This window comes from Nocardia sp. JCM 34519.1 (assembly GCF_020361265.1).
In the GTDB taxonomy this organism is placed as follows: Bacteria; Actinomycetota; Actinomycetes; order Mycobacteriales; family Mycobacteriaceae; genus Nocardia; species Nocardia arthritidis_A.
In genome coordinates this window covers 170,090-221,673 of record NZ_JAIRBR010000015.1, presented here as the reverse complement: position 1 = coordinate 221,673, position 51,584 = coordinate 170,090, and the positions used below count along the sequence as shown (strand labels likewise).

General features: G+C 67.5%; 50 protein-coding genes and 1 riboswitch (1 of these 51 cut by a window edge). Of the genes, 21 read left to right on the top strand and 29 right to left on the bottom strand.

Going from position 1 to position 51,584, the window contains the following annotated elements; translation table 11 throughout:
* Window positions 1-87: 87 nt before the first annotated feature.
* Both LGY53_RS30705 and LGY53_RS30700 read right to left on the bottom strand, forming a co-directional pair.
* Window positions 88-360 carry a WhiB family transcriptional regulator gene (locus LGY53_RS30705; protein WP_225730165.1) on the bottom strand — a complete coding sequence of 91 codons (273 nt, stop codon included), beginning with the start codon at window positions 358-360 and terminating at the stop codon, window positions 88-90.
* Between the two features lie 23 nt (window positions 361-383).
* Window positions 384-932, bottom strand: coding sequence for an HNH endonuclease (locus tag LGY53_RS30700; RefSeq protein ID WP_225730164.1), 549 nt, complete (start codon window positions 930-932; stop codon window positions 384-386).
* On the opposite strand from LGY53_RS30700, the gene LGY53_RS30695 reads away from it, so the two are divergent.
* Window positions 931-1,233, top strand: a complete 303-nt coding sequence (locus LGY53_RS30695; protein ID WP_225730163.1) for a hypothetical protein — start codon at window positions 931-933, stop codon at window positions 1,231-1,233. The two genes, LGY53_RS30700 and LGY53_RS30695, sit on opposite strands and share 2 nt — an antisense overlap.
* A gap of 17 nt (window positions 1,234-1,250) precedes the next feature.
* Here the strand turns inward: LGY53_RS30695 and LGY53_RS30690 are convergent, their stop codons facing one another.
* Together LGY53_RS30690 and LGY53_RS30685 are read right to left on the bottom strand one after the other, a co-directional pair.
* Complete coding sequence (locus LGY53_RS30690; RefSeq protein WP_225730162.1) at window positions 1,251-1,781, bottom strand: DM13 domain-containing protein; 531 nt, start codon at window positions 1,779-1,781, stop codon at window positions 1,251-1,253.
* Between the two features lie 108 nt (window positions 1,782-1,889).
* Window positions 1,890-4,076: a malate synthase G gene (locus LGY53_RS30685; RefSeq protein ID WP_225730161.1), complete on the bottom strand. Its 2,187-nt coding sequence runs from the start codon at window positions 4,074-4,076 to the stop codon at window positions 1,890-1,892.
* A gap of 271 nt (window positions 4,077-4,347) precedes the next feature.
* Here LGY53_RS30685 and LGY53_RS30680 point away from each other — a divergent pair, with 271 nt between their 5' ends.
* From LGY53_RS30680 to LGY53_RS30655, 6 genes are all read left to right on the top strand, one after another.
* On the top strand, window positions 4,348-5,088 hold the full coding sequence (locus LGY53_RS30680; RefSeq protein ID WP_225730160.1) for an SDR family NAD(P)-dependent oxidoreductase: 741 nt from the start codon (window positions 4,348-4,350) through the stop codon (window positions 5,086-5,088).
* Window positions 5,085-6,134: a zinc-binding dehydrogenase gene (locus LGY53_RS30675; protein ID WP_225730159.1), complete on the top strand. Its 1,050-nt coding sequence runs from the start codon at window positions 5,085-5,087 to the stop codon at window positions 6,132-6,134. Before LGY53_RS30680 ends, LGY53_RS30675 begins: the two co-directional genes overlap by 4 nt.
* Window positions 6,131-6,751, top strand: coding sequence for a TetR/AcrR family transcriptional regulator (locus LGY53_RS30670; RefSeq protein ID WP_225730158.1), 621 nt, complete (start codon window positions 6,131-6,133; stop codon window positions 6,749-6,751). Before LGY53_RS30675 ends, LGY53_RS30670 begins: the two co-directional genes overlap by 4 nt.
* Before the next feature lie 2 nt (window positions 6,752-6,753).
* Entirely contained in the window at window positions 6,754-8,043 is a 1,290-nt protein-coding gene (locus LGY53_RS30665; RefSeq protein ID WP_225730157.1) for an acyl-CoA dehydrogenase family protein, read from the top strand.
* A 62-nt stretch (window positions 8,044-8,105) separates the two neighbouring features.
* Window positions 8,106-9,233 (top strand): acyl-CoA dehydrogenase family protein, encoded by a 1,128-nt coding sequence (locus tag LGY53_RS30660; protein WP_225730156.1) that lies wholly within the window; start codon window positions 8,106-8,108, stop codon window positions 9,231-9,233.
* A 233-nt stretch (window positions 9,234-9,466) separates the two neighbouring features.
* Window positions 9,467-10,054: a Uma2 family endonuclease gene (locus LGY53_RS30655; protein WP_225730155.1), complete on the top strand. Its 588-nt coding sequence runs from the start codon at window positions 9,467-9,469 to the stop codon at window positions 10,052-10,054.
* Between the two features lie 83 nt (window positions 10,055-10,137).
* Here the strand turns inward: LGY53_RS30655 and LGY53_RS30650 are convergent, their stop codons facing one another.
* The 3 genes from LGY53_RS30650 to LGY53_RS30640 form a co-directional block, all read right to left on the bottom strand.
* Window positions 10,138-10,767 (bottom strand): DUF305 domain-containing protein, encoded by a 630-nt coding sequence (locus LGY53_RS30650; RefSeq protein WP_225730177.1) that lies wholly within the window; start codon window positions 10,765-10,767, stop codon window positions 10,138-10,140.
* A gap of 2 nt (window positions 10,768-10,769) precedes the next feature.
* Entirely contained in the window at window positions 10,770-12,344 is a 1,575-nt protein-coding gene (locus LGY53_RS30645) for an LVIVD repeat-containing protein (protein ID WP_225730154.1), read from the bottom strand.
* A gap of 124 nt (window positions 12,345-12,468) precedes the next feature.
* Window positions 12,469-14,349, bottom strand: coding sequence for a CocE/NonD family hydrolase (locus LGY53_RS30640; protein WP_225730153.1), 1,881 nt, complete (start codon window positions 14,347-14,349; stop codon window positions 12,469-12,471).
* A gap of 86 nt (window positions 14,350-14,435) precedes the next feature.
* Here LGY53_RS30640 and LGY53_RS30635 point away from each other — a divergent pair, with 86 nt between their 5' ends.
* Window positions 14,436-15,239, top strand: coding sequence for a ubiquinone/menaquinone biosynthesis methyltransferase (locus tag LGY53_RS30635; RefSeq protein WP_308103018.1), 804 nt, complete (start codon window positions 14,436-14,438; stop codon window positions 15,237-15,239).
* Between the two features lie 15 nt (window positions 15,240-15,254).
* On the opposite strand, the gene LGY53_RS30630 is transcribed toward LGY53_RS30635, so the two are convergent.
* Genes LGY53_RS30630 through LGY53_RS30615 form a run of 4 tightly spaced genes read right to left on the bottom strand, consistent with a single transcriptional unit; the run spans window position 15,255 to window position 18,131 of the window.
* On the bottom strand, window positions 15,255-15,665 hold the full coding sequence (locus LGY53_RS30630) for a DUF4440 domain-containing protein (protein WP_225730151.1): 411 nt from the start codon (window positions 15,663-15,665) through the stop codon (window positions 15,255-15,257).
* 52 nt (window positions 15,666-15,717) lie between these two features.
* Window positions 15,718-16,062, bottom strand: a complete 345-nt coding sequence (locus tag LGY53_RS30625) for a YbaB/EbfC family nucleoid-associated protein (RefSeq protein ID WP_225730150.1) — start codon at window positions 16,060-16,062, stop codon at window positions 15,718-15,720.
* Between the two features lie 5 nt (window positions 16,063-16,067).
* Entirely contained in the window at window positions 16,068-17,810 is a 1,743-nt protein-coding gene (locus tag LGY53_RS30620; RefSeq protein WP_225730149.1) for an alpha/beta hydrolase, read from the bottom strand.
* A 6-nt stretch (window positions 17,811-17,816) separates the two neighbouring features.
* Window positions 17,817-18,131, bottom strand: a complete 315-nt coding sequence (locus tag LGY53_RS30615; RefSeq protein WP_225730148.1) for a hypothetical protein — start codon at window positions 18,129-18,131, stop codon at window positions 17,817-17,819.
* Between the two features lie 301 nt (window positions 18,132-18,432).
* On the opposite strand from LGY53_RS30615, the gene LGY53_RS30610 reads away from it, so the two are divergent.
* The 4 genes from LGY53_RS30610 to LGY53_RS30595 all read left to right on the top strand — a co-directional run bounded on the left by LGY53_RS30610 (window position 18,433) and on the right by LGY53_RS30595 (window position 22,114).
* Complete coding sequence (locus LGY53_RS30610; protein ID WP_225730147.1) at window positions 18,433-19,368, top strand: triacylglycerol lipase; 936 nt, start codon at window positions 18,433-18,435, stop codon at window positions 19,366-19,368.
* A gap of 152 nt (window positions 19,369-19,520) precedes the next feature.
* The gene (locus LGY53_RS30605; protein ID WP_225730146.1) at window positions 19,521-19,916 is read left to right on the top strand and encodes a hypothetical protein; all 396 of its coding nucleotides are present in this window, start codon (window positions 19,521-19,523) and stop codon (window positions 19,914-19,916) included.
* 38 nt (window positions 19,917-19,954) lie between these two features.
* Window positions 19,955-20,848, top strand: coding sequence for an SGNH/GDSL hydrolase family protein (locus tag LGY53_RS30600; RefSeq protein ID WP_225730145.1), 894 nt, complete (start codon window positions 19,955-19,957; stop codon window positions 20,846-20,848).
* A gap of 21 nt (window positions 20,849-20,869) precedes the next feature.
* Window positions 20,870-22,114, top strand: coding sequence for an acyltransferase (locus LGY53_RS30595; protein ID WP_225730144.1), 1,245 nt, complete (start codon window positions 20,870-20,872; stop codon window positions 22,112-22,114).
* 43 nt (window positions 22,115-22,157) lie between these two features.
* Here LGY53_RS30595 and LGY53_RS30590 read toward each other — a convergent pair whose 3' ends face one another.
* The 8 genes from LGY53_RS30590 to LGY53_RS30555 all read right to left on the bottom strand — a co-directional run bounded on the left by LGY53_RS30590 (window position 22,158) and on the right by LGY53_RS30555 (window position 31,119).
* Complete coding sequence (locus tag LGY53_RS30590; RefSeq protein WP_225730143.1) at window positions 22,158-23,012, bottom strand: 3-methyladenine DNA glycosylase; 855 nt, start codon at window positions 23,010-23,012, stop codon at window positions 22,158-22,160.
* A complete protein-coding gene (locus LGY53_RS30585) occupies window positions 23,009-24,073 on the bottom strand; it encodes a hemolysin family protein (protein WP_225730176.1) in 1,065 nt (354 codons plus the stop codon). Before LGY53_RS30585 ends, LGY53_RS30590 begins: the two co-directional genes overlap by 4 nt.
* Window positions 24,066-25,484, bottom strand: a complete 1,419-nt coding sequence (locus tag LGY53_RS30580; RefSeq protein ID WP_167479364.1) for a hemolysin family protein — start codon at window positions 25,482-25,484, stop codon at window positions 24,066-24,068. The genes LGY53_RS30585 and LGY53_RS30580 overlap by 8 nt, the downstream gene beginning before the upstream one ends.
* A 268-nt stretch (window positions 25,485-25,752) precedes the next feature.
* Window positions 25,753-27,189, bottom strand: coding sequence for a GuaB1 family IMP dehydrogenase-related protein (locus tag LGY53_RS30575; protein WP_225730142.1), 1,437 nt, complete (start codon window positions 27,187-27,189; stop codon window positions 25,753-25,755).
* Window positions 27,190-27,333: 144 nt separating this feature from the next.
* Window positions 27,334-28,779: a carotenoid oxygenase family protein gene (locus tag LGY53_RS30570; RefSeq protein WP_225730141.1), complete on the bottom strand. Its 1,446-nt coding sequence runs from the start codon at window positions 28,777-28,779 to the stop codon at window positions 27,334-27,336.
* 115 nt (window positions 28,780-28,894) lie between these two features.
* Window positions 28,895-29,743, bottom strand: coding sequence for a CbtA family protein (locus LGY53_RS30565; protein WP_225730140.1), 849 nt, complete (start codon window positions 29,741-29,743; stop codon window positions 28,895-28,897).
* A 22-nt stretch (window positions 29,744-29,765) separates the two neighbouring features.
* Window positions 29,766-29,981 carry a CbtB domain-containing protein gene (locus tag LGY53_RS30560; protein WP_308103017.1) on the bottom strand — a complete coding sequence of 72 codons (216 nt, stop codon included), beginning with the start codon at window positions 29,979-29,981 and terminating at the stop codon, window positions 29,766-29,768.
* Between the two features lie 37 nt (window positions 29,982-30,018).
* Window positions 30,019-30,157, bottom strand: a riboswitch (cobalamin riboswitch).
* 11 nt (window positions 30,158-30,168) lie between these two features.
* The gene (locus LGY53_RS30555; protein WP_225730139.1) at window positions 30,169-31,119 is read right to left on the bottom strand and encodes an FAD-dependent oxidoreductase; all 951 of its coding nucleotides are present in this window, start codon (window positions 31,117-31,119) and stop codon (window positions 30,169-30,171) included.
* Between the two features lie 132 nt (window positions 31,120-31,251).
* Between LGY53_RS30555 and LGY53_RS30550 the strand changes: the two genes are divergently transcribed.
* Window positions 31,252-32,613: a serine hydrolase gene (locus tag LGY53_RS30550; RefSeq protein WP_225730138.1), complete on the top strand. Its 1,362-nt coding sequence runs from the start codon at window positions 31,252-31,254 to the stop codon at window positions 32,611-32,613.
* A gap of 21 nt (window positions 32,614-32,634) precedes the next feature.
* Here LGY53_RS30550 and LGY53_RS30545 read toward each other — a convergent pair whose 3' ends face one another.
* The 9 genes from LGY53_RS30545 to LGY53_RS30505 all read right to left on the bottom strand — a co-directional run bounded on the left by LGY53_RS30545 (window position 32,635) and on the right by LGY53_RS30505 (window position 44,027).
* The gene (locus tag LGY53_RS30545; protein WP_225730137.1) at window positions 32,635-36,045 is read right to left on the bottom strand and encodes a BTAD domain-containing putative transcriptional regulator; all 3,411 of its coding nucleotides are present in this window, start codon (window positions 36,043-36,045) and stop codon (window positions 32,635-32,637) included.
* Between the two features lie 273 nt (window positions 36,046-36,318).
* On the bottom strand, window positions 36,319-36,786 hold the full coding sequence (locus LGY53_RS30540) for a GNAT family N-acetyltransferase (protein ID WP_225730136.1): 468 nt from the start codon (window positions 36,784-36,786) through the stop codon (window positions 36,319-36,321).
* Between the two features lie 149 nt (window positions 36,787-36,935).
* The gene (locus tag LGY53_RS30535) at window positions 36,936-37,781 is read right to left on the bottom strand and encodes a DMT family transporter (RefSeq protein ID WP_225730135.1); all 846 of its coding nucleotides are present in this window, start codon (window positions 37,779-37,781) and stop codon (window positions 36,936-36,938) included.
* A 2-nt stretch (window positions 37,782-37,783) separates the two neighbouring features.
* Window positions 37,784-39,400, bottom strand: coding sequence for a DEAD/DEAH box helicase (locus LGY53_RS30530; RefSeq protein ID WP_225730134.1), 1,617 nt, complete (start codon window positions 39,398-39,400; stop codon window positions 37,784-37,786).
* A 223-nt stretch (window positions 39,401-39,623) separates the two neighbouring features.
* A complete protein-coding gene (locus tag LGY53_RS30525; RefSeq protein ID WP_167474760.1) occupies window positions 39,624-40,562 on the bottom strand; it encodes a M56 family metallopeptidase in 939 nt (312 codons plus the stop codon).
* Window positions 40,563-40,603: 41 nt separating this feature from the next.
* Window positions 40,604-40,996, bottom strand: a complete 393-nt coding sequence (locus LGY53_RS30520) for a BlaI/MecI/CopY family transcriptional regulator (protein ID WP_167474761.1) — start codon at window positions 40,994-40,996, stop codon at window positions 40,604-40,606.
* A gap of 36 nt (window positions 40,997-41,032) precedes the next feature.
* A complete protein-coding gene (locus LGY53_RS30515) occupies window positions 41,033-41,881 on the bottom strand; it encodes an ABC transporter ATP-binding protein (RefSeq protein ID WP_225730133.1) in 849 nt (282 codons plus the stop codon).
* The gene (locus LGY53_RS30510) at window positions 41,878-42,957 is read right to left on the bottom strand and encodes an iron chelate uptake ABC transporter family permease subunit (RefSeq protein ID WP_225730175.1); all 1,080 of its coding nucleotides are present in this window, start codon (window positions 42,955-42,957) and stop codon (window positions 41,878-41,880) included. The genes LGY53_RS30515 and LGY53_RS30510 overlap by 4 nt, the downstream gene beginning before the upstream one ends.
* A 5-nt stretch (window positions 42,958-42,962) precedes the next feature.
* The gene (locus tag LGY53_RS30505; RefSeq protein WP_308103016.1) at window positions 42,963-44,027 is read right to left on the bottom strand and encodes an iron ABC transporter permease; all 1,065 of its coding nucleotides are present in this window, start codon (window positions 44,025-44,027) and stop codon (window positions 42,963-42,965) included.
* Between the two features lie 107 nt (window positions 44,028-44,134).
* Here LGY53_RS30505 and LGY53_RS30500 point away from each other — a divergent pair, with 107 nt between their 5' ends.
* The 6 genes from LGY53_RS30500 (at window position 44,135) to LGY53_RS30475 (ending at window position 48,523) form a co-directional block, all read left to right on the top strand.
* Entirely contained in the window at window positions 44,135-44,833 is a 699-nt protein-coding gene (locus tag LGY53_RS30500; RefSeq protein ID WP_225730132.1) for a hypothetical protein, read from the top strand.
* Window positions 44,834-45,089: 256 nt separating this feature from the next.
* On the top strand, window positions 45,090-45,548 hold the full coding sequence (locus tag LGY53_RS30495; protein WP_374111253.1) for a PaaI family thioesterase: 459 nt from the start codon (window positions 45,090-45,092) through the stop codon (window positions 45,546-45,548).
* Between the two features lie 77 nt (window positions 45,549-45,625).
* Entirely contained in the window at window positions 45,626-45,928 is a 303-nt protein-coding gene (locus tag LGY53_RS30490; RefSeq protein WP_167474765.1) for an urease subunit gamma, read from the top strand.
* 4 nt (window positions 45,929-45,932) lie between these two features.
* Window positions 45,933-46,274: an urease subunit beta gene (locus tag LGY53_RS30485; protein WP_225730131.1), complete on the top strand. Its 342-nt coding sequence runs from the start codon at window positions 45,933-45,935 to the stop codon at window positions 46,272-46,274.
* A complete protein-coding gene (locus LGY53_RS30480; protein WP_225730130.1) occupies window positions 46,271-47,992 on the top strand; it encodes an urease subunit alpha in 1,722 nt (573 codons plus the stop codon). Before LGY53_RS30485 ends, LGY53_RS30480 begins: the two co-directional genes overlap by 4 nt.
* 81 nt (window positions 47,993-48,073) lie before the next feature.
* Window positions 48,074-48,523, top strand: a complete 450-nt coding sequence (locus LGY53_RS30475) for a YbaB/EbfC family nucleoid-associated protein (protein ID WP_225730129.1) — start codon at window positions 48,074-48,076, stop codon at window positions 48,521-48,523.
* 12 nt (window positions 48,524-48,535) lie between these two features.
* Here the strand turns inward: LGY53_RS30475 and LGY53_RS30470 are convergent, their stop codons facing one another.
* Window positions 48,536-49,078, bottom strand: a complete 543-nt coding sequence (locus LGY53_RS30470; RefSeq protein ID WP_225730128.1) for a DUF3558 family protein — start codon at window positions 49,076-49,078, stop codon at window positions 48,536-48,538.
* A gap of 169 nt (window positions 49,079-49,247) precedes the next feature.
* On the opposite strand from LGY53_RS30470, the gene LGY53_RS30465 reads away from it, so the two are divergent.
* Window positions 49,248-50,198, top strand: coding sequence for an ADP-ribosylglycohydrolase family protein (locus LGY53_RS30465; protein WP_225730127.1), 951 nt, complete (start codon window positions 49,248-49,250; stop codon window positions 50,196-50,198).
* Window positions 50,199-50,298: 100 nt separating this feature from the next.
* Window positions 50,299-51,584: the 5' portion of a serine/threonine-protein kinase gene (locus LGY53_RS30460; RefSeq protein WP_225730126.1), read on the top strand. The gene runs 325 nt beyond the window's last position; the window shows 1,286 of its 1,611 coding nt (coding positions 1-1,286); its start codon is at window positions 50,299-50,301; its stop codon lies beyond the right edge, outside the window.

Here is a 51,584-nt window from a genome sequence, read left to right as displayed (position 1 = left end):
ACCCTCTATTGGGGGTTGGGGGGTGGGGCCGCGGTCGTGCCTCCCGGGGGGGCGCCGCCCGGCGACGCGCGGGCCGCCCCGCCGCGCTCATTCGCGGATCATCTTCCCTCGGTCGAATTCGTGCCCGCCCCACACACCGGACTGGCCGGTGCGCGCGGCGAATTCGAAACATCCGGTGCGGATCGGGCACTCCGCGCAGATCTTCCTGGCGTACGCGAAATCCTGCGACGGGTACGGGAACCAGGCCTCGTGGTTCGGGTCGCCCCGGCAGGCCGCGCGATGCCAGCCGCCGCTGTCGGAGAGCGGGAGCAGGTCGGTCAGTGCCGGTTCGGTGCGGGTGGTAGTCGGTGCGGAGATCATGGCGTACCTCTCCTTTCTCCGGTTCAAGTGGCCGCGGCGAGCTGCTTCCAGATGCGCCGCTGGGTCTTCTCGAGGTGATTGGGCGCCTTCGGTTCCCAGAGCAGCCGCATCCCGGCCTCCTCCGGGGTGCGGTCGGCCTTGGCCGTATTGCACGGCGCGCAGCAGGCGACCAGGTTGCTCCAGGTGTTGGGGCCGCCCCGGCTGCGCGGCCGGACGTGGTCGACCGTGCGGGCCCAGCCCGCGCAGTAACCGCACCGGTGGTTGTCCCGGCGCAGCACGCCGGCCAGGGTGGCCCGGCTTTCGTCGTGCGGGCGCACCACATGCTTCAGGTAGACATAGCGCAGCAGCCGGATGGTTTCCGGCAACGCCAGCTCGAGGTGCTGGGAACGGATCGGGAAGCGCGGCTCGCGTTCGGCGATGGTTTCGGCGGCCCCGGCCAGCAGCAGTACGACGGCGCGTTCGGCCGGAATCTCGTCCAGCGCTTCATAGCTGGCATTGAGCACCAGCACCGGCGTATTTATCCAATTGTCGACGGTCAGCACCGCGGGTGCGGCGGCACGATAAAAGATCATGGGAATCACCATGTTTCGAGGAGAATTGAGCGAAAGTGGGCGGCGGAACGGTCGGTCAGTTACCGGCGAAGCCGAGATCGGGCTGGCGGTCGCGGCCTGCTTCGTTCATCGATTGCCGCGACGCGATGCGCTCTCGGACAATGCTTTTCACTGGTTTCAAAACCGCTTCCTCCTTCCCGATGCTCGGCATTTCCTGAAAACCCTCTGCTCAGCGACCACCGCGCGACGCGGTGATCTTCGTCGAAACCCATGGTGGCACAGCGGCCCGCCGTTGTCGGGTCATTTTTTGACCGGCCCGTGACCTGGGCCGGAATGCGACTATTTCAGCTGCGCCGCCCCGAAGGAGACGTGGAATCGCTGGCACCAGATGGTCGCACCGGTGAGCTTCGCCAAATCGGCATCGGATGGGATGGCGTAGTTCTGGCTGCCCTTATTGCCCTTCAGGCTGCCCAGGTCTACGTGCGCGGCATCGCCGAAGACGAACCAGCCCGATTTGCCGGGGAGTACGGGTGCGGCGGCCAGCCACACATGCAGATCGGGGCCGTCGGAGGTGTCCAGATTCTCCAGCCGCAATACCCTGCTGCCGTCGGCCAATTGGAGAATCACGGCGGTGCCGGAGGTGCCGTGCTCGTGCGAGATGAACTCGCCGCGGGCCAGCGTCTTCGGCTCCGGCGGCGGTTGGGCGCCGCCGGGCGCGCTGGAGACGGTCGGAACCGCCTCGACGACAGTGGTATTCGTGAACAGCCGCCAGGGCTGGAACAGTGCCAGCGTCACCGCCAGCCCGGCGACGACCAGCACGGTGAGCGTCCACGCGACCGGTGAACGGAAGATCCTGCGTGCCGAACTCATGCCTCGCCTCTCCGAGTGCGGTCCCTGCTCGGTCATCCGCACGGTGGGTCGGCACGTTAACGAAAACCCCCGACACGGTGGTCGGGGGTTTCGTTCGGCTCGGCGCGCTCAGCAGTTCTTGGCGGCCAGTGCCTTCGCCTCGCGGCGGCGGCGGTGCAGGATCGGCTCGGTGTAGCCGTTCGGCTGTTTGGTGCCCTCGAGCACCAGCTCCTTGGCGGCCTGGAAGGCGATGCTGCTGGCGAAATCCGGTGCCATGGGGCGGTAGTTCGGGTCGCCCGCGTTCTGCCGGTCGACCACCGGAGCCATCCGCTCCAGGCTGGCCACCACCTCGTCGGCGGTGATCACCTTGTGGCGCAGCCAGTTCGCCATCAGCTGGCTCGAAATGCGCAGCGTCGCACGGTCCTCCATCAGGGCGACATCCTTGATGTCGGGCACCTTGGAACAGCCGACGCCCTGATCGATCCAGCGCACCACATAGCCGAGGATGGACTGGGAGTTGTTGTCCAGCTCCTGCCGCTTCTCCTCGGCGGACCAGTTCGGCTCGGCCGCCAACGGGATCTCCAGGATCTGGTCGACGCTCGCGCGCGGGCCGCCCTTGGCGATCTCGCGCTGCCGGGCGAACACGTCCACCTGGTGGTAGTGGGTGGCGTGCAGGGTGGCGGCGGTGGGCGACGGCACCCAGGCGGTGTTGGCGCCGGCCTTCGGGTGGCCGATCTTCTGGGTCAGCATGTCGGCCATCAGGTCCGGCATGGCCCACATGCCCTTGCCGATCTGCGCCTTGCCGGGCAGGCCGGTGGCCAGACCGGTGTCGACGTTCCAGTCCTCGTAGGACAGGATCCACTGCTGGGTCTTCATCTCGGCCTTGCGGACCATCGGCCCGGCCTCCATGGAGGTGTGGATCTCGTCGCCGGTGCGGTCCAGGAAGCCGGTGTTGATGAAGACGACCCGGTCCTTGGCGGCCAGGATGCTGGCCTTCAGATTGACCGTGGTGCGGCGCTCCTCGTCCATGATGCCGACCTTGAGCGTGTTGCGGTCGAGGCCGAGCACATCCTCGATCCGGCCGAACAGCTCGTTGGTGAAGGCCACCTCGTCCGGGCCGTGCATCTTCGGCTTCACGATGTAGACCGAACCGGTGCGGCTGTTGGTGAGCTTCGCGTCGCCGCGCAGCGAGTGGGTGGCGATCAGCGAGGTGACCAGGCCGTCCATGATGCCCTCCGGCACCTCGTTGCCGTCCTTGTCCAGGATGGCGTCGGAGGTCATCAGGTGGCCGACGTTGCGCACGAACAGCAGCGAACGCCCGTGCAGCACCAGCTCACCGCCGTCGAGCGCGGTGTAGACGCGGTCCGGATTCATGGTGCGGGTGAAGGTCTTGCCGCCCTTGCTGACCACCTCGGCGAGATCGCCCTTCATCAGGCCGAGCCAGTTGTGGTAGCAGAGCACCTTGTCCTCGGCGTCGACCGCGGCGACCGAATCCTCGAAGTCCATGATCGTGGTGACCGCGGATTCCAGCACGATGTCCTTGACGCCCGCGTTGTCGGTGCTGCCGATCGGCGAGGCCGGATCGATCTGGATATCGATATGCAAACCGTTGTGCTTCAACAGGATCGAGCTCGGGTTCGCCGGATCGCCCAGGTAGCCGACGAGCAGCGACGGGTCGGCGAGGCCGATGGTGGTGCCGTCCTCCAGGGTGACCTCGAGTTCGCCGTCGACGATCCGGTAGACCCGCGAGCCCACATGCGAGCCGGTGATCAGGGTGGCCGCGTCGTCGAGGAAGTTGCGGCCCCACTCGATGACCTTGTCGCCGCGAATCTTGTTGTAGCCGCTGCCCTTTTCCGCGCCGTTGGCCTCGGAGATGGCGTCGGTGCCGTAGAGCGCGTCGTAGAGCGAGCCCCACCGCGCGTTGGCGGCGTTGATGGCGAAGCGCGCGTTCATCACCGGCACCACCAGCTGCGGGCCCGCGGTGGTCGCGATCTCCTCGTCCACATTCTGGGTGGTGATGTGGAAGTCGGCCGGGTCCTCGCGCAGGTAGCCGATCTCGGTGAGGTACGACTTGTACGCGGCCTTGTCGTAGCCGGCGCCGGGATGTTCGGCATGCCAGGCGTCGAGTTTGCCCTGGATCGCGTCGCGCTCGGCCAGCAGGGCGCGGTTGCGCGGGGCGAGTTCGTCGATGACCCGCTCGGCCCCTGCCCAGAACGCGGCGGAATCTACGCCGGAGCCGGGCAGCGCCTCGTTCTCGATGAATTCATGGAGAACGCCGGCCACCTGGAGCCCGCCGACCTGAATCCGCTCTGTCATCTATTGCCTCACTTTGCGAAAGGTGGGAAAGACGCAGTCATGTTACCCGTCGGTAGTAGTACCGGGCTGTGTCGGGGGCCACGGCCGCGTCGTGCTGCTTCGTTCGCTCACACGCCGATGCCAACGGATCGATCGGTCGGCGTGTCGCACGATGTCGGCGGTCGGCCGGACAACACCTTGATTGTATCGTCCGGTCGATTTAATGTACTGATCGGAACATTTAGAACTACGTCGCCCCGTCGAACGGGATCCGGGGCAGGTAGGAGTGCGGGTGTCGCACACGGACAAAGTCGTCGTGGTCACCGGGGGCAGTCGCGGACTCGGCCGGGAGATGGTGCTGGCCTTCGCGGCCGCGGGCGCCGATGTCGTCATCGCCAGCCGGAAAGTGGACGCCTGCATCGCGCTGGCCGAGGAGGTGCAGAGCGCGCACGGCAGGCGGGCATTGCCGGTGGCGTGCAACGTCAGCGAGTGGGCGCAGTGCGATGCGCTGGTCGAGACGGTCTACGCCGAATTCGGCCGGGTGGACGTGCTGGTCAACAATGCCGGACTGTCGCCGCTCTACCCGAGCCTGGATCAGGTGAGCGAGGCGCTTTTCGACAAGGTCATCGGCGTGAATCTCAAAGGGCCGTTCCGGCTTTCGGCGCTCATCGGCACGCGAATGGCGGCCGGGGACGGCGGCTCGATCATCAACATCTCCTCGACCGAGGCAGTGCATCCGGATGTGTTCTCCGTGCCGTATGCGACGGCCAAGGCGGGTTTGAACGCGCTCACCCTCGGCCTCGCGCAGACCTTCGCGCCGAAGGTGCGAGTCAATACGATTCAGTGCGGGCCGTTCGGCACCGATATCTCGAAGGCGTGGCCCGCCGAATTCCGGGACGCGGCCGCCGCGCAGACCATGCTCGGCCGGATCGGCGAACCGAACGAAATCGTCGGCGCCGCACTGTTCTTGAGCTCCGAGGCCGCCTCCTTCTGCACCGCGGCGACGCTGGAACTGCACGGAGGCAGACGATGAAGGCACTGACCTATGAAGGGCCGCGGCGGATCTCGTATTCGGAGGTCCCCGATCCCGAGCTGCCGGGGCCGGACGGCGCGATCGTCGCGGTGAGCGCGGCGGGAATCTGCGGCAGCGATCTGCATATCTTCGGCGGGCACGGATTCGCCGAGGGAACCGGATACTGCGTCGGGCACGAGGCGGTGGGGGAGATCGTCGAAATCGGCCCGGCGGCAGTCGGATTCGCGGTCGGCGACCGGGTACTGGTACCCGCCTCGGCGGGCTGCGGACACTGCGTACCGTGCCGCAGCGGACTGATCGCCATGTGCGAGAAGGTCCCTCGGCCGATCGATGCGTGCTACGGGCTGGGCGGTGCGTTGCAGGGCGGGCAAGCCCAGCTGTTGCCGGTGCCGCATGCCGAGACCAATCTGGTCCGGGTGCCGGATGGGGTGAGCGATGACGCGGCGGTGGTATTGACCGACAACGCCCCGACGGCCTGGTACGGCGCGCGGCGGGCCCGCATCGCGCCGGGCGATTCCGTCGTGGTGATCGGGCTCGGTCCGGTGGGACTGATGGCCGTGCAATCGGCGTTCGTGCTGGGCGCGTCCCGGGTCCTCGCCGTTGATCTGGTTCCCGAGCGCCGCGAGCATGCCCGGCGGCTCGGCGCCGAACCCGTCGAATCCGAGCAGCCTAAGCAGGCGATACGCGAAATGCTCGGCGGCGGTGCGGATGTGGTGCTGGAGGCGGTCGGCGCGGACGCGACCATCGCGCTGGCGCTCGCGGTGGCCGGACGGCGCGGCCGGGTGAGCGTGGTCGGCGTGAGCGCGAATACGGCCTTCCCCGTCAATATGGTGCTGGCCCAGGTGAAGGAGCTCGAGTTCCATATCGGCCTGTGCTCGGTGCAGTACGAACTGCCGACGCTGCTGCGGCTCACCGCCGCCGGGCGGCTGCGGCCGGAAGCCGTTGTGTCCCACCATCTCGGACTGTCCGAGGGCGCGGATGCGTACCGCCTCTTCGCGAGTCGCGGCGACGGCGTCTCGAAGGTCGTCCTGGATCCGGCGGGATGATGCGGCGCCGGGGCCGCCCGCCCGCCGCGGAATCGTCCGCGGCCGATACCCGGGAGCGGATCGTCGACGCGGCGGTGGAGCTGTTCGCGGAGAAGGGATTCCACGGCACCGGCGTGGCCGAGATCGGCGAGCGGGCCGATGTGCAGCGCGGCGCGCTCTACTATCACATCGGGTCGAAGGAGGAGCTGCTCTGGCAGATCCTGCGAGATTACATCGAACGCATGCTTGCCGACGCCGAACGGATCGAGGGTACGGCGGACGACCCGGTTACCAAGCTGCGCAAGCTGATTCACAGTCACGTCGGGCTCATCATCCGCTACCGGCGCGAGGTGGTCATCCAGTTGCGCGACGGCGGCGCGCTCACCGGTGCACGCGCCGCACAGCTGCAGGTACTGCGGGACGAGGTGCAGCGGTGCTGGCAGCGGGTGATCGACGCGGGCCATGCGGCCGGTCTGCTGCGCACCGGCGAACACGTGGTGACCAACAGCGTGCTCGGCATGCTGAACGCGGTCACCTACTGGTATCGCCCGCACGGCGGGCGCACCCCCGACGAGATCGCCGCGATACTCGCCGACACCGTACTCGACGGTGTCATCGCAACCCACACGAAAGGCTGATCATGGCTTGGGATTTCGAAACCGACCCGGAATACCAGCGGAAGCTGGACTGGGCGGCGGAATTCGTGCGGACCGAGGTGGAACCGCTCGACCTGGTCTACCCGAATCCCTACGACCGCACCAACAAAGAGGCGATGGCGCTCATGCGCCCGCTCAAGGAACAGGTGAAGGAACAGGGGTTGTGGGCCTGCCACCTCGGCCCCGAACTCGGCGGGCCGGGATACGGTCAGCTGAAATTGGCGCTGCTGAACGAGGTGCTCGGCACCTCGGTCTGGGCGCCCTCGGTATTCGGTTGTCAGGCACCGGATTCCGGTAACGCGGAGATCCTGGCGCACTACGGCACGCCGGAACAGAAGGCCAAGTATCTCCAGCCGCTGCTGGATGGGGAGATCGGCTCCTGCTATGTGATGACCGAACCCACCGGCGGATCGGATCCGACGCTGTTCAAGGCCCGCGCGGTGCGCGACGGCGACCACTGGGTGATCAACGGCGAGAAGTGGTTCAACTCCAACGCCGAATTCGCGAGCTTCCACATCGTGATGGTGGTGACGAATCCGGATGTCAGTCCGTACCAAGGCATGTCGATGTTCATCGTGCCCGCCGACACGCCGGGGCTGGAGATCGTGAAGAACTTCCACGTGCACGGTTTCAGCGAGCACGAGGGGCATCTGCGGTTCACCGACGTCCGGGTGCCCGCGGATCATCTGCTCGGCGCGGAGGGGCAGGGCTTCATCGTGGCGCAGACCCGGCTCGGCGGCGGACGCGTACATCACGCGATGCGCACGGTCGCGTTGGTGCGCAGGGCATTCGACATGATGTGCGAGCGCGCGGTATCGCGGCCGATGCGCAAGGGCCCGCTGGCCGGGCTGCAGATGACGCAGGAGCGCATCGCCGACAGCTGGATCGAAATGGAGCAGTTCCGGTTGCTGGTGCTGCGCACCGCGTGGCGCATCGACAGGGAACAGGATTATCTGAAGGTGCGCAAGGACATTGCCGCCATCAAGGTGGCCATGCCGAAGGTGATGCACGATATCGCGCAGCGGGCACTGCATCTGCACGGCGCCATCGGCGTCAGCCAGGATCTGCCGTTCGTCGACATGCTCAGCTATGCCGAGGTGATGGGCATCGCCGACGGGCCGACCGAGGTGCACAAGATCACCCTCGCGAAGGAGGTGCTGAAGAATTACGCACCGGGAGATCCCGTGTACCCCAGCGGATATCGTCCCGCGTTGCGGGAGCGAGCGCTGGAATCGGTGGCCCGGCGGCTCGAACACGTCGTCGGGAATCTCTGAGACAATCGCCCGCTAAGGGGTGTCGTTGAACTGACGAGCGGTGGTAATCGTAGACCCCTGTTATGAGCATTGTCGCCGAAAGCTCCATAGACCGTATCGGGTTGGCCCGCCGTATAGCCGCGACGTTCCGTCGCGGCGTCGCCCAGCGCGACCGGTCCGGCGAAATCTCCGTTGCCGCATTCGATCTCCTACGGGCGACCGGGCTCACCGCGGCGCTGGTGCCCGCGGAGTTCGGTGGCGGTGCGGCGACGCACCGGGAGATGGGCGCGATACTGCGCGAAATCGGCGCGCACGATCCGTCGACGGCGGTCGCCTTCGCGCGGCACTGTCAGCTGGTGGCGACCCAGGTGTGGCGGCATCGGCACGGGTTGGACGCGCGTGCGCTGTTCGAAAAGGTGGTCGACGGCGCGATTCTGGTCGGCACCTACGCGGCCGACTGGGTGGAGTCGAACGGTCGCGCCGAGCGCGACGCGGGCGGATACCGGGTGAGCGCGCGCAAGGAGCGGGTCGGCGGTTGCGAGGTCGGTTCGATACTGGTCACCAGCATCCGGCACGGTGACGCGCCCGGCGGACCCGAGGTGCTGCACTGCTCGATTCCGCTCGGCTCCACCGGCATGCGGATCGAAAAGACCGGTGACGCGGTGGGTTTGCGGGCCAGCGGCGGGCACACCGTGGTGCTCGACGAGGTCTACGTGCCGGATTCGGCGATCGAGTTGGCCCGCCCGGCCGGTGAGTGGCCCGCGCTGTTGAACGTCGTCGTCGGCGCGGGCACTCCGCTCGTGCTGTCCGCCTATCTCGGAATCGCGGACAGCGCAATCGATCTCGCGACCGCGCTGATCGCTGAGGAGTCCGCCGCGCACACCTTCCAGCTGGCGGGGGAGATGCTCAACGCGCACACCACCGCGGCCGACCTCATCGCCGCGATGTTCACCGACTCCGACGATCTGACCTTCGACGCGAGCGACGCACACGCCGGCCGCACGCTGTCCCGCAAGACGGTCGCGGCCGACGCCCTGGTGAATACGGTCCGCCTCGCGATCGAGGCGACAGGCGGCACCGGTTATTCGCGCGGCTGCGATCTGGAGATGTGGTACCGCGATATGCACGGCTGCCTGTTCGACCCGCTCCCGCGCGCCGAACAGACCCGCTTCGCCGGCCGAATCCTCTTGGGCCACAGCCCCATCGGCTGAGCTTTTCGCCTAGGCCGCGGCCGATCGCATGGACACGCCGCCGTGGTTCATCGTTGGATGCGGTCGCTCACCTTCGCGATGCTGCCGTGCAGTCCGGCACTGTTCTGACAATTGGGCGCCGAGGGAACCTTTCCGGTGCCGGTGCCGGTGCCGGTGTGGGCGGTTCATGAACCAGTCGCAGCCGGGCGAATCAGTACACTTACCCTGATTCGCTCGAGAGAGGACAGGAGCCGGTGAGTGTCGCTTATGAATACGGGTACGGCTACGGCCCGTACACTGTCGAGGATTTGCACCATCTGCCGGACGAAGGCAAGTCTTTCGAGCTGGTCGACGGTTGGTTGATCGAATTGTCGCCGAGTACTCGCCATGACTATCTCGCGGAACGGCTGAGGCGCACGATAGAGAATGCGGCTGAAGCGGCCGGTGCGCGATTTTACGTACAGGCTCCAATGGACATCTCGACACCGGCGGGGGCGCGCAAGCCCGACGTTGGCGTGCTGCCTGCGGCTAGGGCCCGTGATGCGAGGGAATTGGGACTTTCGCTGTATCCGGGGGGAGAACTCGTACTGGCGATCGAGGTCGTATCGCGTGGTTCGGGCAGCGAGCGGGAGGACCGGCGCCGTAAGGCGACCGAATATGCTCAGACCGGCATCGACCACTATTGGATCGTCGATTTCGATCCACATCCGAGGGTGCAAATTCTGCGACTGGACGGCAACCGGTACGCGGAGCCGATTGTCCTGAATGCGGAAGACGTTCTCGAGGTGAGCGAACCGTTCCCGATAACTTTTCCGCTCTCGATGCTGGCCGACTTCGGCTGACCGGGCGGGGCCCGTTCGAACGAATTTCGGGCGAGGCCCGGACGAGGCCAGGCGGCGGGGTGGCCGCCGTCATTCCTGGCCGTTCAGGGGAGGGGGCGACCGCCGAGCTGATTCAGCAGCACGCCGATGACGCCCACCTCCTGCCCCTGTTGCTGGATCATCGATCGGGCGAGTTCCTTGACCGGTCCGGAGCTCAGCAGACCGTCCACCGCCTGGGCCATCGCGATACCGCCCTGGTGGTGGCGCAGCATCAATTGCAGGAACAGCACGTCGGCGTCGTGCCCGCGGGCCGCGGCGAGCGCGTCGAGTTCGACATTGGTCGCCATACCGGGCATGGTCCGCGGCGCGGTCGAATGCTGGTGTGCCGCAGGGTTATCCATCGGCATCCAGGCCATCGGATGCGGTGAATCGGGTGCGGCGTCGGCCAGGCGCAGCCAGCCGAGCATGGTGCCGAGCTCGAGCCGCTGTGTCTGGTCCAGCTGTGCCGCCAGTCGGCGCACCGCGGGCCCCGCACTCGGATCCAGTCGCTGCACCATGATCAGTGCCTGTTCGTGATGGGCGGTCATATCCTGCGAGAAGCCGATCTCCACCGGGTTCAGCACCGAGGTGACCGTCTGGTTCTCGGGTATCACCAACGGCCGCAACGCCGCACCGAGCACCAGCAGGATGAGGGCGAGCGCGCTATAGGCGGCGGGGCGAATCCAGTTGCGCATCATCAGGATCCGACGATCGACTGCTGATCGGCCGGTGGGGTGTACACGTCGTTGTCCAACTGCAACACCATGAATCCGTTGTCCGAGCACGCGACGTACAGTTGGTCGCCGCGCCACTCCGGCGGCGAGAAACACCAGTCGGTGGACACATCGCCGAAGGCGAGGCGCCCGGTGCGCGGGGTCAGCGCGTCGTACGGGTTGAATTTGCCTTCCAGCACCGCGCGCACCGCGGCGGGCGCGCTCATCACCGGTACCCCGATGATGGAGGCGAGCGCGTGCGGTGAATTCCACAGGCTCAGGTTCTGGCCGGTCCGCGCCGGTGGGTTGAAGTAGGCGATCTCGTGGATGTTCCCGGGGTCGCGCACGTCGAAAACCCTTATGCCGGAAGAGATCCAGCCGCAGGCGAGCGCGGTGGGGTTGTCCTGCCGGTCGGCCGCGCAGTAGTGCGATTCGTAGGCGAAGGCCGAGCCGCCCATCGAGGAGCCGATGTTCTTGTCGATATTCTGCGGCAGGTTGATCTCCAGTTTGATCTTGGCCGCCACCTTCGGGTTGGTGTCGTCGGAGATGTCGATGAGTTTCACGCCGCCGGAGCCGCCCTCGTCGACGGTGTAGAGATACGGCTTGCCGTCATAGGTCACCGGGACGCTGTGCTGGGTGGCCCAGCCGTCGGTCCAGAACACCCGGCCCAGGTGTGTCACTTGGGGATTCGGATCGCGCCGCTGCACCGCGCTGATATCGAGCACGGTGAAACCGCCGAGCGCGGAGATGTACATCCGGTTGCCGTCGGCGCTGATGCCGAATCCGTGCGCCTCGATGCCGGTGAGCCCCTGCCACACCACATGCGGGTTCGCCGGATCGGAAAGGTCTACGGCACTGACGAATCCGGGCGCGATGCCCGATGCCCAATAGGTGTTGCCGTCGGGGGAGAAGCCGCCCTCGTGCGTGGTGATCGGCAGCGGCATCAGCAGATTCGTGCCGGGCCCCTGGTTCAGCAGGCGCGGATGCGCACAGTCGGAGATATCGTAGACGGACAGGTAGCCGACGCCCTCACCGACCGGAACGCCGGTGCCCACCAACAGTTTTCGCTTGGTGTTGACCTTCAGGCTCTCCCAGGTGCCCGCCGTCATCGCCGGTTCGGTGAGGTTGGCCGTCGGGCGCGGGTTGGCCGGATCGGAGACGTCGAGCACTTGCACGCCGTGTCCCTCGCTGAGCAGATCACCCGGGAAGAACGAACCCATATACGCACAGTGCTCGAAGCTGGTGGAGGTGATGCCCGCACCGCGTCCCGGAAAATTGCCGACCATCGACATATTGCAGCGGTATCCCTGCGTGCTGCGGCCACTGTCCCGGTCGGCCGCGGGGACATCGCCCTGCAGACCGGGCTCCGGCATCGATCCCGGCCCGCAGTCGGCACGCGGCACGGCCGTGCGCCCCACATCGAGAAATTGCTGTACCTGTGTGGCGATATCGGATTGCAGATCCGCGTTGGCGCTGCTCGGCAGCATCATCACGGCCAGCACGCCGATGGCTAGCAGTGCCAGTGGTTTGGCGCGGCGTCCGCGCACGACCGACCTCATCGTCGTTGCCCCCAACCTTCTGTACTCAGTCAGGGCCGACTGGGACAGCCCCGAACTGACTGAATAGTAGTAACAGTCGGTAACTTACGCGGGCATTTCGGCGGAATTCATCGGTTCGCGTCGGCTACGCGGTCGTGAGGTAGGTGAGGTAGGAGGGGTGGTCGGGGTCGATGAGGATCGACTGGCCGCTGATCTTGCGGCGCAGCGCGGGGCCGAACATGTGGCGGGGGAAGCTGTTGCGGCTCACGGCGACGCGCAGGCGGTGGCCGGTGCGGATGACCGCCTCGGTGACGTTGATGTCGATATCGAGGTCGAATGGTTCGCCGGGCCGGACGGGCAGCACCGATTCGGCGGTGCACGGATGTTCGGCGACGAGCAGATGTTCGCCGGAATGAACGCACGCGGTCTCGTCGACGGCGCGCAGCGAGGACAGCAGCGCGCCGCGGGTGATCGCGGCCGAGACGCCGTCGGGGGCGACATCGGTGACGACGACGGACCAAAAGGCATCGCGCCCATCGACTTCCGCGCGCAAGCGCAGATTCATCGGCCCGGAGATCACCGCGTCGGCGTCGAACGGCGGTGTGGTGAAGGTGACGGCGGCCACTTCCGCCCGGCGGTCGTCGGATCCGAAGCGTTTGCCGAACAGGGTGGCGATACCCATCGTGAGGATCGCGGTGTTGTTGGACGCGATCGCCGCCCGCCGGGTCGGCAGCGGCAGCCGCTCGTGCGTGTTCGGCGGTTCGGTGCGCAGTGCGCCGTCGCGGCCGGAATGTGGTGCGGAACCGCTGGTTTCGGCAGTCAAGTACAGGCGGCGCGGCTGCGCGAGCGGGTCGGGATAGCGGTCGCGGGAGACCCAGCCGTCGCCGAGCCTGCGCAGGGTGATCGGGCCGTAGCGGTCGATGCCGTTCCGAATTCCCTTGAGCCAGCGGTCGAACCACGCGCATTGCAGTTCGTCGAGCCGCTGCGGGCCGCCGGGTACGCCGAATCCGGAACCCGGCGTCAGGTGGTAACTGTCGTCCACCACAACCTGTTTGGCGCCGGGCGCGGTGGCGATGCGGTCGTACATCCGGAAATTGGATCTGTTGTAGACGTCGTGCCAGCCGCCATGGATCCAGGTCGGGACGGTGATATCGGCGAAGTGCGCCAACCGCCGATCCCATGCCTGGTTCAAGAATCCGTCGGGATGGTTCTCGACCAGCGCGATATCGATGGCGCGGCGCGCCCAGCTGGCCGGATCCGAGATCCGGTCGCGCAGATACCGCCGCAACATGCCGGTGCGAATCAAACCGCCGAGGGAGGGAATCCACTTGGCCGCGTTGATCGCGGCGATCCAGACGATCATGCCCGGGGTCGGCACGCCGCCGGTGAGGCCGAGCTCCCGGATCGGGTTCTCACCCGCCTCGATGGCGAACACCGCTTCGAGGCCGTCCGGTCGCAGGCCCGCGGTAATCAGCGCGGCGATCGCGTCGTAGGAGATGCCGGTGAGCCCGAGTTTGCCGTTGCACCAAGGTTGTTCGCGAATCCACCCGAGTACCTCAAGATAGTCCCGCTGTTCGGTCTCGCTGAAGAAATCCCATATGCCGGTGGAGGTTCCGGTGCCGCGCACATCGACCATGACGTAGGCGTAGCCGCGCTTTACCAGCGTCGGGTTGACGCCGAGTGATTCGAGGGCGCCGCCGGCCAGCGCGTGCAGCGTATCGCGTCCGGTGAAGGTGCGCCGGTCCGACGCACCGACCCACTGTCCGACCAGCCGCGCCAACCGATACGGGATCCGCCGGTGAAACATCTTGTTGTACGGGGTGAAATTGACCACCACCGGCAGCGCCTCCGCCGTCGGCCCGCTCCGGTCGCCCGGCCGGAACACATCCGCCGAAAGCACCACCCCGTCACGCATCCGAATCGGCAGATCGGACATCCGGTGCATGCGCTCGTACCGCTGCGGCCCGATATCGAAACGGGCGTCGGCAGACAGCGACCCGGCGGAAGTTGGCATCGGAACGGTCATCGAGGACCTCACTTCGAACGAAATACCAAATCGTCTCAGACGGTACGGCTTTCACGGGCGCCGTGTCCACTGAAGATGCCGGTCGAATGCGCGGTGACTCCATTCACACCATCTATACGGCACCGTATATCGGGACTAACGTCTTGAACGCAACGGTATGGCGCGGGCTTGTGCGAATGGGAGGTCTGGTGGTCGAGGGGTCGGTGCGGGGCGAAAGTTCCGACGTACACGCGATTTTCGGGAAGATCGCCGGTTACTACGATCGGATGAATACCGTCCTGACGCTCGGTGGTCACAGTCGATGGTGTCGTGAGGTGGTGGAACGGGCCGCGCCGCCCGCGGGTGGGCAGCTGCTGGACCTCGCCACCGGGACCGGCGCGATCGCGCTGGCGGCGGCGCGCAGATATCCCGCCGTCACCGTGACCGGTGCCGACTTCTCCGAGGAGATGCTGGCCCGCGCACGGACCAAGCCCGGGGCGGACGCGGTTCACTGGCGCCACGCGGATGCCGCGCGCCTGCCGTTCGAGGATGAATCGTTCGACGCGATCACCGAGGGCTATCTGCTCCGGAATGTCGGCGACCTGGCCGGTGTGCTGACCGAACAGTGGCGGGTGCTCAGGCCCAGCGGCAGGCTGGTCGTCCTGGAAACCTGCCCGCCGAGCGGTCCGGCCCGACCGGTCGTGCGGTGGGGGATGCGGATTATCGTTCCCCTAATGGGCCGGATCGTGGCGCGCGACCGGTCCTCGTACACCTATCTCGAATCCAGCACGCTCGCCTTCCAACCGCCGGAGCGCATCGCGGAGATGCTGAGCCGGCTCGGTTTTCGTGATATCGGGTGGCGTAAGAAGTTCTTCGGCACGAATGTCATCCTCTGGGCCACCAAGCCGTGAAGGTATGGCCGCCCATCACTGGGCGGCGGTGGTCTCGTGGACGGTGCGCCAGCGCAGACCGTTTCGGGCCCCATCGTCGGGGAGCAGCACGGCGGTGGTCAGGCGGGCGGCGGGACCCTCAGGGCGGTGATGGATTTCGCGGAATCGCGCAACCGCGCATTCGGCCGACAGATGCAGGACGTCGATATCGACGATGTCGATCGTCAGACCGGGCGTGGAATGTCCGACACCGTCGAGTCCGGCGAGCAGTTGCTCGCGGGTGACGACCACACCCTGCATGACGACCATCGAGAATTCGGGATGCAGCTGCGCCGCGAACCGCTCGACGGCGTCGGGCGCGTCCGGAGTGCCCAGCCAACGGGCCAAATCGGCGTGCAGCGCCCGGATCTCGGCTACCAGAATGTCGTAATCGATGGTCACCTTCATGATCGACACGCTACCCACACCGAGCCGCCGCCGACCGCCGTGACATGCGGGTTCACCAGGCGGATTCGAGTCCGGCCGAGGTCGATCGATCATCGGTATCGTATTCGGCTTCCTCGCGTGCGGTATTCGCCTCGACGAAGGTGGATATGGCGCTGAACCGGGAATCGGCGCGGACCTCGGCCATGGCCTCGTCGAGCCGGGGCCCGAGATCGAGCAGCGCGGCCCGGTATGCGGCGATGAGGGCGTCGGCATCGGGCGCCGACACCTCCACCAGGCGATTGTTGGCGTCGACGACCACCCGGATGCCGTCGACCTCGCCGACACCGCGCGCCTGCTCCAGCGCCCGCTGTGCGCGTTGGACCTTCAAACCGAGTGAGTCGAAATCGCTGTGGCTCATGATGTTCAGTGACCGCCCGTGGGTGGTGGTGGCGGAACCTCTTGTGTCTGAGCGACTTCCGGTGGCGCGGCTGGGATCTGCGTCGCCTTGTCGCCCTGACCCGCGATGATATCGCCCATGCCCTCCAGCGCTCGGTTGACATGCTTGGGATCGTGGTTCCAGTACTCACCGTGCGCGGAGCCGTTCAATCCCATCTCGGAGGTCGATCCGGGATCGGATTGGAAGGTGCGGCCGTGGAAGTCGGAATCGGTGGGGTCCGGCCCGAAATCGTCGACCGACGGAACGACCCTGGGGCGCAACGGATCCGAATTGGCCGGATCGGCGTTGAAGATCGTTTTGAAGAGCCTGCCGAGGCGGTTGGATCCGTACTCGGGCACCGGATCGTGAATGGCCTTGGTCGCGTACACATGGTTCGGCACATCCTCGGCCCGGACGCCGGTGAGGCGGAGATCGCTCGCGTGGTCGACCGTCGTGCCCGGGCTGGCGACGAACGCCACCGCGTCCGCGTTGAGCGAATGCCCGTGCGATGCCGCGGCGCCGACCACGGTGCTGCCGTAGCTGTATCCGACAACGGTGTTGTACGAGGGCGCACCGATATGCGACGCGCGCAGGCCGTCCTGGAAGCGGTCCAGCGCCGCGTAACCGGCATTGGCATAGCTCAGGTCGCTGGCCTTCGGAATCTCGGACGGTGCGTCGTACCCGAACCAGGAGATCACCGAAGGATTCTGTGCGCCAGCGGTTTTGGCTTGGTCGCGCATCGCCTGGATCCGGTCCCAATCCATCCCCTTGAAGGGCTGTGAACCGGTGCCGGGCACGAAAGTGGCGACGTGGTCGGCCAGATCGGGATTGCCGAGGGCGAGCGCGGCATGCGGTATCGCCCCGGACTTGGTGTCCAGCAGCATCAGATAGTGATCGGGCTTGCCGTCGGTGAGTTCGGTCAGCTTCTCCAGATCGGCGAGCCTGTCCTTCACCGCCGGATCGCCCGCGCGGGCCCGGGCGAGCTCGTCGCGCAGCGTCATCCGGTTGAAGTGGTCGCGGTCGACGACCGGGATACCGTCCCGGTTGCCGATGTAGTGGTCGTGCTGCCAGAGCGCGTCCTTCTCCGCCGGGGTCAGCGTCTCCCAGAAGTCGTGCAGCTGCTTCGGCTCGTCGGGCAACTGCGCCTTGCCGTCGATGATGTCCTGCACCTTCGAGCTGTTGGGCGCGTCCGGATGCTTCTCGTAGGTATCGAGCAGTTGCAGCGCATCGGTGATCGCTTGTGCCGCTTTGGTTTCGGTGTCACCGAATTGGGTCAGCAGCTGCTGGATACGGCTCTGGTAATCCGCGGCCTGGGTGTCGAGATGATGTTGCACCATCCCGGGAAGGCTGGGGTGCTCATTGCCCGGCGGTACCGTCGGCGCGGTGACCTTGCCCGCGTCGTCGACCTGCATGCCGTCCGCCGTCTGCGCCTGATCGACGATTTTCAGCAGCGCGTCGCGCTGCCCCGCCAGTTCGGTTCCGAAATCGTTGTAGTGGTCGGCGATCGCGATCACGGTCTCGGCGAGATGGTTGCCGTCGAGCTTGTGCGCCAGCGTGCGCGCCGACGCCGCCCACGCACCGGCCCCCTTCCAGGAGTCCATCTCCTTGTTCACGTCGGTGGCCATCCGATCGACCCGGTCGGTGAACGTATTGCATTGCGTGCCGAGGTGTTCGGCGAAGGTCAGCATGGTGTGCGGATCACATGCCCGCACATGTCCGATGGTCGTCATCGCGGCTCACGACCCCAGGTAATGCTTGTACTGGTCCGCGTTGCCCGCGTCGAAATCCGAATACGACGTGGCGCCGGTGGTCATCCGGTCGGCCATTTGACGAATATTGCCGCCGATCAACCCGAAGGCCCGCGCCACAGCGCCGGCAACCTGATCGGAGGCCGCCTGCACCGGCGAATCCGCCATCGTCACCTTCGCCGAAATCGCGATCTGGCCGATCGCATCGGCATGTTCGGCGACCTTGCCGCCCAGCCGACGCAGTGCATCCGCATCGACCTGCAGCATTGCGCCGCCCTCCGTGTCCGGAGTCGTGTTCCCCATTCCACCCCGCCTTGCCCCGCCGACAATCCACCCGCACCTTAGCATCATGAATTCGGGGCCGGTTATCCCCGAGTTTCTCTGGCGTCTCGCCGACACCGACTCGGGTTGTACGGGCTCGGATCAAGGCGAATTCTCGTGTGGCGCAATCCAGTTCGAATCAGTCGTCGTGCTTTGCGCACCAAACCCTTCGGCCGCCGATGTCGAACGGGTTTCGAATCCCCATTGACAATCGGAAAATCTGTCTTATCATTTTGCTGAATGGTTGCCAGCTCACACCGGCGGCCAGGAGAAGGGAGCAGTTATGCGACGCGTTCTTATCTCGTTGCTGGCTTCGGCGGTCGCCGTGCTGGCAGTTCCGGGTGGTGCGTCCGCTGTGACCCTGCCGGTGCCGTATTCGCTGGCGGCGTTGATTTCCGCCAGTCTGACCGGCGCTCCGCCGTATTCGCCCCCCGGCGCCAACGACTGGAACTGCACACCCGGGCCTGCGCATCCGCGCCCGGTGGTGCTGGTTCATGGTCTGAGCGGTAACGGAGACAACAGTTGGCAGACTTATGCGCCGCTGCTGGCGAATGAGGGTTATTGCGTTTTCGCTCTGACATATGGCGTCTACCCGGGCGATCAGGGCGTTTTGGCGGGTATGGGTGGGCGTGCGCCGATCGATCAATCGAGTGCGGAACTCGCGCGATTCGTGGACCGGGTCCGCCGGGCCACCGGAACCGATCGGGTCGACCTGCTGAGCTGGTCGGAGGGGACGGTGGTCAGTGCGGGATATCTGCAGTTCCTCGACGGCGCCCGAGCGGTGGACAAGGTGATCGCCCTGACCCCGCTGTGGGCCGGAACGGCGATCGCGGATCCGCTCACGTCGCAGCTGTCCGCGCTGGGCGGGCTCGGCGATATGTACAAATCATTGAAGCCGCTGTGCGCCGCATGCACGGACCTGCTGGCCGGTTCCGATTTCATCGCCCGGCTACAAGCGAGCGGTGTCTACGCGCCGGGCGTGACGTACACGAATATCGTGACCAGGACCGATATGCAGGTACAGCCCTACACCAGTGGGATCCGCGAAGCGCCGAACGCGACCAATATCGTGCTGCAAGATGTTTGTCCGGTGGATCTGTCGGGGCATTTATCCGTCTCCGTCGACCCGACGGTCGCCGCGCTCGCGCTGCGGGCCCTCGATCCGGCGACCGAACGCGCAATACCCTGCGCTCCATCCCAGGCGCCGCCCGGTGTCTGACGAGCCCGGATATTCGGGCGTCTTGACGATCTAGGAGATCTTATGCGGCTGGCTATTTTATATTGAAAATCTGAAAAGAATACTTATCATTTATCTAAAATTTGCTAATCGAATTTGCACAGAGGTCGGAAATTGGTTGGTTAGGAGTGGTCATGCCTCGTTCAGAAGAAGCAATCGAACAACGCCGCACAATGGGAACCGCGTCATCGCGCGTCGGATATGCGTTTCGGCGGATCGTGGCCGGAACCCTCTTGATAGCCGCGGCCACCGGCGTACTTGCGGCATGCGGTAAGGATTCCGGCTCACCCAGCCCGGAAACCTCGCCCAGTAGCTCGATTCCGCCGACTGTCGAAACGCCTGCCCCTGCCCCGGTCACTTCCGCGCCCGCCGCCCCTGCACCGGCCGCGCCCAATGCCGTAGAACCCGTCCCCACGGAGGACAACGTCGTTCCGGCTCCGGCTCAGGCGACCGAAGTTCCGCAGCCCCCGCAGACCGAAACACCGCCGGAGCTGCCCAAAACCACCTTCGTGCCGAAGCCCGGCTATTGATTCGTCGGTGGTGGCCGCCACATCACGAGGGGAGAGCCATGAAATTGCTGTTTCGGTCTACGGCGGTATGCGGGACCGTTTTCGCCTTCGTCATTACCTCGGTGACCTGCATGTCGGTGGCGGGAGCAGCGCCCACCGGAAGTGGGGGTGTCCCGGTGATAGTGCTCGGGGATTCCTATGCGTCCAATTCGATGGAGATCCAGGCCCAAGGCGCCGATCGGTGCAGTCACGGCGCGGACTCATGGCCGAGTCAATTGTCCCGATCGATCAACCGCGGCCTGCTCGACCTTTCCTGCTCAGGTGCCGTGATCGACAGCGGTCAGAACTGGAATCTGGCTTATGAGGCCGGGCAGGCCGCGGATGCGGGAGCTTTCGGCCCGGATACCGAGGCGGTGCTGCTGCAATTCGGTCTCAACGACAGTTGGGGCAACAGCCTCGACGCCATCGACACGGTCATGTTCTGCGTCGTTCGCGGCTGTGAACGAGACGCCGTCGCGCCGTATCGGCTGCCCGATCCGAACCAGATCACCGCGGAGCATTATGCGGATCGAATCGCGCAGGTGGTGAAGTACATTCGGTATTACGCGCCCCGGGCGCGAATCATGTTGATCGGCTATCCGGAGTTGCTGGATCCGGCCGGAACGGCGGCGTGTATCGATCTGTTCGGAGTACCGGTGGCCCAGCCGCGGGCCACCGCGCTGATCGACTTGCTCAACAGTCTGCGAAATGCGCAGGCCGGTGCGGCCGACCTACTGGGGATCGACTTCCTCGATACCGCCGCACTGACCCACGGGCACGGGCTGTGCACTCCCGACCCATGGGTGAATGGGATCGGTGACCCGCGAGCGGATGTCTTCGGCATTCCCGGGCACCCTTCGGCGCGTGGCGATGCGGTGACGGCGGCGGCGATCAAACGCCAACTGAACCTCTAGCCGACGATGGAAGCGGTGCCGATGGCGATTCGAACCGGGCGGCAGGAGGTAGCGCTGCCGTCCTTGACCGGAATGCGTTGGTGGGCCGCCGCCGCTGTATTCGTACTGCACGCGGTGGTCTTTATCCCGGCCTACCCGTTCCAGAAAAGCCCACTCTTCCAGAAGATTCACGAATTCATACCGATGCAGCTCGGCGCCGCCGGGGTGACATTCTTCTTCGTGCTCTCGGGATTTATTCTCTACTGGATACGACGGCCCGGAGACACTTATTCGAGCTTTCTGCTGCGCCGAGTCCGGAAAATCTATCCTTCGCATATCGCGGCGGTGCTGTTTCTGATCGCCGTGGCACCCGTTCCGCTTTCGCGTCCCGTGGTATGGCTGCCCGACCTCTTGCTGGTACACACCTGGGTCCCGCATTGGAGCTCGCTGGGCGGGCTCAATGTTCCGTCCTGGTCGTTGGTCTCGGAGATGCTGTTCTACCTGTCGTTCCCGCTGCTGGCCCCGTTGGTGGATCGGCTACCGGGAAAGTGCGTCGTATGGGCGATAGGGGTGATATTTCTGGCCATTGTCGGGCTGCATACCGTTTACTATCTCGTCGCCGACGGGCCGAAAGGCATCGAGAACATATTTCTGCCGCGACTGCAACCGGGGAACACCACGCCGGAATACGAGATCCATGCTTCACCGATATGGTTCGCGCAGCCCGATATACCGGTATCACCCTCGTACTGGTTGAGCTACAATTTTCCACCGAGTAGATTGCCGGAATTCTATATCGGGGTGCTCACCGCGAAATACGTCATGACCGGCGGGTGGACGAATACTCGACTGCGGTATCCACTGCTGGCCCTGGTCGGCAGCTATGGCCTCACCTGGTTCGTGCCGATCAACTACAAGCTGTCCGTGCTCATACTGTTGCCGACGGCGGCGGTAATCGCCACCGCATGCGTCCGCGATGTATCCGGAATCCGAACCATGAACTCGAGACCGGGAATGCTATGGCTCGGCAACATCTCGTACGCCTTCTACCTGATTCAGTACCCGGTGATGGTGGCGGTAACCCGATACTGTCTCAGCGGCAAGAGTTACGACGTGTGGGGTTGGCTTCTCTGGTCCCTCGTTTGCCTGGCGTTGTCGATCGGTCTCGGTGCGGCGATATATGTCTGCATCGATCTTCCGATCACCAAGCGGAAGGCGCGTACCACATCTGTCGCTGCACGGGAGCCGGTGCGGCCGGTGGCTCGAATGGCCACCGGTCGTGCGTGAAATCCGAAACAGATTGTGGCAGTGGTAGATACGACTCGAGCGGCTATGGATGCGTGAGCAGTTCCTGGCAGACGTCGAGAAGGCGAGCGCGCAGACCACTTGCGCACTCGGCGACCTCCGACTGGCGGCGGACGTAATCGGCTCGCCCGGAAGGCGTTTCGATGCGCACGGGCTCGTATCCGTACTCGGAGAGGTCGTACGGGCTCGCTTTCATGTCGAGTTCTCTTGCGGTGCACGCCAATTCGAAGCAGTCGAACAGCAAGTCGGACGAGATCAGCGGGGTGAGCTTGAAACCCCACTTGTAGAGGTCCATATTCGCGTGCAGGCAGCCGGGCTGTTCGCGGCGGAGCTGATCGGCGCGGGTGAGTTGTTCGGCGTTGCGGCCTACCGCGTCGGGGGTGAAGAAGCGGAAGGCGTCGAAGTGGGTGCAGCGCAACTGCATCGACTCGACGACGGCGTCCGTGCCGTGGTGGCCGAGGCGCAGCGGCACCTGCCGGTGCCGCACCTCCTCGGCGCGGTACACCATGGCCCATTCGTGCAGGCCGAAGCAGGACAGCTGCGGGGGCCGGGATGCGGTGGCCCGCAACAGGTTCGCGACGAACTCCACGGTGCCGCGCCGGCGCGCGAGATAGGCCGGGTCGGCGGTATGACCGCCGTCGACCGCGTGATAGCCGCGCGCGCCGTCGTATTCGCGGGCGCCGGCGAGCACCACCCCGAATCCGGGATGCCAGCGCTCGAGCTGCGCGGGCTTGTTCCCGTAGTAGGTGAACAGGAAATCGAGCACCGGATGTTTCGAACCCGCTCGCCGCTGTCGCAGATACGGTCCGACGAGCGCGTCCACCCGGTCCCGGTGCGCGGCGGCGAGCGCACGCCACCGCGCCTCGGGCAGCACCGTCATTCCATCACCCGGTGGGTGGTATCGCGCACGGTGCCGACGAATTCCTCGACCAGATCCTCCAGCGCGACGATGCCGATGGTGTTGCCGTGGTTGTCGACCACCCGGCCGAGGTGGCTGTTGGTGCGCCGCAGCCGGGCCAGCGCCTCGTACAGCGTCGTGCCCGCGCGCACTGTCGGCAGCGGCCGGATATCGGTGCGCGGGATGGGCGTCGCCGGGCCCGCGCTCTCGTCGGCGACCTTGTCCAGCACGTCCTTGACATGCAGATAGCCGACCAGCGACCCGTCACCGGCGCGCACCGGGTACCGCGAGAAACCCGTTTCGGCGACGGCGGTTTCGATATCGCCGAGCGTGGTTCCGTTGCCGCGCAGCGGAACCGATCGGGTCGTGGTCAGCGGCACCAGGACATCGGCGACGGTGCGGTCGCTGGTGCCCAGCGCCTGGGTGAGCCGCCGGTGCTCCTCCTCGTCGAGCAGGCCCTCGGATCGGGATTCGCCGATCATCTCGGCCAGCTCCACCGATGAAACGGTGGCCTGCAGTTCGTCTTTCGGCTCCACCCGCAGCATCCGCAGCGAAAGATTGGCCGCCAGGTTGTACAGCGCGATGAGCGGGCGGGCCAGCCGCAGCCACATCAGGTGGATCGGAACCAGCAGCAGCGCACTGCGTTCCGGACCGGCCAGCGCGATGTTCTTCGGAATCATCTCGCCGAACAGGATGTGCAGGATCACCACGATGGCCAGCGCGAGCGTGAACGCCACCGGATGCAGCAATTGGTCCGGCAGGCCGAGCAATTCGAACGGGCCCCGCAGCAGGTGTGCGACGGCGGGTTCGGCGATCCGGCCGAGCAGGATCGAGCAGATGGTGATGCCGAGCTGTGCCGCGGCGAGCATCATGGACAGGTTCTCACCCGCCCGGATCACCGTATCGGCTTTGCGCTTACCCTGTGCGGCAAGGGCTTCCAGCCGGTCGCGGCGCGCGGAGATGAGCGCGAATTCGGCGCCGACGAAGAAGGCGTTGCCCGCTAGCAGCACCACCGTCAGCAGCACACCGAGCAGATCACCCATGGTGGTACTCACCCGCCGCCATACTCGAATGTTCCTTGGCCATCAGCACATCCGCGGTGACCGGGATCAACCGCACCCGATCGATGCGCCTGCCGTCCATCCGCTCGACCAGCGCGAGCCAGCCGCCCTCGCTCAGATCGTCCGGGTGGGCGGGCGAACCCCATTGGTGTGCGACGGAATTCGGCAGCACCACCTCATCGCCCGCGACGGGTATGCGGCCGAGCCGGGTGAGCACGAGCCCGCCGAGGGTTTCGTATTCGCCCTCCGGCGCCTCGTAACCCGTGGCGCGCGAGACCTCGTCGATGCGTAGCAGGCCGGAGCAGTCCCAGCCGTCGGCGACCCGGCGCACGTCGAGTTCCTCCTCGTCGTGCTCGTCGCGGACATCGCCGAGGATCTCCTCGATCAGGTCCTCCATCGTCACCATGCCCGCGGTGCCGCCGTATTCGTCGACGACCAGCGCCACCTGCATACCGTCGGCGCGCACGCGTTCCAGCACCTCGTCGCCGTCGAGGCTGGCGGGCACGATCGGCACCGGACGGGCCAGCAGGCGCAGCGGGATGGTGCGGCGCACGTTGGCGGCGTGGGTGAATGCCTGTTTGACGTGCACGACGCCCAACGTGTTGTCGAGATCGCCGTCGATGACGGGGAAACGCGAATAACCGGTGCGGCTCGCGGCGGCGATCAGATCGGCGATGGTGTCGTCCTGGTCCAGGGCTTCGATCTTGACCCGCGGCGTCATCAGCTCCTCCGCGCTGCGCTCACCGAATTCCAGTGAGCGGTCGATGACCTGCGCCGTGCGCTGATCCAGCGCGCCGCGCACCGCCGAGGTGCGCACCAGCGAACCGAGTTCCTGCGGCGAGCGCGCCGAGCGCAGCTCCTCCGCCGGTTCGATCCCGAGCGCGCGCACCACCCAGTTGGCGGTGTTGTTGAGGAATTTGATCATCCACCGGAACACCGAGGAGAACGCGATGATCGCCGGGGCGGTGGTGCGCGCGGTGGCGAGCGGCTTGGCGATGGCGATGTTCTTGGGCACCAGCTCGCCGTAGATCATCGATAGCGAGGTGGCCAGCACCAGCGCGAGCGCGAGCGAAATGCCTTGTGCGGCACCGTCGGTCAGGCCCATCGCGGAGAACGCCGGGCGGAGCAGGCGCGCGAGCACCGGTTCGGCGATATAACCGGTGATCAGCGTGGTGATGGTGATGCCGAGCTGGGCGCCGGACAGCTGGAACGAGAGCGTGCGGTGCGCCTGCCGCACCATCCGCGACCGCACGTCGCCGACGGTGCGGGCATGTGATTCGACGGTGCTGCGCTCCAGCGCGGTGAGGGAGAATTCGGCGGCGACGAAGAGGGCCGTGCCCGCCGTCAAAGCGATGAAACCGACCAGGCTCAGCACGGTCAGCGCGACGGACATCGTCAGCACCACCTGGACCGTACGGTGATCGGGAATGCCGGGGGAGATATGCGGGCCGCTGTGGGAAGGAGAGCGCCGGGTTGGTCACCCGGCTCGATAGAGGAGCCCTCCTGTGCGGCGCCCTCGGACGCGGGTGACAACTGGTTCCTTTCGCATGGACTCGAGACTGTGGACACCAATGCTACCGGCCGACACGAGTGAACGTGTCGGCCGGTGCCTGGCGCGTCTCGAAATCACGCGGTGCGCACTGCCGCTATGACGGCCGGGCTCACCAACCGCTCGGCAGCGGCCGCCCCTCCGCGAAACCGGCCGCCGACTGCACGCCGAGCACGGCCTTCTCATGGAATTCGGTCAGGGTCCTGGCGCCCGCGTAGGTGCAGGCGCTGCGGACGCCCGAGGTGATGTGGTCGATCAGATCCTCGACGCCGGGACGCTCCGGATCCAACCGCATGCGCGAGCTGGAGATACCCTCCTCGAACAGCGCCTTGCGGGCCCGGTCGAAGCCGGAATCGGAGGCGGTGCGGGCGGCGACGGCGCGCTTGGACGCCATGCCGAAGCTCTCCTTGTACGCATTGCCGTCGCGGTCGACGCGCAGGTCGCCGGGCGATTCGTAGGTGCCGGCGAACCAGGAGCCGATCATCACATTGGATGCGCCCGCGGCCAGTGCGAGCGCGACGTCGCGCGGGTGGCGCACGCCGCCGTCGGCCCACACGTGCACGCCGATTTCCTTTGCGGCGGCGGCGCATTCGGCTACCGCGGAGAACTGCGGGCGGCCGACGCCGGTCATCATGCGGGTGGTGCACATGGCGCCGGGGCCGACACCGACCTTGATGATGTCGGCGCCCGCGGCGGCCAGGTCGCGGGTGCCCTGCGCGGACACCACATTGCCCGCGACCAGCGGCACGCCGAGCGCGAGATCCTTTACCGCGCGCAGGGTTTCGAGCATCTTGGCCTGGTGGCCGTGCGCCGTGTCGATGACGAGCAGATCGGCGCCAGCGTCGACGAGCGCCTTGGCCTTGGCCGCGACATCGCCGTTGATACCGACCGCGGCGGCCACCCGCAGCTGGCCCTTGGCGTCGACGGCGGGAGCGTAGATGCCGGTGCGGATGGACCCGGTCCGGGTGAGCACACCGGCCAGCGCGCCGTCGGCGGTGGTGAGCACCGCGAGGTGCGCATGCCTGGCCTCGAGTAGGTCGAAGATCTCGCGCGGCGAGGTGTCGGCGGGCGCCTGCACGAAATCGGTGACGGCGACATCCCGCAGCCGGGCGAAGCGATCGACATCGGTGCAGGTCGCCTCGGTGACGACGCCGACGGGCCGTCCGCCGTCGACCACGACCACCGCGCCGTGCGCCCGCTTGTGCATCAGCGCGACGGCCTCGGACACCGAACGTTCCGGATCCAGGGTGACCGGGGTGTCGGCGGTGAGCGAACGGCTCTTGACGAATGCGATGGTGTCGGCGGCCGCGCTGATCGGGAGGTCCTGCGGTAGGACGACGATGCCGCCGCGGCGGGCGACGGTCTCGGCCATCCGGCGGCCCGCGACCGCGGTCATATTGGCCACGACGATCGGGATGGTGGTGCCGGACCCGTCGACCGTCGAGAGATCGACGTCGAACCGTGACGCGACATCGGTCCTGTTGGGGACGAGGAAGATGTCGTCGTAGGTCAGGTCGTACGGCGGCTGATGACCAGGGAGAAACTGCACTTACACGATGATAATCGCGGGTGCGCCCCATCGCGCAATTCGCGGGCACTCGTTATCGGGGAGATGCCTGTCACAGGTCCGGTCGTGACCACGGGATATCGCGGATTCCGCGGTATGCGTCACAGCGAACGGCAGGCGTTCGGATCAGCCCGCGTCGGGGATCCAGTGGCCGTGGAATCCGTACGGGACGCGGCGGGGGAGATGGACGGTGGCGATCGGGGCTCGGCTCGGCTCGCCCGCGTCGAGGATGAGCAGTGCGGCCTGGTCGCGGGTGCGGTGGTGCACGATCGACATCAGATAGCCGTCGTCTTCGTTGCGCGCGTTCGGTGTGGATACGAAAACCGTTTCGCCCGAGACGACTTCGGCATCGAGCCGATGGTCGGCGCGGGCGCCGGTCGTGAGGTCGATCTTGGTGATCAGATTGTCCCTGACCGCCGCGATCGGGGTGGTCGGGCGGTAGAGGTAGCGGTGCGGCCGTCCGGCGTTGGCGTCGTTGATGGTCGGGAATTCGGTCGCGAGGTCGTCGAGCTGCTGTTCGGTCGCCTGGCCGGTGGCCGGATCGAGGGTCCAGCGGTAGAGGTGGCCGACACCGCGCGGGTCGCCGGTGCCCCGGAAGATGGCCGCCACCCCGGCCCAGCCCGCCGCGTCGCCGCTGATGCCGTCGACGACGATGCGGCCCGCGGTGTCCTCATATGCATTGCCGACATGGAACGCCCACTTGGGTTGCACCGGGAACCAACGGATTTCGCGGTCGGAGGTGGCCTCGCGCGGCATCACCCCGATGCGCGGCTGGTGGGTGTCGCTCCAGTTCGGGAAGCCGGTGCGCTGCGATTCCCGATCCCACACCACCGAAAGATCCAGCCAGACAATGTGATTGGTGGTGACCGCGAAATCGTGCATCATCGGCATCTCCTGGTCGGTGAGCGCGATGGGCAGGCTGTGGGTGAGTTCGCCGGTCGCGGCGACGCGGTGGTAGGTGAGCTGCGTTTGCCGCATGGGAGCGCCGAAGAAATGCATCTCGCCGGTGACCGGATCGATCTTCGGGTGCGCGGTCATCGGGGTGTGCAGGCGGCCGTCGAAGTCGTGCGGGCCTACGGTGTCCAGATCGGGGGTGAGCTGGTAGGGGTACTGCACCTCGTAGAGGGCCAGAATGCGCCCGGCATGCCTGATCACGTTGGTATTGGACGCGCCCATGCGCAGGTCGCGGCCGGGTTCGACGGCTGGACCGTCCGGGGTTTTGATCCAGCGGTTGCGATACCACTCGGCGCGCCCGCCGTGCAGGCGGATGCCGTGAATCATCCCCGCGCCGCTCCACCACAGGCCGGGATCGGTGCCCGGCTTCGGATTCGGCCCGTTGCGCAGGTAGCGGCCCGACAACTCGGGCGGGATGGCGCCGTCGACGGTCAGGTTGTCGACCGATATTTCGGTGTCGACGGGTGCGAACAGGCCGGTGAGATAGCTCGGCTTCGGTGGCGCGGGCGGCGGTGGTGGGGCCGGGTCGGCGCATCCGGCCGCGGTCTCGGCCAATCCCGCAGCCGCGATTACGGCGACTCCGGAGATGGTGTGGCGCAACAGGGTTCGACGATCCATGCTCGGCTCCTCGGTAGTGGGTTGTCCCACCGCCGATCTCACCAATGTTTACGGATGGCCACATCCCTCGAACGGCCGACGCGCCTCCTCCTTGCGGAGGAGGCGTGCCGAATGTCTATGTGGCGGTAGCGGTTCGCGCCGCCGGATTCCGGTCGCCGAGCAGCCGCGGTGCCAGCCAGGCGAATCCGACGCCGATCACGGCCCACAGGATCAGCTGTGCGGCAAAGGAATACAGCCGGAAGTGATACAGATCGTCGGCTGGGAAGCCCGGATAGACGATCTTGCCGGACGGGTCGGTCAGCGGCCCCGGCGTCTCGGTGGCGAAATCGCCGTACGCGTGATTGGCCGACAGCTGCCCGAGTGACGGCAGCAGCGCGAGCACCACGCCCATCACCACGGCGAATCCTGCGGCGGCCGCCATGGTCGCGGTCCAATTGCCAAGGCGCGCGGCCAGTTTCCGGCCCGCCCAGATCGCGGCGAGCAAGGCGACCGCACCGATCACGATCACCCCGAGGTACAGGGCGGTGCGTTCCTTGATGGTCTCCGGATGCCCGATCGATGGCGGGTTCGCCGGATACTTCAGGAACGGCAGCACATAGACGACGAGGAACATCCCGCCCGCGACGAGCAGCGCGAGATTGCGCGGCGTGATCTTGCCCGCCCGCCGCAGCGCCAGGTAGTAGACGACGGCGAACAGTGCGCCGAACGCCGCGCCGAAGACGATCACACCGAGACCGAATCCGGCATTGGCCTGCTCACCGCGGGTGAACAGCTCGGGGGCGCCCATATCGGGCATCGGCAGCCCGGCCGCCTTGTCCAGCGTCATCCGGGCCTCGTCGCGGCCGGATTCGTAGTCGATGGCGCGGCCGATGATGGGCTCGGCCAATATCCTGGCGAAGACGAACGCCAGCAATCCGCCGAGCGCGCCGAGCAGCACACCGCGGCCGATGATCCGCTTTTCCATTGTCGGGACTCGATTCCCGCCGTCAGTGGCAGGGGAATCCGAGGAAATGCCTACCGTCGTGGACGAATTCGTGCACGTGCATATCGCTGCCGAATACCGAGACCGCGCCCTGGTCGATGCCGATGAAGTAGATCGCCAAGAGCGCGAGCACCGTGGTGCCGATCAGCCACAGGGCCGTGGTCGGAATCGAGATGGCGCCGATGCGTTGGCCGGAGCGGGGAGCGTAGGACGTGGCCACGGGAACTCCTTGCGTATGAGGGGATTTCGCGTCCCCTGAGTCATTACGAGCACGGCGCCGAGGTCTGACTCACATCCTGGCGGATGCTCACAGTGGCGCGACCGTTCCGGACTCACACCGGATTCCACGAATCGCCGATCCGTCAACCATACGAAACCCCGATCCAACAGGTCAAACGATTGTCGCGCTACAGATCGCGGATGATCGCCGCGACATCGCGGGCGCAGCCGTAGCCGATCGTGACCCCGGAGCCGCCGTGCCCGTAGTTGTGCACCACCGGGATACCGGGCAGGGCCGAGCGGTCGAGTTCGAGCCGCACCCGCTCGCGTCCGGGGCGCAAACCCACCAGTGTCTCGATGACGGCGCATTCGGCCAGCAGCGGCACCAGGTCGCGGCAGCGCTGCAGGATCGATTGCGTCAGTTCGGGATCGGGCGCGACATCCCACCGGCCCGCGTCGAGCGATCCGCCGAGTATGCAATCGTGTTGCCTGGGATGCACGTACGCGCGGCCGAGCGGATGCGCCTCGTCGCGCACCGAGATCGAGATGCCCGGATTGACCACGCGCACGATCTGGCCGCGGATGGGCACCAGCGTCGGGTCACCGACCAGATCACCCGCGCGCAATCCGGCGCAGTTGACCACCGCCTCGGGTGTCAGGTCGGCGATATCGGCGAGGCTGTGCACGGTGCGCCGGATCCGGTGCGCCCCGGCCGCCGCGACCGAATCCCGCAGCCACGGCAGAAAGACCGGCATCTCGACCAGCGGCACGGCGTACCGGTAGCCCATCGGGTAACCCGGCGGCAGTTCGCCGGGGCGGGCCGCCCGGAATCCGCGCACCGACCGCGACCAGTCCGGCGTCGCCGGTTCGGCGCGGTAGAGCGCAAGCGATTCACACATGCGCACCCCGGGGACGCCGTCGGCGGCGAGGCGTTCGAGGTAGGCGAAAGTCGTTTCGCCCCAAGCGTTCACGCGATCCTTCGGGCCGACGGCGGTCGGGAACCAGACGGCGGCGGCCAGATACGACGTGGTGCGCGCGATCGGCTCGGCGCTGACGATCGTGACGTCGTGCCCGTCCGCGAGTAGCTGCGCGGCCACCGAAAGTCCGGATATTCCTGAGCCGACGACAACCACCCGCATGCCGCTGATCATAGTTGTCAGCGCGCTGTCGGCGGGCTGTCGGCGGGCTGTCGGCGGCCACGGGCACCGTTGTCGGCAGATCGGATGCGGCCCGCGAGGGGCCGGATCCGCCGAGGTCGAAAGGGTTACGAGATGTCCGATATCGCACTCACCGAATTCGTCGGCGCCACCGCGGCGAAGTTCGGGATTCCCGGCGTCGCCGTCGGGATCTACGCCGGCGGGAAGGCGGTGTTCGCCTGCCACGGGGTGACCAGCGTCGAGAATCCGCTGCCGGTCGACGAGGATACGGTTTTCGCGCTCGGCTCGGTGAGCAAAACCTTCACCGCGACCGCGGTGCTGTGCCTGGTCACGCGGGGAAAGGTGGAGCTGGACGCGCCCGTGCGGCGGTACGTGCCGGAGCTGGTACTCGCCGACGAACGGGTCGCGGCGCGAATCACCGTGCGGCAGTTGCTGAATCACACCTCCGGGCTGGGCAACGGGGAGGTCGTCGACAGCGGGTCCGGTGACGACGCGCTGGCCCGTTACGTGGCGACGCTGGCCACCCTGGACCTGATCGGCGAACCCGGCGAGCGGGCGTCCTACAGCCAGGCCGGATACAACGTGCTCGGCCGGATGATCGAACACGTCACCGGACTGACCTTCGAAAGGGCAATTGCCACAATGCTTTTCGAACCGCTGGAGCTCGAGCACAGCCTCTACTCCGCCGACGAGCTGCTGACCAGGCGGTTCGCCGTCGGGCACAACCGCGCCGAGGACGGCACGATGTCGGTGGCGCGGCTGCGCAAGCGGGCGCGCGGCGACAACGCCGGTGGCGGGCTGGAATCCTCCGTCTCGGATCTGTTGCGCTGGAGCCGTTTTCACCTCTGCGACCTCGATGCGCAGGTCCTGCCCGACGAGCTGCTGCGCGAAATGCGGCAGCCGACGGTTGCGCTGCGGGCCAGCACCCTCGGCGACGACATCGGGCTGTGCTGGTTTCTGCGCGACGTCGACGGTGTGCGCACCGTCGGACACGGCGGGTCCACCAATGGGCAGTTCACCGAACTGCTCACCGTGCCGGAACGCGACTTCGCGGTGGTCTCGCTGGCGAATGCGGGCCCGGACGGAATCCAGTTCAACCAGGCCGTCGTTCGCTGGGCGCTCGAACATTACCTCGGGGTGATCGACCGCGATCCGGAGCCGCTGCCGTTCGACGCGGCGCGGGCGCGGGAAATCGTCGGCGTCTACGATCTGGGCTCGATGCGGTTGATCATCGAATCGTCGGGCGCCGAACTGCATCTCGACGTCGACATCAAACCGGAGATTCGAGCCGCCGCCGACCAGGAACTGCCGCCCGGCCACACCGGCGGGGTCGGCCTGCTGCCCCGCGACGAATACATCATCACCAGCGGCGGCATGCGGGGTCAGCGCGGGTATTTCACCAGGGATGCGAGCGGCGCGGTGGTCGGTATCGATATTGCCGGGCGGTTGGCGAATCGAGTTGCGGTACAAGGATAATCGCTGGTTCGCGTTGTGTGCTCAGCCCGGCGCCGATAGTTCGGCGAGTTGGTGCAGTGCGGCCGGGCGGGGTAGGTCGACACCGCGCCGGAATGCCTCGGCGAAACCGGTGGCACCGAGGTTTTCGGTGAGTTGGCTACGGAGCGTGCGCAATTCGGGTTCGCCCTCGTCGAACGCCCCGCGAATGATCTGGCTCAGGCCGAGCGCGTTCGCGGCGCCGGTGGGATCGTTCTCCAGGGCGAGCAATCCGGCCAGCAGCTCGGCGATCCGCGCGATGGCGTCCGCGCCGCGGGCGAATGCGCCGCGGGTGGCGGCGGGCAGCAGGTCTCTCGCCGCGGCGGCGTCATATTCGGTGAGGTGCAGCGACATTCGCGCGGCCGCCACTTGGTCGCGGGCGATCTGCTCCGGGAAGGGCAGGTGGCGAACGCTTTTCAGCACCCGATCGAGGGTTTGTCCGGCGCGGGCCGAATCGCCGCGGCGGCGGTGCGATTCGGCGAGGTCGAGCAGGATCGCCGCGGCGACACGGGTGTAACCGCGTTCCGCCGCCAGGCGCTGGGTGGCGTCGATATCCCGTGCGGCGCCCGCGAAATCGCCTGCCCGGAGGCGTTCCCGCACCAGCCTGGTGTGGCTCTGCAGCACATCGTCCTCGGTGCCGAGTTCGGTGGCGTAGGCGGCGGCCCGCTCGAAGGTGGCGATGGCGGCTGAGTGCTCGCCGCGCAGCGCGTGATCGTTGCCGAGTGCCAGCAGGGCGAAACCCGAACCCCAACGGTCGCCGACGATTTCGAATTCACGCAGGGCCGCCCGCCTGGCTTCGGCGCCCGCAGGTTGCCGTCCGCCTTCGGTGAGCGCGAGATCCTGTGCGAGGTGGGCGCTGCCGCGGACCCACGGATCGGGCGAGGTGAGCGCCTCGGCGAGTTGGCGTTCGGCCAGATCCGGATTCCCGGTGCGGAAGGCCTGTACCGCGATCCACAGCGGGACGGTGGGGTGGAAGGCCGCCGCCCCCGCGCGGACGGCTTCCTCGAGTAGTGAACGCGCCTGTGCGCGTTGTGAATCGGGATCAGCAATGGCGGGTTCGATGACCGGGCCGCCCGCCATGAGCCGGATCACCTGGAATGCCGCCCTCGTGGCCGCCGGTAGTGCGTCGCCGAGGCGGAGCACATCGGCGATGGCCGAAGCGAATTGGGCGCTCATTCCGCGAATGCCCCAGTACCAGAACAGCGAACGCATGAAGCGGGCGGTGGTGGGCGCGTCCTCGGCGTATCGGAGTGCGGCCACCATATTCTCGTGTTCGGTGTCGAATACGGCCATCGCATCCAATTGGTCGCGGGTGCGCAGCAGCGGTTCGTGCTCCTCGGCGACAGTCAGCATATGGTCGATGAAACGCGGTGTGAGCTCGGCTGTCTCGCTGCCGATCCGGGTCGCGGCATAGGCGCGGACGGTTTCGAGCATCCGGTATCGGGGTGGCTCGGCGGTGACCTGGACGATCGACTTCTCGACGAGGCCGTCCAGCACGTACGGAATATCGTCGGCGACCAGTTTCTCGTCCGCGCAAACAGCTTGCAGCGCTTCGATATTCGCGCCGCCGGAGAATATCGACATGCGGCCCGCGAGTATCCGCTCCGGATCGTCGAGCAGATCCCAGCTCCATTCGACCAGCGCGAGCAGTGTGCGCTGACGGGGCAGCGCAGTGCGACTGCCGGAGGTGAGCAGCCGGAACCGGTCGTCCAGGCGGCGGGCGATCTGGTCGGCGGTCATCGAACGGAGTTTGGCGGCGGCCAGTTCCAGCGCCAGCGGTAGGCCGTCGAGGTGGGCGCAGATCTCGCGCACCGGGCCGAGGGTGTGCTCGTCGAGCCGGAAGTCCGGGCGTACGGCGGTGGCCCGGTCCAGGAAGAGCCGGATCGCGGGGTAATCCGCCGCCTGCTCGGGTTCGGCCGTCGTCGGCGGCAGCGGGAGTGATTCGAGATGGCACAGCGCCTCGCCGGTGACGGCGAGCGGTTCACGGCTCGTCGCAAGGATTTTCAGCTCGGGTAGCCGCATGAGCAGCCGATCCGCGAGTGCCGCCGCCGTCTCGATCAGATGCTCACAGTTGTCGAGTACGAGCAGCGCCGCACCGGTATCGAGCAGTTCGACGAGTCTGTCGATCGGTGCACGGTCCGGACCGGTTGCCCCGGACAGGGATTCGAGCGCACCCACGACCGCGTCGAACACCTGGTCCGGCGCGCCCGCCTCGGCCAGCGGAACGAACCACACCCGCTCGGCCGGATACCGGCCCGCCGCCTCGATCGACAGCCTGGTCTTACCCGCACCGCCCGGGCCGACGATGGTGACCAACCGCGAGCTCGCCAAAAGCTCTGTCACGAGGGAGAGTTCGCGATCCCGGCCGACGAAGCTGGTCAGCTGCGCGGGCAGTCGGGGCGCGATCCGCGGCGGTGGGGGCGCGAGTTCTCCGCGCAGCAGCGCGAGCTGGATCTCCCGCAGTTCGGCGGACGGGTCGATGCCGAGTTCGTCGCCCAACCGCGCCCGAATCTCCTCGAAGGCCGCCAGCGCATCCGGCTGCCGCCCGGCCGCCGCCAACGCGCGAATCCGCAACCCCGCCAAGCGCTCCCGCATCGGATGCGCCGCCACCATCGCGGTGAGCTCCGACAACACCTCGGCCTGCCTACCCAGCCGCAGTTCGGCATCGAACCGATCCTCCGCCGCACCGATCCGCAACTCGGCCAACCGCGCCGCCGCCGGCCCCGCGAACGGCGCCTCGAGCACATCCGCGAGCGCAGGCCCCCGCCAGAGCTTCAGCGCCGCACCGAGTGTTGCGGCCGCCGAACCGGCCTGCCCGGCCGCCAATTCGGCGCGGCCACGCGCGGCGAGTTCCTCGAAGCGCTCGGCATCGACCTCGAAGGCCGCCGATTGGGCGGTGTCGACCCCCGTGTTCGTGTGTCGGTTCGCTCGAGTGGCGGGCGGCGTTTCGGCGTTGGGGGGATGGTTCGCCGGGATGCCGGTCGTTTCGGTAATGCCGAATTCGGCACTCGTGCGACGACGCACTTCGAGATCAGCCGGTTCGGCGGCGCCGAGCCGGGCGCCCGGAGGGTGGTCCGTCGCACCGGCGGCCAACTCGTCGGCATCGACCTCGGTTCCAGGCCCCGTCGATCGGGTGGGAGCGATGGCCGCGAGCCGATACCCGCCCGCCGCCAACTCGACCGCGCCGACCCCGCGCAACGCCCGCCGCAACCGCGAGACCAGTGCCTGCAACGCGCCACCCGCGTCCGCGGGGACGTCCGCGCCCCACAGCGCGTCGATGAGTACCTCCACCGGCACCGGCCGCCCCGCCGTCAGCGCCAGCCGCGCCAGCAGCATCCGCACCCGAACCCCGCCGATCGGCACCGGCGCTCCCGCCGCGTCCCGGACCTCGACGGGCCCCAAAACACCAACCCACACCCGACGAGTCTCGCAGAACCGCCGCCCGGAGTTAGGTCGCCCCACCGCGCCCGAGCCATGCGCCTCCCGCCCAGCAATAGTGCTCTGATCTCGGTTCGCCGCGGCGCTCCGGCAGCACGTCGAACCAAGAGGGGCGCACATCGAGCAGCAGGACGTATGAAGCGGCGAACGGCCGTCGAACCGATGGACGAATACGGTCGGCAAGTCTCCGCTACGGCATCAACTGGGCTGGTGCCCGTCGGAAGGCGCGGCGGCGCGAAAGACCCGGGTAATTCAATGGTTTCGCGGGTCGACCTGTAGCAATTGCGGGGAGGCGGTGAACCCACTGCGGGTGTAGGCGCGGACCGCCCGTTCGCTCGAGTGGACCGTGACCCGTTTCAGGCCGAGGCTCTCGGCGAGGGCGAGAATTCCGTCGACGAGTTGGCCGCCGATCCCGCTGTTGCGATATTCGGGGCACACGTATACGCATTGCACGTCACCGCTGGCGCGCACCAGTGCGAGCGGGCTCGGTACCCGGGGAGTGGTCGCCAACCAGGCCATGCCGAGGACGGTGCCGTCGCGCACCGCGACCAGACAGCGGTGTGCCGCGCTGTTCCGCTGCGCCCACTCGACGAACCACCGGATGAACTCGTCATAGGTGGTGGTGGGCCGACCCTGATTCTCGGCGGCCCACCGCCACCGCAGATCGGCGACGGCCGGGAGTTCGGCATCGGCGGCGGGCCGGACTTCGATCATGTTCATGCTCGAATTCTGCCGTGCCGCACCGGTGAACCGGCGACGGTGACCCGCCGGATCGGCATCGTGGTGCGAATTACGACGTGTACCAGCCGCTTTCGGAACCGGGCGGCGGCTTGGGATCGGCGAGCCGGATTGTGGTGGCAGAACAGCGATCAGGCGGCGGCTTGGGCTCGGGAGAGCCGGATTGTGGCGGCGCACATGACGATTACGGCGACGGCGGTGCCGACGAGGCCGAGGCTGTTTGTCTGGAAACGCTCGTCGAGCACGGTGATGCCGATATAGGCGGCGGCGAGCGGTTCGGCGATGGTGACCGCGGGCAGTGAGGCGGCGAGCGGACCGGCCTGGAAACCCTTCTGCTGCAAGAAGAATCCGGTGATGCCCGCGACGATCAGCGCCCAGGTCTGCCAGCTGCCGAGCACGTGGATCACGCCGTGTTCGAACAGTCCGGCAACGTATTCGGTGAGCGCGGCGGCCAGCCCGTACAGCGACCCGCTCGCCGCGCCGAGCAGCAGCGCCCGCCGGTTCGGGTCACCGCCGGACAACCCGAAAACGGCTGCGGCGGTGACCAGTCCGACCAGAATGCCGAGCGGCAACATCCAGGCACTCAGCGGCGCGGTGGTTTTGCCCTCGCTGGGGTCGCCGATGATCAGGAAGCAGGCGAGCGCGGCCGCGAGCGCGACCGCCGTCGCCCAGGTGCGTGCGGTGATGCGCCTGCCGTTGAGCCGCGCGGCCAGCGGCAGCGCGAAAACCAGCGCGCTCACCAGGATCGGCTGCACCAACAGCACCGCACCCAGCGCCAACGCGACCACCTGCATGCCGTAGCCGCCGATATCGCCGATGATCCCGGCCCACCAGCGCGGGTTGCGCAGCAGCGCGCCGACGAGCGGTTTGTCCTCGGGCACCGCCGCCGCCGCGGTCTGCTGTGCGACGGCCGCGAGGGCGAATAGCAGCGCGGCGATCAACGCACAGCCGATCGCCGCAGGCGGATTTGCGGTCACAATTAGTTTGCCCCTCGGTTGCGGTGTGCGGGCGCCCCGGCGCGTCGCCGTCCCCGCCCGGGCGTGTCGCCCCTGGTCGCGTGGTTCGCGCCGAAGCCGCCCGAGCGGGCCGCCTTGCCTGCGGCGCCGCCGCGCCCGGCCGAACCACCAACGGCGCGACCGGTTTTCGGTGCGTCGGTGGTCCGGGCCGCGGTACCGGACCGATTGGTCTCGCCCGCGCCGCGGGGGCCGCCCGCGGCGGACCGAGCGCCGCCCGTTGCGCGCGTGGGTCCCGACGGCGTCGTCTCCCGCGCGGTCCGGCCGGCGCGCGCCGTGCCACGCGCCGCCGGATCACGCACGACAGCGGTACCCGCTGTCCGCTCGCTCACACGTCTGCGGGATTTCTTGGGTGCGCCGACGGTGTGGGTGGGCTCGGCGGGCGCGGCGGCCGCGGCCACCGCGATCCCGCTCGGCCGCCGCGCACCGGTGATCTCGACGAGCTTGCGGTCACCCGGCCGCACCGCGATGCCCTCGATATCGACACCGGCCTTGCGGGTCATCTTCTCGACGTCGCCGCGTTCCTCGTCGGTGACGAGCGTGACGACGACACCTTCCTCGCCCGCCCGTGCGGTGCGCCCCGCGCGATGCAGGTAGGCCTTGGGCTCGGCGGGCGGATCGACGTGCACCACCAGGGAAATCCCGTCGACATGGATGCCGCGGGCGGCCACATCGGTGGTGACCAGCACCGGCGTGACACCCTCCGCGAACGCGGCCAGGGTCCGGGTGCGATTGTTCTGTGCCTTGCCGCCGTGCAGCGCGCCGGCGGAAATCCCCGCGGCCCGAAGCTGTTTGGCGAGCCGGTCGGCGCCGTACTTGGTGCGGACGAACATGATGGTGAGCCCGTCGCGCGCGGCGATCTCCGCGGTCACCGCCCGCTTATCGGCCTTGTGCAGGTACAGCAGGTGATGCGACATGGTGGTGACCGATGCCGCCGCGGGCGCGGTCGAATGGGTCACCGGATCGCGCAGGTACCGCTTGACCAGCTTGTCCACCTCGCCGTCGAGGGTGGCCGAGAACAGCAGGCGCTGACCGTCTTTCGGCGTGCGGTCGAGCAGCTTGGTCACCTGCGGGAGGAATCCCATATCGGCCATGTGGTCGGCCTCGTCGAGCGCCGTGATCCGCACCTCGGACAGGTCCGCCGCGCCCTGGGTGAGCAGGTCGGCGAGGCGGCCCGGGGTGGCGATGAGCAGGTCGACGCCGCGGTTGAGCCGATCGGCCTGCCGCTTGATCGGCGCGCCGCCGACCACGGCGGCCACCCGCAGGCCGAGCGCGAGCGCGGGCTCGTCGAGCGCGCGTTCGATCTGCAGCACCAGCTCGCGCGTCGGCGCGAGCACCAGACCGCGCGGGCGCAGCGGCTTCGCGGCCGAACCGGTGAGCCGGGCGAGCATCGGCAGGCCGAAGGCGAGGGTTTTACCCGATCCGGTCGGGCCGCGGCCGAGCACATCCTTGCCCGCGAGCGCGTCGGCGATGGTGGCCGCCTGGATCGGGAACGGGGTTTCGATGCCGTCGCGGCGCAATGCCTGGACGAGCACGGCGGGCAGGCCGAGCTCGGCGAAGGTCGGAACGGGCGTCGAAGTCACAGGGGGTGGTGCCTTTCGTTGCCTCGGCGCGGCGAAATACCGGAACTCGTTAGGTTCAGCCGAGCGGTTCGGCCCGGCAGGGGATGCAAAACCGGGGTGAGTAGGGGTGGAATCGGCGATCGGGCATGAACGGGCCGACCGGATTCGATCACTCAGCGTACCGCTCACCCTGGTCCTGGGACGAATCCGGCGAGTGGGGAAGTTCGTGGGGAAGTTTCCGGATTCAGGTCCGGAACAGGCGGCCGAGCTCCTCGAGCCAGGGGATCGCGACGGCCAGCGTCGGCACCACCAGAATGGCGGCGGAGGCGAGATAGGCGGCGATGGAGAGGCGCACCCCGCCCAATGGGCCGGACAGCCGCTGGATCCGGATGAGCGTGCTCGGCCCGCCGACGGCCAGCGCGCCCTGCGGTGCGATCGACTTGGAACAGGCGACCAAGGCGCGAGCCAGCGGACGCGGACCGGTGACCTTCACCGCGGAATCGTCGGCGAGCAGTTCGATGAGCAACTTCACCGAATCCAGCGCCGACTTACTGCGCACCCAGCGGGGAAATGCCTCGTGCGCGGCGGTGAACGCCTCGAGCACCAGGTCGTGGCGGGCGCGCAGATGGGAGCGCTCGTGGCTGATGATCGCGGCGAGCTCCTTTTCGTCGAGGTTGTCCAGGGTGCCCGCGCTCACCACGACCCGCCTGCGCAGCCCGGGTAGGCAGTAGGCGATGGGCTCGGGCGCGGCCAGCACCCGGATATCGGCGGCGCGGCGCGCGGGACCGCCCTGATCGAGCAGGTCGACGAGCATCCGGTGTTTGGCGCGCCGCCTGCGGGTGTGCACGCCGACCCGCACCACCGACCAGATCAGCCGCGCGCCGACCAGCAGGGTGAGCGCGAAGACCAGGACGTAGGCCAGCCAGAGCGGCAGCCCGAGCACGTCGATCTCCCGGGTGGGTGAGGTGGTCGGCCGTCCGTCGGGTCCGGGCACCAGCAGCTGGGCCGCGATGGCGAGTCCGGAACCGAAGGCGCTGAGCACGGCGGCCAGCGCGATGGCCTGCCACAGTACAAGTGCTGCCCGGGGCGTCCGGTACGGCCAGGTCGCCCGGGCCAGCAGAGCTGGGGCAGGCCCCGCGAGAAGCAAAGCGAGACCGGCGAATACCGGCGCGGTTGCGTTCATCGACTCAGCTCACTGCGTTGTGGGGCCTGGGTCCGAGGAGTCTACTGCGGCGGCTTCGCCTCGTCCTCGGTGGCTTCGAGCTTAGCGAGTGCCTCCCGCAACGCGGCAGCCTCATCCTTACCGACCTGTTCGACGAAGTGCACCAGCGCGGCGGCGCGGCTGCCCGCCTCCTCCGCCTGTTGCAGCGCGTCCACCATCAAGCTGGCGACCAGTTCGTCGCGGGTGTGTACCGGGGCGTAGCGGTGGGCGCGGTCGTCGCGCCGCTGTACCACCAGATTCTTCTTCGCCAGACGCTGCAGCACCGTCATCACCGTGGTGTACGCGAGCTCGCGGCGGGCGGCCAAGGCCTCGTGCACCTGCCGGACGGTTTGTGGTTCGTCACTCGACCACAACTGGTCCATGACCGCTTTCTCGAGTTCACCAAGTCCTGCCATCCCACAAGTTTACGGACTCAACGACGCGATTGCGTACTACACCCTGTCGTAACTGACCGGTTGCTGTGTGGTATTGGTCACGGCGGAAGAAAGTACATGCCTGGCGCCGATCGGAATCACCATCGGGCGGCCGGATACCGGGTCGTCGATCACCGAGGCGTCCAGCCCGAATACCGCGCGCAGCAGGTCGGCGTCGATGATATCGGCGGGTGCGCCCTGCGCGACGACGCGACCATGAGACATCACGATCAACCGGTCGCTGTAGCGGATGGCCAGGTTCAGATCGTGCAGCACCATGACCACGGTGCGCCCGTAATTGTCGTGCAACCGGTCCACCAGATCGAGAACCTCCACCGAATGCGCCAGATCCAGGTAGGTGGTCGGCTCGTCGAGCAGCAGGATGTCGGTGCCCTGCGCCAAAGCCATGGAAATCCAGGCGCGTTGGCGCTGGCCGCCGGACAGCTCGTCCAGGGTGCGGTCGGCGAGGTCGGCGATGCCGGTCTGTTCGAGCGCGGCCAGCACGGAATCCGCGTCGGTGGCCGACCACTGCCGCAGCCAGGACTGATGCGGATGACGGCCGCGCGCGACCAGATCGGCCACGGTGAGCCCCTCCGGTGCGATCGGTGACTGCGGCAGCAGACCGATCACCCTGGCCACATCCCTGGTCTTCATCGATGAAATGGCCTTGCCGTCCAACACGATCCGGCCCTGGCTCGGTCGCAGCAGGCGGCCGAGCGCGCGCAGCAGGGTGGATTTCCCACAGCCGTTCGGTCCGATGACGGTGGTGATCACCCCGGGCGTGATATCGAGCGAGAGGCCGTCGGCGATGACCCGATCGCCATAGCCGAGGGTGACGGCCTCGGCGGTGAGCCGGTGATCGGTCATCGGAGTGTCGCCTTCCGGTTCGTTCGGACGAGCAGATAGAGCAGGAACGGGCCGCCGAACGCGGCGGTCACCACGCCGACCGGCAGTTCGACCGGGAGCGTTCGGGACAGCGCGTCGGCGCCCAGTACCAGCAGGGCTCCGGTGAGCGCGGATCCGACGAGGGGTTCGCCCGGCGTGCGCAGCAGCCGCCGGGCCACCTGCGGCGCGGCGAGCGCGACGAATCCGACGGGGCCCACCGCCGCCGTCGCCACCGCGGCGGCGATGACCGCGGCGCCGATGAGCACCGCCTGTTGCGTCTGTATGCGGACACCGAGCCCGCGGGTGGTATCCGCGCCGAGCCGCAGCGCCGCGAGCGTGCGCGCCGAGCCGAGCGCGACCAGTGCGACGACGCCGAACGCGACCGCGGCCGGGACCAGCCGCGAGGTATCGGCGGAATTCAGTGATCCATTGAGCCACAACTGAACTCGCGCCGCATCGTCGATACTCGCCCGCGTCAGCAGCCAGTTGATCCCGGCGACGAGAAATGCGTTCACGCCGATGCCGATGAGCACCAGCTTCAGCCCGGCGACCCCGCGCTCGCCGGATGCGCCGCGGCCGAACGCGAGCAGATAGATCGCGACCGCGGTGAGCAGTCCGCCCGCGAGCGCGGCCAGCGGCATCCCCAGCATCGAATCCGTTGCGGCGCTACCGAATGCGACGGCGCCGAGGCTCGCACCCGAGGTGATGCCGAGCACGTCCGGGCTCGCGAGCGGGTTGTGCAGAATCGACTGCGTGATGGCCCCGGCCAGTCCGAGCGCCGCGCCGACCACGAGTGCCGTAAGTGCCCGCGGCATGCGGGAATCCATGATGATGAACCGCTGTGCCCGGGTGCCGCCGCCGCTGAGGACATCGAGCACTTGACCGACCGGAATATGCGTCCGCCCGGTCGTGATATCCAGGCAGAACAATGCGAAAAGCGCTGCGGCCATGGCGATTACGATCGCGACCTGCCGTGGTCGCAGCACGAACGACAGCGGGCCGACGCGCAGTGCGCCGGGTAGTCTAACGGCGGCTCGGGATATCGGACCGGCTTTCATATCGGTCACAGGTTCACCAGCCGTCTGCGGCGGACGAGCAGGATGAAGCAGGGCGCGCCCAATGCGGCGAGCACGACGCCGACCTGGAGTTCGCCTGGGCGGGCGACGATTCGGCCGACGGTATCGGCGACGAGCAGCGAAAGCGCGCCGAGCAGACCGGAATACGGAATGAGCCTGCGGTAGTCGGGTCCGGTGATCGTCCTGGCGATATGCGGCGCAACCAATCCCAGGAAGGCGATCGGGCCGATGGCGGCGGTCGACGCGCCGCAGAGCAGGACGACCGCCGTCAAGCCGAGTGCGCGGCTGCGCCCGACATCGACGCCGAGTCCGCGGGCCACATCATCACCGAGGCCGAGCAGATTGAGGCTCGGCGCGGCCGCGACCGCCAACGCGATGCCGATCGCCAGAAACGGCAGCACCTGCCAGAACACGTCCGCGCCGCGCCCGCCGACCGCGCCGACCACCCAGAACCGATAGCTGTCGAGCGCGGTATTGTCCAGCAGCACAACGGCATTCGTCATCGCCTGGAGGAATGCCGTCACCGCGGCGCCCGCGAGTACCAGCGCGAGCGGATTCGCCTTGCCCGCGCCGAGCGCCGACACCCCGAACACCACCAGTCCCGCGACGGCCGCGCCGGCGAAGGCGAACCACACATACTGCGCCGGTGCGGTGAAGGCGAACAGATAGGTGCTCAATGCCGCGAAAAAGGCCGCGCCGGAAGTGATTCCGAGCAGACCGGCATCGGCGAGCGGATTGCGCGTGTACCCCTGGACCAGCGCTCCGGCGATGCCGAGCGCCGATCCGGTGGCCGCGGCGAGTGCGGTGCGCGGCAGGCGAAGTCCGCGCACGATCTCGGCGGCGGCCGAGGGCGCGGGGCAGCGGAACGGTCCGCCGGGACAGGTGAGCGCCTGGTGCAGCGCGTCGTAAACGGTCGCGGGGGAGAGGTTCTTGGCGCCGATCGCGATGCTGCCGATCGCCGCCATCGCGACCAGCGCCGCGAGCGCGATGGTGGCCCGTGCCGATCCCGTGGCCGGAGTTTCGTTGCGTGATCTTGTGCCTGATGCGGTCACGGCGACGAATTACTCCTTGGTGTGGCGCTCTGCATGGGCATGAACTCTTGCTAGGTCTGGTAAGCCTAACCTATGTTCCTACCGCAACTGTCCGACGAGGAGGTCCGATGCCCGAGCTCATGACGCCATGCGCAACTCGCCGCGCGCGGGAGGTGTTCGGCCGGACGGGTGCCCGGCTGCGCGCGCTGCAACCGGAACATCCGCGGGTGTACGCCGTTGCCGCCATGGCCGATCAGGGCAAACGTCGTTGGTGGCGGCTGTCGGACGGCGTGCGCGAGGGGCGGATCGAGCTGATGTACCGCCGCCACGCCGCGGAGATGACCAGCCCGGCCGTCGCCGCCGAGGTGGTGGCGACGGCGCTCATCCACGCGGTGGTGGGCCGGGTCGCGGCCCTGCTGGTGGCCGAGGGGCAGGCGTGGGATCCGGGCCTGGAGAACCTGTGGGTGCACACCGACAACGACGGCGGCATCGACTGGGCGGGCTTGGCGGACACCACGATTCGCGTCCTGCCGGGGGATCGGCTGGCGGGCGAGCCCGGCGCGCTCGTGCTGCCGTGCGAGCGGGCGATGTACGTCTGGCTGGCGCAGCGCTGCGAATCCTCGCTGACGCTGGTGCAGGCCGGCCTCGAGCGCTGCGCCGGTTTGAGCGCGCGCCGGTTCTGGGCGTTGGTCGGCGAATCCATTGTCGGCGCGGCCACTTACGTGCCGGAGCTGGCGCGCACCGATGCCGCGGCCGGTGCGCGTCGCGGGCAGGGTCTGCTCGCCGCGCTGGAAGAACGCGGACTCGCCGCCCGCAGGGTTGCGTAGTTAGGTTCGCCTAACCTATACTGATCGCGGCGTAAGGATCGCAGGCGAGTCCCGAGGGCTGCGGTGACCCCCGATCCAGTGCCGCGACGGGCTCCGCGTACTCCCACCGCGCGGAGCCCGTCGCTCTGTTCCCAGGCGAATGATGCAGTAGTCCCTTGGAGTTTCGTGCCGCGGCCGGATCGGCTCCGGCGGTGTCGCGCCCGGATGACGCCGGGCCGCGGGCGGGGACGGTCCGGCCCTCTGTCACGCTGATCGCATGACACAACAATTCGCCGATCGGCCGTTCGCCTCGCTGGCCGAGGTGACGCCGGATGCGATGAACCAGCTCAGCGCGGGTACGTTCACCGACGAAATCGGGCTGAAATTCACCGAACTCAGCCCGGACGTGGTGCGCGGCGAGTTGATCGTCGGCCCGAAACTGTTGCAGCTGGCCGGGATCGTCAACGGCGGCGTCTACTGCACGATCGTCGAATCGCTCGCCAGCGTCGGCGCGGGCATCTGGTACAACGCGAACGGCTACGTCGGCACCGTCGTCGGCGTCAACAACAACACCGATTTCCTGCGCGCGGTCCGCGCGGGCAAGGTGTACGGCGAGGCGACGCCGCTGCATCGCGGCGGGCTGCAGCAGCTGTGGCAGGTTGTGCTCACCGATGACGACGGCCGCACCATCGCGCGCGGACAGGTCCGGCTGCAGAACCTACCGCACCGGGACTGAGACCGCCTCGTCCGGCGTTTGCCGGACGGTCGTGCCAGAATGTCCGTCACCCCATATCGACCCGGTGAGGAGCCCCGATGCGACTGTCGCCGCACGAGCAGGAGCGGCTGCTGTTGAGTTACGCGGCCGAGCTGGCCAGGCGCAGGCAGGCCCGCGGGCTCCGGCTGAACCATCCGGAGGCCGTCGCGCTGATCACCGATCACGTGCTGGAGGGCGCCAGGGACGGGCGTTCGGTCGCGGAGTTGATGTCTTCCGGCAGAACGGTTCTCACCCGGGAGGACGTGATGGAGGGTGTTCCGGAGATGATCCACGATGTCCAGGTCGAGGCCACGTTCCCGGACGGGACGAAGTTGGTCACCGTGCACCATCCGATCGGCTGAGCGCATGATCCCCGGCGAATACCTCTGTGCCGAAGGCACGATCGAACTGAACGCGGGCGCGGACCGCATCGAGCTGGACGTGGTGAACACCGGTGACCGTCCCGTTCAGGTGGGCAGTCACGTGCATTTCCCGCAGGCGAACGCGGCGCTGCGGTTCGACCGCGCGGCCGCGCACGGGCGGCGGCTCGACATTCCGGCGGGCACCGCCGTGCGTTTCGAACCCGGTCTCGGACAGCGGGTTTCGCTGGTGCCGCTGGGCGGCGCGCGCGAGGTCCACGGAATAAGTCTGCGCCCGCCGGGGCGGCTGGATGCGCAACCCGGAACATTCGTGGAAGGAACGCGATGACCGAGCTGAGCCGGGCGCGCTACGCCGAACTGTTCGGGCCGACCACCGGCGACCGAATTCGCTTGGCGGACACCGATCTGCTGATCGAGATCACCGAGGACCGCTGCGGCGGACCGGGACTCGCCGGTGACGAGGCGGTGTTCGGTGGCGGCAAGGTGCTGCGCGAATCGATGGGCCAGGCCCGCGCCACCCGGGCCGACGGCACACCCGACACCGTGATCACCGGTGTGGTGATCGTCGACCATTGGGGAATCATCAAGGCGGACGTCGGAATTCGGGACGGACGCATCAGCGCCATCGGCAAGGCGGGCAATCCCGACACCATGAACGGGGTGCATCCGGATCTGGTGGTCGGCCCGTCCACCGAGATCATCGCGGGTAACGGGCGCATACTCACCGCGGGCGCCATCGACTGTCACGTGCACTTCATCTGTCCGCAGCTGATGGACGAGGCGCTCGGCGGTGGTATCACCACGCTCATCGGCGGCGGCACCGGCCCGGCCGAGGGCAGCAAGGCGACCACCGTGACGCCCGGAACATGGCATCTGGCAAGGATGTTGGAGGCCACCGACGGCTGGCCGCTCAATATCGTGTTGCTGGGCAAGGGAAATACGGTCAGCGTCGAGGCGATGATCGAGCAATTGCGCGGCGGCGCGGCGGGTTTCAAACTGCACGAGGACTGGGGCTCGACACCGGCGGCGATCGACGCCTGCCTCACCGTCGCCGACCGCACCGGCGTGCAGGTCGCGCTGCACTCGGACACCTTGAACGAGGCCGGATTCGTCGAGGACACCCTCGGCGCCATCGCGGGCCGCGGCATCCACGCCTATCACACCGAGGGCGCGGGCGGCGGGCACGCACCCGACATCATCACCGTCGCATCGCATCCCAACGTGCTGCCCAGCTCGACCAACCCCACCCGGCCGCATACGGTCAACACCCTCGACGAGCATCTCGACATGCTGATGGTGTGCCACCACCTGAGCGCGTCCATCCCGGAGGATCTCGCCTTCGCGGAGAGCCGGATCCGGCCGTCGACCATCGCCGCCGAGGACCTGCTGCACGATCTGGGCGCGATCTCCATGATCGGCAGCGATTCGCAGGCAATGGGCCGCATCGGCGAGGTGGTGATGCGCACGTGGCAGACCGCGCACGTGATGAAGCGCCGCCGCGGCGCGCTGCCCGGCGACGGCGCGGCCGATAACGCCCGAGTCCAGCGCTATATCGCGAAATACACCATCTGCCCGGCCGTCGCGCACGGACTCGATCATGAGATCGGCTCGGTCGAGGTCGGTAAGCTGGCCGATCTCGTGCTGTGGGAGCCCGCGTTCTTCGGCGTCCGGCCGCACGCGGTGCTGAAGGGCGGCGCGATCGCCTGGGCCGCGATGGGCGACGCCAACGCGTCGATTCCCACACCGCAACCCGTGCTGCCGCGGCCGATGTTCGGCGCGTCGCCGCTCGTCGCCGCCGCGACCTCGGTGCATTTCGTGTCCGAGCAGGCCATCGAATCCGGACTCGCCGAACGGTTGAACGTGCGCCGGAAACTGGTGCCGGTCAAGAACGTTCGCGCGCTCACCAAGGCCGATATGCCGCGCAACGACGCGCTGCCGCGGATCGAGGTGGATCCGGACACCTTCACCGTGCGCGTCGACGGCGAGGTGTGGGCCGAACAGCCGGCCACCGAACTGCCGATGGCGCAGCGGTATTTCCTCTTCTGAGTTTGCCGGGCGTACCGGCCATCCGTAATGTGTCCTGCACATCGGGGGTGGTCAGACCCCCTGCGCGGAAAGGGGATGGCGGTGTCGTTCGAAGATCCGGGCCAGGCCGCGGACCAGTTGACGAACTGGGCCGAGGATCTCCAGCGCAAGGCGCAGCGCTATCAGGGCCTGCACGGCAGGATGGCCGGGCTGACGGTTACCGAGACCTCCGACGACAACCGTGTCACCGTCACCGTGGACAACACCGGTGTGCCCACCGATATCCGCCTCGCCGAACAAACCCGCGGCATGGACCCGTCCGCCGTCGCCGCGGAACTGATGTCCTGCCTGCGCAAAGCCCAGGCGACGCTGCGCCGCGAGGTCACCTCGATGGTCCAGGACACCGTCGGCGACGACGACGCGGGTGCCGCCATCATCAACCAATACGCCGAGCGTTTCCCGAATCCGGAAGAGGCGCAAGAAAATTCGGACAAACCGAAGGGTCCGGTGGACGAGGACGAGTACTACCGGCGCGATTCCTGGTTGCAGTAGGCGCGATCGTGGCTAGGGGGATAGGTCGACGGTGAGTTCGGCGAGGGCGTACGCGGTGGCGCAGGGATCGAGTGCCGCTGTGTGCGAATGGTTTTGGATCCGCCAGGTGAGCGAGGTGCCGTTGTCGGAGGCGACGACCGCACAGTCGCCGGGATCCTTCGTGTTGTGGATGTAGAAGCCCGCGGCGGTGGTCTTGGTGCCGAGGACATCCTGTTCGATGGTGAGGTGTTCGAGGCGGTTGCCGTCTTTGTCGGCCAGATTCCACGCCTGCTGCAGGGACTGCTTCTGCACGGCGGTGAAGGTGACATCCGAATCCTCGGTGCCCCGCGCCGCCGCCCACGCGCACACCGGCGGATGACTGTGCGCGGTGAGCGTCGTCGCGTTGAGGGTCTGCGTGAGCTGGGCGACCGTGATCGGGTTGCAATCGGCGTACGGGACGGTGGTCGCCCCCGACGGCCCAGCATTCGAGCCCGAATTCCCAGACGAACACCCCGCGATCAGCCCGGCGACGGCGACAACGGCCAGCCCGCCGCCGCGAATACGCGATGCGGTCACGGGCCTCTCCCTTCCCTGATCCACAGCACTCGTTACCCGGCCAAGGCTACCGGGCCGATCCGCCAAGCGGCGACGCGGTGACCGCCGCCTCCTGCCACGGGTATTCGGGCGTCGACCGGCCGCGCGTGGTTTGCGAAGAACGCGTCGTTCTTGGCACGATGGCACCGGTATGTCATCGATCTCCGATGCCGCTCGGGACAGCCTCGACGGTCTGTCCGTCGGCGACGCGCTGGGCGCTCAGTTCTTCGTGCCCGGCCGCTCGCTGCCCGAACTGCGCGCCGGGCGACCGCCCGCGGCGCCGTGGCAATGGACCGACGACACCGAGATGGCCTGTTCGGTATACGCGGAAATCCGCGGCCGAGGATATGTCGATCGTGATGCGCTGGCCGCGGCATTCGCGGATCGCTGTGAACCGTATCGCGGCTACGGCGGCGGCACGGTCGTTGTGCTGCACGAGATTCGCGACGGGCGTCCGTGGGCCGATGCGGCGGCGGCCGCGTTCGGCGGGCGTGGTTCCTGGGGTAACGGGGCCGCGATGCGGGTCGCACCGCTCGGAGCGCACTTCGCCGCAGATCCGGACCGGGCGGCGGCGCAGGCCGCCATGTCGGCGGAGGTGACGCATCGGCATCCGGAGGCCATCGTTGCCGCCATGGCGGTAGCGGTCGCAGCGTGCCGGGCCGCCGCAAGTCGTGGAATGCGTTGTACGCCAGATGAATTGCTGGACTCGGTCGAACCGTACCTGGTCGCGGGGCAGACCGCGGACGGTATCCGCCGCGCCAGGACCCTGCTCGGCCGATCGGTGGCCGAAGCGGCATACGAACTCGGCAACGGCGCGTCGGTGAGCGCGCAGGAGACGGTGCCGTTCACGCTGTGGGTCGCCGCGACCTTCCTCACCGACTATCCGGCCGCCGTTACGGCGTGCGTCGAGGCGGGTGGTGATGTGGACACCACCGCCGCGATAGCGGGTGGAATCGTGGCGGCGCATACCGGAATCGGGGACCGAGGTGATGTGCGCGGGGTGCCCGAGGCGTGGCTGGCGGCACGGGAGCCGCTGCCGGCGTGGGGGATGTGCGCGGGCGTCCGGTCGGTTATCGGCCCATCCGATAGCGTTTCGGTGTAAGTCGGGATATCCGAGCGTCTTGTTCGGTTGATCGGCGCTACGATTCTGGCGCAACGACTTTCATGTCCGCCGCGCGGGGGCGGGGAGGGTTGGTACCGTCATGGCGCTGGAACCGGGGGCGATTTTCGCTGGTTATACGGTTGTTCGCCAGATCGGTGTCGGCGGTATGGGCCGGGTGTATCTGATGCGGCATCCGCGGCTGCCGATGAATGTGGCGGTCAAGGTGCTGGACGGTCAGTTCAGCAGCGACGCCAAGGCGCGGGCGCGTTTCGAACGCGAGGCCGATATCGCCGCGAGTTTGCACCACCGCAATATCGTGCGCGTACACGATCGCGGCATCGAAAACGAAAACCTGTGGATAGCCATGGATTTCGTGGACGGCCCGGATGCCGCCGAACTCATCGGCCGGGGACGGCTGCCGCTGGAGCGGGCGGTGGATATCGTCGCGCAGGCGGCCGCCGGGCTGGATTACGCACATCAGCGCGGCGTCCTGCACCGGGACGTGAAACCGGGCAATCTGCTCGTCGGGCAGGAGGACAGCAAAGATCACGTGCAGATCGCCGATTTCGGCATCGCGCGCGGCCTGGACAATACGGTCACCGTCACCACATCGGTCACCGCGACATTCGCCTATGCCGCGCCGGAACTGCTGAGCGGCGCGCCGGTGGATCACCGCGCCGATGTCTACGCGCTGGGATGCACGCTCTACCATCTGCTTTCGGGATCCGCGCCGTTCCCGAGCGGCAACCTGAGCGCGGTGATGTACAGCCATCTCAATATGCCGCCGCCGCGGCTCACCGCGACGCGATCCGACGCGCCCGCCGCACTGGACGAGGTGATCGCCCGCTCGATGGCGAAGGATCCGGACCAGCGCTTCCCGAACTGCACCGCGCTGGCCGAGGCGGCCAGGGCCGCGTTGGCGACGGCGCCGGAGAGCCACGAGGGGCCTACGCTGATCCGCCCGCCCGCGTTCCCGCCGCCCACACCGCCCGAATCGCTGCCGAACATTCCGATCCCGCAGTACTTCCACACCCCGCCGCCGTATGTATTCCAGCCGAATTCGACTCCGCCGCACCCGATTCCGACGGTTACGCCGCGAAAAACGAAGACCGGCTGGGTGATCGGCGGTGTTATCGCGGCGGTTGTCGTGGTGGCCGCCGCCGTCGGCATCGTGGCATGGCCGCGCACGGACAACTCCGATCGCGCGAAGAATACGACCACCGTCACCACGACGACGGTGCCGCGGACAACGACAACGCAGCCGCCGAACCGGCTCAGCCCGGCCGAAGCCGGACTCGTGCAGGTGCTTTCGCCGAATCTGCTGACCACGAGCAGCTGCGCCGCCGACCCGAAATTCGAATCCACCTCCGGCGCGACGGCCGCCGT

Coding starts and splice junctions, on each gene's coding strand:
- LGY53_RS30705 (WP_225730165.1), bottom strand. CDS start 360: ATGATCTCCGCACCGACTACCACCCGCACCGAACCGGCACTGACCGAC.
- LGY53_RS30695 (WP_225730163.1), top strand. CDS start 931: ATGGGAATCACCATGTTTCGAGGAGAATTGAGCGAAAGTGGGCGGCGG.
- LGY53_RS30700 (WP_225730164.1), bottom strand. CDS start 932: ATGATCTTTTATCGTGCCGCCGCACCCGCGGTGCTGACCGTCGACAAT.
- LGY53_RS30690 (WP_225730162.1), bottom strand. CDS start 1,781: ATGAGTTCGGCACGCAGGATCTTCCGTTCACCGGTCGCGTGGACGCTC.
- LGY53_RS30685 (WP_225730161.1), bottom strand. CDS start 4,076: ATGACAGAGCGGATTCAGGTCGGCGGGCTCCAGGTGGCCGGCGTTCTC.
- LGY53_RS30675 (WP_225730159.1), top strand. CDS start 5,085: ATGAAGGCACTGACCTATGAAGGGCCGCGGCGGATCTCGTATTCGGAG.
- LGY53_RS30670 (WP_225730158.1), top strand. CDS start 6,131: ATGATGCGGCGCCGGGGCCGCCCGCCCGCCGCGGAATCGTCCGCGGCC.
- LGY53_RS30665 (WP_225730157.1), top strand. CDS start 6,754: ATGGCTTGGGATTTCGAAACCGACCCGGAATACCAGCGGAAGCTGGAC.
- LGY53_RS30660 (WP_225730156.1), top strand. CDS start 8,106: ATGAGCATTGTCGCCGAAAGCTCCATAGACCGTATCGGGTTGGCCCGC.
- LGY53_RS30650 (WP_225730177.1), bottom strand. CDS start 10,767: ATGCGCAACTGGATTCGCCCCGCCGCCTATAGCGCGCTCGCCCTCATC.
- LGY53_RS30645 (WP_225730154.1), bottom strand. CDS start 12,344: ATGAGGTCGGTCGTGCGCGGACGCCGCGCCAAACCACTGGCACTGCTA.
- LGY53_RS30640 (WP_225730153.1), bottom strand. CDS start 14,349: ATGACCGTTCCGATGCCAACTTCCGCCGGGTCGCTGTCTGCCGACGCC.
- LGY53_RS30635 (WP_308103018.1), top strand. CDS start 14,436: ATGCGCGGTGACTCCATTCACACCATCTATACGGCACCGTATATCGGG.
- LGY53_RS30630 (WP_225730151.1), bottom strand. CDS start 15,665: ATGAAGGTGACCATCGATTACGACATTCTGGTAGCCGAGATCCGGGCG.
- LGY53_RS30625 (WP_225730150.1), bottom strand. CDS start 16,062: ATGAGCCACAGCGATTTCGACTCACTCGGTTTGAAGGTCCAACGCGCA.
- LGY53_RS30620 (WP_225730149.1), bottom strand. CDS start 17,810: ATGACGACCATCGGACATGTGCGGGCATGTGATCCGCACACCATGCTG.
- LGY53_RS30615 (WP_225730148.1), bottom strand. CDS start 18,131: ATGGGGAACACGACTCCGGACACGGAGGGCGGCGCAATGCTGCAGGTC.
- LGY53_RS30610 (WP_225730147.1), top strand. CDS start 18,433: ATGCGACGCGTTCTTATCTCGTTGCTGGCTTCGGCGGTCGCCGTGCTG.
- LGY53_RS30605 (WP_225730146.1), top strand. CDS start 19,521: ATGCCTCGTTCAGAAGAAGCAATCGAACAACGCCGCACAATGGGAACC.
- LGY53_RS30600 (WP_225730145.1), top strand. CDS start 19,955: ATGAAATTGCTGTTTCGGTCTACGGCGGTATGCGGGACCGTTTTCGCC.
- LGY53_RS30595 (WP_225730144.1), top strand. CDS start 20,870: ATGGCGATTCGAACCGGGCGGCAGGAGGTAGCGCTGCCGTCCTTGACC.
- LGY53_RS30590 (WP_225730143.1), bottom strand. CDS start 23,012: ATGACGGTGCTGCCCGAGGCGCGGTGGCGTGCGCTCGCCGCCGCGCAC.
- LGY53_RS30585 (WP_225730176.1), bottom strand. CDS start 24,073: ATGGGTGATCTGCTCGGTGTGCTGCTGACGGTGGTGCTGCTAGCGGGC.
- LGY53_RS30580 (WP_167479364.1), bottom strand. CDS start 25,484: ATGTCCGTCGCGCTGACCGTGCTGAGCCTGGTCGGTTTCATCGCTTTG.
- LGY53_RS30570 (WP_225730141.1), bottom strand. CDS start 28,779: ATGGATCGTCGAACCCTGTTGCGCCACACCATCTCCGGAGTCGCCGTA.
- LGY53_RS30565 (WP_225730140.1), bottom strand. CDS start 29,743: ATGGAAAAGCGGATCATCGGCCGCGGTGTGCTGCTCGGCGCGCTCGGC.
- LGY53_RS30555 (WP_225730139.1), bottom strand. CDS start 31,119: ATGCGGGTGGTTGTCGTCGGCTCAGGAATATCCGGACTTTCGGTGGCC.
- LGY53_RS30550 (WP_225730138.1), top strand. CDS start 31,252: ATGTCCGATATCGCACTCACCGAATTCGTCGGCGCCACCGCGGCGAAG.
- LGY53_RS30540 (WP_225730136.1), bottom strand. CDS start 36,786: ATGAACATGATCGAAGTCCGGCCCGCCGCCGATGCCGAACTCCCGGCC.
- LGY53_RS30525 (WP_167474760.1), bottom strand. CDS start 40,562: ATGAACGCAACCGCGCCGGTATTCGCCGGTCTCGCTTTGCTTCTCGCG.
- LGY53_RS30520 (WP_167474761.1), bottom strand. CDS start 40,996: ATGGCAGGACTTGGTGAACTCGAGAAAGCGGTCATGGACCAGTTGTGG.
- LGY53_RS30515 (WP_225730133.1), bottom strand. CDS start 41,881: ATGACCGATCACCGGCTCACCGCCGAGGCCGTCACCCTCGGCTATGGC.
- LGY53_RS30510 (WP_225730175.1), bottom strand. CDS start 42,957: ATGAAAGCCGGTCCGATATCCCGAGCCGCCGTTAGACTACCCGGCGCA.
- LGY53_RS30500 (WP_225730132.1), top strand. CDS start 44,135: ATGCCCGAGCTCATGACGCCATGCGCAACTCGCCGCGCGCGGGAGGTG.
- LGY53_RS30495 (WP_374111253.1), top strand. CDS start 45,090: ATGACACAACAATTCGCCGATCGGCCGTTCGCCTCGCTGGCCGAGGTG.
- LGY53_RS30490 (WP_167474765.1), top strand. CDS start 45,626: ATGCGACTGTCGCCGCACGAGCAGGAGCGGCTGCTGTTGAGTTACGCG.
- LGY53_RS30485 (WP_225730131.1), top strand. CDS start 45,933: ATGATCCCCGGCGAATACCTCTGTGCCGAAGGCACGATCGAACTGAAC.
- LGY53_RS30480 (WP_225730130.1), top strand. CDS start 46,271: ATGACCGAGCTGAGCCGGGCGCGCTACGCCGAACTGTTCGGGCCGACC.
- LGY53_RS30465 (WP_225730127.1), top strand. CDS start 49,248: ATGTCATCGATCTCCGATGCCGCTCGGGACAGCCTCGACGGTCTGTCC.